The 55,859-nt window shown below is 73.1% G+C and carries 56 protein-coding genes (2 of these 56 running past the window's edge); 31 read left to right on the forward strand and 25 right to left on the reverse strand.

The window, feature by feature from the left end:
• A protein-coding gene (gene dapC, locus ACFY0I_RS02145) for a succinyldiaminopimelate transaminase (RefSeq protein WP_388888871.1) crosses the window boundary here: on the forward strand, positions 1-46 show its final stretch. The gene continues 1,049 nt to the left of window position 1, outside the view; 46 of the gene's 1,095 nt are visible here — the last part of the coding sequence; its start codon lies beyond the left edge, outside the window; its stop codon occupies positions 44-46.
• 87 nt (positions 47-133) lie between these two features.
• On the opposite strand, the gene ACFY0I_RS02150 is transcribed toward dapC, so the two are convergent.
• The gene (locus ACFY0I_RS02150) at positions 134-454 is read right to left on the reverse strand and encodes an ATP-binding protein (protein WP_388888873.1); all 321 of its coding nucleotides are present in this window, start codon (positions 452-454) and stop codon (positions 134-136) included.
• Between the two features lie 254 nt (positions 455-708).
• Positions 709-1,656 (reverse strand): hypothetical protein, encoded by a 948-nt coding sequence (locus ACFY0I_RS02155; protein ID WP_388888876.1) that lies wholly within the window; start codon positions 1,654-1,656, stop codon positions 709-711.
• Between the two features lie 86 nt (positions 1,657-1,742).
• Between ACFY0I_RS02155 and dapE the strand changes: the two genes are divergently transcribed.
• The gene (gene dapE / locus ACFY0I_RS02160; protein ID WP_388888878.1) at positions 1,743-2,822 is read left to right on the forward strand and encodes a succinyl-diaminopimelate desuccinylase; all 1,080 of its coding nucleotides are present in this window, start codon (positions 1,743-1,745) and stop codon (positions 2,820-2,822) included.
• 64 nt (positions 2,823-2,886) lie between these two features.
• Positions 2,887-3,654, forward strand: coding sequence for a TIGR00730 family Rossman fold protein (locus ACFY0I_RS02165; protein ID WP_388888881.1), 768 nt, complete (start codon positions 2,887-2,889; stop codon positions 3,652-3,654).
• 110 nt (positions 3,655-3,764) lie between these two features.
• Here the strand turns inward: ACFY0I_RS02165 and folP are convergent, their stop codons facing one another.
• Positions 3,765-4,625 (reverse strand): dihydropteroate synthase, encoded by an 861-nt coding sequence (gene folP, locus ACFY0I_RS02170; protein ID WP_388888883.1) that lies wholly within the window; start codon positions 4,623-4,625, stop codon positions 3,765-3,767.
• 76 nt (positions 4,626-4,701) lie between these two features.
• Here folP and ACFY0I_RS02175 point away from each other — a divergent pair, with 76 nt between their 5' ends.
• Positions 4,702-5,049 carry a DivIVA domain-containing protein gene (locus tag ACFY0I_RS02175; RefSeq protein WP_388888885.1) on the forward strand — a complete coding sequence of 116 codons (348 nt, stop codon included), beginning with the start codon at positions 4,702-4,704 and terminating at the stop codon, positions 5,047-5,049.
• The gene (locus ACFY0I_RS02180; RefSeq protein ID WP_388888888.1) at positions 5,046-5,627 is read left to right on the forward strand and encodes a DNA-3-methyladenine glycosylase I; all 582 of its coding nucleotides are present in this window, start codon (positions 5,046-5,048) and stop codon (positions 5,625-5,627) included. The genes ACFY0I_RS02175 and ACFY0I_RS02180 overlap by 4 nt, the downstream gene beginning before the upstream one ends.
• Before the next feature lie 35 nt (positions 5,628-5,662).
• Here ACFY0I_RS02180 and ACFY0I_RS02185 read toward each other — a convergent pair whose 3' ends face one another.
• Positions 5,663-6,466, reverse strand: coding sequence for an enoyl-CoA hydratase/isomerase family protein (locus ACFY0I_RS02185; RefSeq protein ID WP_388888890.1), 804 nt, complete (start codon positions 6,464-6,466; stop codon positions 5,663-5,665).
• Between the two features lie 332 nt (positions 6,467-6,798).
• On the opposite strand from ACFY0I_RS02185, the gene ACFY0I_RS02190 reads away from it, so the two are divergent.
• Positions 6,799-6,966 (forward strand): DUF3117 domain-containing protein, encoded by a 168-nt coding sequence (locus ACFY0I_RS02190; protein ID WP_003966491.1) that lies wholly within the window; start codon positions 6,799-6,801, stop codon positions 6,964-6,966.
• Between the two features lie 217 nt (positions 6,967-7,183).
• On the opposite strand, the gene ACFY0I_RS02195 is transcribed toward ACFY0I_RS02190, so the two are convergent.
• Complete coding sequence (locus tag ACFY0I_RS02195) at positions 7,184-7,846, reverse strand: class I SAM-dependent methyltransferase (protein ID WP_319189129.1); 663 nt, start codon at positions 7,844-7,846, stop codon at positions 7,184-7,186.
• 167 nt (positions 7,847-8,013) lie between these two features.
• On the opposite strand from ACFY0I_RS02195, the gene sigE reads away from it, so the two are divergent.
• The 5 genes from sigE (at position 8,014) to ACFY0I_RS02220 (ending at position 12,608) form a co-directional block, all read left to right on the forward strand.
• Positions 8,014-8,793, forward strand: coding sequence for an RNA polymerase sigma factor SigE (gene sigE, locus ACFY0I_RS02200; protein ID WP_281210626.1), 780 nt, complete (start codon positions 8,014-8,016; stop codon positions 8,791-8,793).
• Positions 8,790-9,458: a zf-HC2 domain-containing protein gene (locus tag ACFY0I_RS02205; RefSeq protein ID WP_388888894.1), complete on the forward strand. Its 669-nt coding sequence runs from the start codon at positions 8,790-8,792 to the stop codon at positions 9,456-9,458. Before sigE ends, ACFY0I_RS02205 begins: the two co-directional genes overlap by 4 nt.
• Positions 9,459-9,564: 106 nt before the next feature.
• A complete protein-coding gene (locus ACFY0I_RS02210) occupies positions 9,565-11,166 on the forward strand; it encodes a trypsin-like peptidase domain-containing protein (RefSeq protein ID WP_388888897.1) in 1,602 nt (533 codons plus the stop codon).
• Positions 11,167-11,288: 122 nt separating this feature from the next.
• Complete coding sequence (locus ACFY0I_RS02215) at positions 11,289-11,738, forward strand: sec-independent translocase (protein ID WP_388888899.1); 450 nt, start codon at positions 11,289-11,291, stop codon at positions 11,736-11,738.
• 138 nt (positions 11,739-11,876) lie between these two features.
• Positions 11,877-12,608: a hypothetical protein gene (locus tag ACFY0I_RS02220; RefSeq protein WP_388888902.1), complete on the forward strand. Its 732-nt coding sequence runs from the start codon at positions 11,877-11,879 to the stop codon at positions 12,606-12,608.
• Between the two features lie 111 nt (positions 12,609-12,719).
• Here ACFY0I_RS02220 and ACFY0I_RS02225 read toward each other — a convergent pair whose 3' ends face one another.
• The 3 genes from ACFY0I_RS02225 to ACFY0I_RS02235 all read right to left on the reverse strand — a co-directional run bounded on the left by ACFY0I_RS02225 (position 12,720) and on the right by ACFY0I_RS02235 (position 15,867).
• Entirely contained in the window at positions 12,720-13,880 is a 1,161-nt protein-coding gene (locus ACFY0I_RS02225; protein ID WP_388888905.1) for an Mrp/NBP35 family ATP-binding protein, read from the reverse strand.
• Between the two features lie 42 nt (positions 13,881-13,922).
• Positions 13,923-14,429, reverse strand: coding sequence for a DUF1003 domain-containing protein (locus ACFY0I_RS02230; RefSeq protein ID WP_281209318.1), 507 nt, complete (start codon positions 14,427-14,429; stop codon positions 13,923-13,925).
• A gap of 166 nt (positions 14,430-14,595) precedes the next feature.
• Positions 14,596-15,867 (reverse strand): magnesium transporter MgtE N-terminal domain-containing protein, encoded by a 1,272-nt coding sequence (locus ACFY0I_RS02235; RefSeq protein ID WP_388888907.1) that lies wholly within the window; start codon positions 15,865-15,867, stop codon positions 14,596-14,598.
• A 168-nt stretch (positions 15,868-16,035) separates the two neighbouring features.
• On the opposite strand from ACFY0I_RS02235, the gene ACFY0I_RS02240 reads away from it, so the two are divergent.
• Positions 16,036-16,869 carry a hypothetical protein gene (locus ACFY0I_RS02240; RefSeq protein WP_388888910.1) on the forward strand — a complete coding sequence of 278 codons (834 nt, stop codon included), beginning with the start codon at positions 16,036-16,038 and terminating at the stop codon, positions 16,867-16,869.
• Positions 16,870-16,879: 10 nt separating this feature from the next.
• Here the strand turns inward: ACFY0I_RS02240 and ACFY0I_RS02245 are convergent, their stop codons facing one another.
• Positions 16,880-17,395, reverse strand: coding sequence for a hypothetical protein (locus tag ACFY0I_RS02245; protein ID WP_388888912.1), 516 nt, complete (start codon positions 17,393-17,395; stop codon positions 16,880-16,882).
• 31 nt (positions 17,396-17,426) lie between these two features.
• On the reverse strand, positions 17,427-18,551 hold the full coding sequence (locus tag ACFY0I_RS02250; protein WP_388888915.1) for a magnesium and cobalt transport protein CorA: 1,125 nt from the start codon (positions 18,549-18,551) through the stop codon (positions 17,427-17,429).
• Positions 18,552-18,925: 374 nt separating this feature from the next.
• Between ACFY0I_RS02250 and ACFY0I_RS02255 the strand changes: the two genes are divergently transcribed.
• The 4 genes from ACFY0I_RS02255 (at position 18,926) to ACFY0I_RS02270 (ending at position 21,901) form a co-directional block, all read left to right on the forward strand.
• Positions 18,926-19,510 (forward strand): suppressor of fused domain protein, encoded by a 585-nt coding sequence (locus ACFY0I_RS02255; protein ID WP_388888918.1) that lies wholly within the window; start codon positions 18,926-18,928, stop codon positions 19,508-19,510.
• Between the two features lie 83 nt (positions 19,511-19,593).
• Entirely contained in the window at positions 19,594-20,235 is a 642-nt protein-coding gene (locus ACFY0I_RS02260) for a DUF6758 family protein (protein ID WP_388888921.1), read from the forward strand.
• Positions 20,236-20,365: 130 nt separating this feature from the next.
• A complete protein-coding gene (locus ACFY0I_RS02265) occupies positions 20,366-21,232 on the forward strand; it encodes a PHP domain-containing protein (RefSeq protein WP_388888924.1) in 867 nt (288 codons plus the stop codon).
• Positions 21,233-21,295: 63 nt separating this feature from the next.
• Positions 21,296-21,901 carry a MarC family protein gene (locus ACFY0I_RS02270; RefSeq protein WP_388888927.1) on the forward strand — a complete coding sequence of 202 codons (606 nt, stop codon included), beginning with the start codon at positions 21,296-21,298 and terminating at the stop codon, positions 21,899-21,901.
• 82 nt (positions 21,902-21,983) lie between these two features.
• On the opposite strand, the gene ACFY0I_RS02275 is transcribed toward ACFY0I_RS02270, so the two are convergent.
• The 3 genes from ACFY0I_RS02275 to ACFY0I_RS02285 form a co-directional block, all read right to left on the reverse strand.
• Positions 21,984-22,136, reverse strand: a complete 153-nt coding sequence (locus ACFY0I_RS02275) for a hypothetical protein (protein WP_281209308.1) — start codon at positions 22,134-22,136, stop codon at positions 21,984-21,986.
• A gap of 96 nt (positions 22,137-22,232) precedes the next feature.
• A complete protein-coding gene (locus ACFY0I_RS02280; RefSeq protein ID WP_388888931.1) occupies positions 22,233-23,117 on the reverse strand; it encodes an alpha/beta fold hydrolase in 885 nt (294 codons plus the stop codon).
• 92 nt (positions 23,118-23,209) lie between these two features.
• A complete protein-coding gene (locus ACFY0I_RS02285) occupies positions 23,210-25,282 on the reverse strand; it encodes a DEAD/DEAH box helicase (protein ID WP_388888934.1) in 2,073 nt (690 codons plus the stop codon).
• A 449-nt stretch (positions 25,283-25,731) separates the two neighbouring features.
• Between ACFY0I_RS02285 and ACFY0I_RS02290 the strand changes: the two genes are divergently transcribed.
• Positions 25,732-26,490, forward strand: a complete 759-nt coding sequence (locus ACFY0I_RS02290) for a ferritin-like fold-containing protein (protein WP_388888937.1) — start codon at positions 25,732-25,734, stop codon at positions 26,488-26,490.
• Positions 26,491-26,614: 124 nt separating this feature from the next.
• On the opposite strand, the gene ACFY0I_RS02295 is transcribed toward ACFY0I_RS02290, so the two are convergent.
• The 4 genes from ACFY0I_RS02295 to ACFY0I_RS02310 all read right to left on the reverse strand — a co-directional run bounded on the left by ACFY0I_RS02295 (position 26,615) and on the right by ACFY0I_RS02310 (position 28,403).
• Entirely contained in the window at positions 26,615-26,917 is a 303-nt protein-coding gene (locus ACFY0I_RS02295) for a hypothetical protein (RefSeq protein ID WP_388888940.1), read from the reverse strand.
• A gap of 115 nt (positions 26,918-27,032) precedes the next feature.
• The gene (locus ACFY0I_RS02300; RefSeq protein ID WP_281209304.1) at positions 27,033-27,260 is read right to left on the reverse strand and encodes a DUF3107 domain-containing protein; all 228 of its coding nucleotides are present in this window, start codon (positions 27,258-27,260) and stop codon (positions 27,033-27,035) included.
• Between the two features lie 120 nt (positions 27,261-27,380).
• Entirely contained in the window at positions 27,381-28,019 is a 639-nt protein-coding gene (locus tag ACFY0I_RS02305; protein ID WP_388888944.1) for a TetR/AcrR family transcriptional regulator, read from the reverse strand.
• Between the two features lie 168 nt (positions 28,020-28,187).
• Positions 28,188-28,403, reverse strand: coding sequence for a hypothetical protein (locus tag ACFY0I_RS02310; protein WP_388888947.1), 216 nt, complete (start codon positions 28,401-28,403; stop codon positions 28,188-28,190).
• 134 nt (positions 28,404-28,537) lie between these two features.
• Here ACFY0I_RS02310 and ACFY0I_RS02315 point away from each other — a divergent pair, with 134 nt between their 5' ends.
• The 12 genes from ACFY0I_RS02315 (at position 28,538) to moeZ (ending at position 42,740) form a co-directional block, all read left to right on the forward strand.
• The gene (locus ACFY0I_RS02315; protein WP_388888949.1) at positions 28,538-29,518 is read left to right on the forward strand and encodes an alpha/beta fold hydrolase; all 981 of its coding nucleotides are present in this window, start codon (positions 28,538-28,540) and stop codon (positions 29,516-29,518) included.
• A 5-nt stretch (positions 29,519-29,523) separates the two neighbouring features.
• Complete coding sequence (locus ACFY0I_RS02320) at positions 29,524-30,981, forward strand: DUF3152 domain-containing protein (protein WP_388888951.1); 1,458 nt, start codon at positions 29,524-29,526, stop codon at positions 30,979-30,981.
• Positions 30,982-31,051: 70 nt separating this feature from the next.
• On the forward strand, positions 31,052-31,147 hold the full coding sequence (locus ACFY0I_RS02325) for an Ms4533A family Cys-rich leader peptide (protein WP_319189154.1): 96 nt from the start codon (positions 31,052-31,054) through the stop codon (positions 31,145-31,147).
• Positions 31,148-31,320: 173 nt separating this feature from the next.
• On the forward strand, positions 31,321-33,075 hold the full coding sequence (locus tag ACFY0I_RS02330; RefSeq protein WP_388888955.1) for an ABC transporter substrate-binding protein: 1,755 nt from the start codon (positions 31,321-31,323) through the stop codon (positions 33,073-33,075).
• A 5-nt stretch (positions 33,076-33,080) separates the two neighbouring features.
• Positions 33,081-34,055, forward strand: a complete 975-nt coding sequence (locus tag ACFY0I_RS02335) for an ABC transporter permease (protein ID WP_388889307.1) — start codon at positions 33,081-33,083, stop codon at positions 34,053-34,055.
• Positions 34,052-35,044 carry an ABC transporter permease gene (locus ACFY0I_RS02340; protein ID WP_388888958.1) on the forward strand — a complete coding sequence of 331 codons (993 nt, stop codon included), beginning with the start codon at positions 34,052-34,054 and terminating at the stop codon, positions 35,042-35,044. The genes ACFY0I_RS02335 and ACFY0I_RS02340 overlap by 4 nt, the downstream gene beginning before the upstream one ends.
• Positions 35,041-36,666 (forward strand): dipeptide ABC transporter ATP-binding protein, encoded by a 1,626-nt coding sequence (locus tag ACFY0I_RS02345; protein WP_388888960.1) that lies wholly within the window; start codon positions 35,041-35,043, stop codon positions 36,664-36,666. Before ACFY0I_RS02340 ends, ACFY0I_RS02345 begins: the two co-directional genes overlap by 4 nt.
• 242 nt (positions 36,667-36,908) lie before the next feature.
• Complete coding sequence (locus ACFY0I_RS02350) at positions 36,909-38,537, forward strand: DUF3492 domain-containing protein (protein WP_388888962.1); 1,629 nt, start codon at positions 36,909-36,911, stop codon at positions 38,535-38,537.
• Entirely contained in the window at positions 38,534-39,637 is a 1,104-nt protein-coding gene (locus tag ACFY0I_RS02355; RefSeq protein ID WP_388888964.1) for a hypothetical protein, read from the forward strand. The genes ACFY0I_RS02350 and ACFY0I_RS02355 overlap by 4 nt, the downstream gene beginning before the upstream one ends.
• 98 nt (positions 39,638-39,735) lie before the next feature.
• Complete coding sequence (locus ACFY0I_RS02360) at positions 39,736-40,728, forward strand: NAD-dependent epimerase/dehydratase (RefSeq protein ID WP_362877493.1); 993 nt, start codon at positions 39,736-39,738, stop codon at positions 40,726-40,728.
• Positions 40,716-41,480, forward strand: coding sequence for a spherulation-specific family 4 protein (locus ACFY0I_RS02365; RefSeq protein ID WP_388888966.1), 765 nt, complete (start codon positions 40,716-40,718; stop codon positions 41,478-41,480). The genes ACFY0I_RS02360 and ACFY0I_RS02365 overlap by 13 nt, the downstream gene beginning before the upstream one ends.
• 81 nt (positions 41,481-41,561) lie before the next feature.
• Positions 41,562-42,740: an adenylyltransferase/sulfurtransferase MoeZ gene (moeZ, locus tag ACFY0I_RS02370; RefSeq protein WP_281209676.1), complete on the forward strand. Its 1,179-nt coding sequence runs from the start codon at positions 41,562-41,564 to the stop codon at positions 42,738-42,740.
• A 98-nt stretch (positions 42,741-42,838) separates the two neighbouring features.
• Here the strand turns inward: moeZ and ACFY0I_RS02375 are convergent, their stop codons facing one another.
• From ACFY0I_RS02375 to ACFY0I_RS02405, 7 genes are all read right to left on the reverse strand, one after another.
• Positions 42,839-44,434, reverse strand: a complete 1,596-nt coding sequence (locus ACFY0I_RS02375) for an alpha/beta hydrolase (RefSeq protein WP_388888970.1) — start codon at positions 44,432-44,434, stop codon at positions 42,839-42,841.
• A gap of 87 nt (positions 44,435-44,521) precedes the next feature.
• Positions 44,522-45,901, reverse strand: a complete 1,380-nt coding sequence (gene hemG / locus ACFY0I_RS02380) for a protoporphyrinogen oxidase (RefSeq protein ID WP_388888973.1) — start codon at positions 45,899-45,901, stop codon at positions 44,522-44,524.
• 34 nt (positions 45,902-45,935) lie between these two features.
• Positions 45,936-47,153: a TIGR04053 family radical SAM/SPASM domain-containing protein gene (locus ACFY0I_RS02385; protein ID WP_388888975.1), complete on the reverse strand. Its 1,218-nt coding sequence runs from the start codon at positions 47,151-47,153 to the stop codon at positions 45,936-45,938.
• The gene (narI, locus tag ACFY0I_RS02390) at positions 47,150-47,875 is read right to left on the reverse strand and encodes a respiratory nitrate reductase subunit gamma (protein WP_388888978.1); all 726 of its coding nucleotides are present in this window, start codon (positions 47,873-47,875) and stop codon (positions 47,150-47,152) included. The genes ACFY0I_RS02385 and narI overlap by 4 nt, the downstream gene beginning before the upstream one ends.
• Positions 47,875-48,591 (reverse strand): nitrate reductase molybdenum cofactor assembly chaperone, encoded by a 717-nt coding sequence (gene narJ / locus ACFY0I_RS02395; RefSeq protein WP_388888981.1) that lies wholly within the window; start codon positions 48,589-48,591, stop codon positions 47,875-47,877. Before narJ ends, narI begins: the two co-directional genes overlap by 1 nt.
• Positions 48,588-50,108 carry a nitrate reductase subunit beta gene (gene narH, locus ACFY0I_RS02400; protein WP_388888983.1) on the reverse strand — a complete coding sequence of 507 codons (1,521 nt, stop codon included), beginning with the start codon at positions 50,106-50,108 and terminating at the stop codon, positions 48,588-48,590. Before narH ends, narJ begins: the two co-directional genes overlap by 4 nt.
• Positions 50,109-50,113: 5 nt before the next feature.
• Positions 50,114-53,725, reverse strand: a complete 3,612-nt coding sequence (locus tag ACFY0I_RS02405; protein WP_388889311.1) for a nitrate reductase subunit alpha — start codon at positions 53,723-53,725, stop codon at positions 50,114-50,116.
• A gap of 299 nt (positions 53,726-54,024) precedes the next feature.
• Between ACFY0I_RS02405 and ACFY0I_RS02410 the strand changes: the two genes are divergently transcribed.
• Positions 54,025-54,762 (forward strand): YwiC-like family protein, encoded by a 738-nt coding sequence (locus ACFY0I_RS02410; protein WP_388888985.1) that lies wholly within the window; start codon positions 54,025-54,027, stop codon positions 54,760-54,762.
• A gap of 48 nt (positions 54,763-54,810) precedes the next feature.
• Positions 54,811-55,407 carry an HD domain-containing protein gene (locus ACFY0I_RS02415; RefSeq protein ID WP_388888988.1) on the forward strand — a complete coding sequence of 199 codons (597 nt, stop codon included), beginning with the start codon at positions 54,811-54,813 and terminating at the stop codon, positions 55,405-55,407.
• 60 nt (positions 55,408-55,467) lie between these two features.
• Here ACFY0I_RS02415 and ACFY0I_RS02420 read toward each other — a convergent pair whose 3' ends face one another.
• On the reverse strand, positions 55,468-55,859 hold the 3' portion of the coding sequence (locus ACFY0I_RS02420) for a YbhN family protein (RefSeq protein WP_388888991.1). 2,551 nt of this gene lie beyond the right edge of the window; only the last 392 of its 2,943 coding nucleotides appear in the window; the start codon falls outside the window, past its right edge — the gene reads right to left on this strand; it ends in the stop codon at positions 55,468-55,470.

Here is a 55,859-nt window from a genome sequence, read left to right on the forward strand (position 1 = left end):
CGCCACCGACGAGCGGGTCGCCGCCGCGGTCAAGCGCCTGGGCTGAGCGGGACCGCGGGACCCCGGAACGGCCCGAGGGGCCGGGAGCGCGTGCTCCCGGCCCCTCGGGCCGTTCCGGGGTCCCGCGGCGGCGTCAGCCGCCCAGCGGCAGGCCGCCCACGGGCAGGGTGCTGATCGGCAGGGCGCCCACGGGGAGTCCGCCGAGCGTCTTGGTCGCCGTACCGGCCAGCTCGCCGGCCGGGCCGGTGGCGGGGACGGCCCCGGTGACGGCGCCCGTGGCGTCGGTGGCCGCCGCGGTCGCGCCCGCGGAGTCCGGCGCCGTCAGCGCGCCCAGCTGCGGCACGGACTCCAGGCCGGCGGCACTGGCCACGCCGGCCGCACCGACCACCGGAGCGGCACCGGCGGCGAGGAGCAGCGCGGTACGGGCGATCCGACGGGTCAGGGGGAGGGACATGATGCTCCTAAGCGGTAGCGGCTGAGTACGCCGTGTACAACCGCCCCCGGGGTGTGTCGAGTTGCGGATGCCCCGGGTAAAGGATCGGTAATGCGTGCGCTTATCGGCTTCGGAGACAAGCGCATGAGATGCCCGTACGCCCTCCCGCCACGCGCGCCGACCAGCGGGTCCGCGCTCCGGCCCGGCCGCCGTGCGGGCGCCGCGCGCCCTCCCCGCACGGGGGACAGCTCGTACGCCCGTCCGCGCGGCCCCGCTCACCGGGGGCGGGTCGGGAAGATCCGTACGTCCTGCGGGCCCGCCGCGCGCGGATCGCCGGAGCCCGCCGCGCCGGCGACGCTGGGGACCCACTCGCCGCGGTTCTCGCCCGCGGTCCAGGCCATGCCGTCGTGGGAGACGCGCTGGATGCCGAGCTCGGCCGCGTGCGCGACGGCCCAGTTCGCCAGCTCCCAGCCGCGCCGCTGGTCCCGCACCGGCAGCCCGACCTCGCTCGTGTCCCGGGCCACGGAACTGCCGTGCGGGGCGCCCGCCTTCGGCAGCACGCCCGCGCCGAAGTCCCGGCTCAGGGCGTCGCGCACGCGCGCCGGATCGCCCTCGGGCTGCGCCTTCGGGCCGGCGCACGCCAGCATGTCGCGGGCCTTGCCGGTGAAGGCCGTGGTCAGGAGCGCCGCGTCCGGCTCGTGCTTGGCGTAGGCGTCCGGGAAACCGCTGCGCTGCACCTTCTGCGCGGCCACCGTCAGCGGCATCCCCCCGTACCCGGGGACGTCCTCCAGCCGGTCGTAGAAGATCCCGGCCGAGTACACGGGGTCCATGACCTGCTCCGGGGTGCCCCAGCCCTGCGAGGGGCGCTGCTGGAAGAGTCCCAGCGAGTCCCGGTCGCCGTGGTCGAGGTTGCGCAGCGCGGACTCCTGCATGGCGGTGGCCAGCGCGATCGTCACGGCCCGCTCGGGCATCCCCTTCGTCGTCCCGACGGCGGCTATCGTCGCCGCGTACCGGGCCTGCTCGGGGCTCAGCTCGTAGGAGTGCCCGGTCCCTCCGGCCGCCGCGTCACGGGCGTCCCGGACCGTGCAGTACGGGGCGCCGGCCCCGCCGTTGGACTCGTACTGGACGACGCAGTACCCGGCCAGGCCGAGCAACGCGAACAGTGCCGCGGCCCCGCGGAGCGGGCGGCGGCGCCGGGGACGGGAGCGATCGGTCTCGGACACGCGGCTACCGTACTTGAGGCATATGACGCGTCCAGCGGCCGGACGCACCCGGTTCCGGGGCATCCCGGGGCGTTAGGGTCGGTTCCATGTCCGAATCCGAGCTGGACCTCACCCTGGACGCTGCCGAGCTGACCGCCCGGCTCGTCGACATCCCCTCCGTGAGCGGCGACGAGAAGGTACTCGCCGACCTCGTGGAGAACGCGCTGCGCGGCATCCCGCACCTCACCGTCGACCGCCACGGCAACAACGTCGTCGCCCGTACGCACCTCGGCCGCGCCGAACGCGTCGTACTCGCCGGCCACCTCGACACCGTGCCGATCGCCGACAACGTGCCCTCCCGCCTCGACGAGAACGGCGTCCTGTGGGGCTGCGGCACGACGGACATGAAGTCCGGGGTCGCCGTGCAGCTGCGCATCGCCGCGACCGTGCCCGAGCCGAACCGCGACCTCACCTTCGTCTTCTACGACCAGGAAGAGGTCGCCGCCGACCTCAACGGCCTCGGCAAGGTCGCCGAGGCCCACCCGGACTGGCTCACCGGGGACTTCGCCGTCCTGCTGGAGCCGTCCGACGCCGAGGTCGAGGGCGGCTGCCAGGGCACCCTGCGCGTCCTGCTCCGCACGGCCGGCGAGCGCGCGCACTCCGCGCGCAGCTGGATGGGCTCCAACGCCATCCACTCCGCCGCCCCGATCCTGGCGAAGCTGGCGGCGTACGAGCCCCGCAAGCCGGTCATCGACGGCCTGGAGTACCACGAAGGGCTCAACGCGGTCCGCATCGAGGGCGGCGTCGCCAACAACGTCATCCCCGACGCGTGCACGGTCACCGTGAACTTCCGCTACGCCCCCGACCGCAGCGCCGAGGAGGCCCTGGCCCACGTCAAGGAGGTGTTCGCGGACTGCGACATCGCCGAGTTCGTGATCGACGACCACTCCGGCGGCGCCCTGCCCGGCCTGTCCCACCCGGCCGCCGCCGCCTTCATGGAGGCGGTCGGCGGACGCGCCATGCCGAAGTTCGGGTGGACCGACGTGGCCCGCTTCAGCGCCCTCGGCGTGCCGGCGGTCAACTACGGCCCGGGGGACGCGCTGCTGGCCCACAAGGTCGACGAACGCGTGGAGACGAAGGCGATCCTCCACTGCGAAGAACGACTCCGTGCCTGGCTGACCTCGTAAATTCCCCTTCTCGTCACCTTTGTGCGCCTAACCTGATCCAACGATCAGCAGGAGGGAGCACATCATGGGCAACCACCGCAATTCCGAAGGGGACGCTCGTCGTCGGCCCGAGGAACAGCAGCTCGGGCCCGTGCTGCGCAGGCGGAGCCAGGTGCAGGCGGGCAGTACGACGGACCAGCGGCTGTTGGACTCGGCCGGGCCCTCCGAGTGGGTGCACACCGATCCCTGGCGGGTCCTGCGCATCCAGTCGGAGTTCATCGAGGGCTTCGGGACGCTCGCGGAGCTGCCGCCCGCCATCAGCGTGTTCGGCTCGGCCCGCACCCCGGTCGACTCGCCGGAGTACGACTCCGGCGTACGGATCGGCCGGGCCCTCGTCGACGCCGGCTTCGCCGTCATCACCGGCGGCGGCCCCGGCGCGATGGAGGCGGCCAACAAGGGCGCGCGCGACGGCGGCGGCATCTCCGTCGGGCTCGGCATCGAACTGCCCTTCGAGCAGGGGCTCAACGAGCACGTCGACCTCGGGCTGAACTTCCGGTACTTCTTCGTCCGCAAGACGATGTTCGTGAAGTACAGCCAGGGCTTCGTGGTCCTGCCCGGCGGCCTCGGCACCCTCGACGAGATGTTCGAGGCGCTGACCCTGGTCCAGACCCAGAAGATCACCCGCTTCCCGATCGTGCTGTTCGGCACGGAGTACTGGAGCGGCCTGATCGACTGGCTGCGCCACACGGTGATCGCCCAGGGCAAGGCCTCGGAGAAGGACCTCCACCTCTTCCACGTCACGGACGACGTGGACGAGGCGATCGCCCTGGTGACGAAGGAAGTCGGCAAGTAGCACGAGCCGTTCCACCCACCCACCGCTCACCCCCCGGCGGCCGACCGCCGGGGGAGGGCGGGCCGGGACCCGGGACGCGCCCCGGCGGGGATCGGGACCCGGCCGGGCTCTCAGGCCAGGCCGCGGCGGGCGACCGCCGGCGGGCGGTGCCCCTGGATCGTCGCCACCATGTCGAGGATCTGCTTGGTCTCCGCGACCTCGTGGACCCGGTAGACCCGCGCGCCCAGCCACGCCGACACGGCCGTGGTCGCCAGGGTGCCCAGCAGGCGTTCCTTGACCGGCTTGTCGAGGCTCTCGCCGACGAAGTCCTTGTTCGACAGGGACACCAGCACCGGCCAGCCCGTGTCGGTCATCTCCCCGAGCCGGCGCGTGGCCTCCAGCGAGTGGCGGGTGTTCTTCCCGAAGTCGTGCCCCGGGTCGATCATGATCGCGTCCCGTCGGACGCCCAGCGCCGCCGCGCGCTCCGCCAACCCGACCGTGACGGCCAGGATGTCCTCCATCACGTCCTCGTACGAGGTCCGGTGCGGCCGGGTGCGCGGCTCGACGCCGCCCGCGTGCGTGCAGACCAGGCCCGCGTCGAAGCGCGCCGCGACCTCCGCGAGCTTGGGGTCCACCCCGCCCCAGGCGTCGTTCAGCAGGTCCGCGCCGGCCTCGCACACGGCCTCGCCGACCTCGTGCCGCCAGGTGTCGACGCTGATCACCACGTCGGGGTGGCGGCGCCGCACCTCGGCCACGAAACCGACCGTCCGCCGGGCCTCCTCGGCGGCGTCGACGTGCTCCCCGGGGCCCGCCTTGACCCCGCCGATGTCGATGATGGCCGCGCCCTCGGCGACCGCCCGCTCGACCCGGTCCAGCGCGGGCTCGTCGTGGAACGTCGCGCCCTGGTCGTAGAAGGAGTCGGGAGTCCGGTTCACGATGGCCATGATCACCGGCTCGTGGGTGGCGAACTCGCGTCGGCCCAATCGCAGCATCCTGCTCTTTCCTCCTTCGGCGACCCTCGCGCCTCGTCTGTGACCTTAACCTGGTGGCCGGAGCCTCTCAGGGGAGATGATCGTGTTCTGGTTCTTGCTGATCGCGCTGGTCGTGGTCGTGGCCGCGGTCACCCTCGCGGTGGTCGGCGGAGGTTCGGAGGCCGTGCTGCCGGAGGCCGAGCCGGACCGGGTGGCCGACGGCCTCCCGGAGAGCCGGCCGGTCGTCCGGGCGGACATCGACGGGTTGCGACTGCCGGTCGCCCCCCGCGGCTACCGGATGGCGGAGGTGGACGACGTACTGGACCGCCTCGGGGCCGAACTGGCCGAACGGGACGCGCGGATCGCGGAGCTCTCGGCCGCCGCGGCGGCGCCCCGGGACGCGGCCCCCGCCGCCGCGATCGACCTGACCAAGGACGCCCGGTGAGCGGTGGGCTCGTCGCCGGCCCGGACGGCGTCCTGCGCTGCCCGTGGGGGTTGTCCACCGAGGACTACGTCACCTACCACGACACCGAGTGGGGCAGGCCGGTCCACGGCGACGACGCCCTGTACGAGCGGCTGTGCCTGGAGGCGTTCCAGTCGGGCCTGTCCTGGCTGACGATCCTGCGCCGGCGCGAGGGCTTCCGTACCGCCTTCGCCGGCTTCGAGATCGCGGCCGTCGCCCGGTTCGGCGAGGCGGACGCGCAGCGGTTGCTGGCGGACGAGGGGATCATCCGCAACCGGGCCAAGATCGAGGCGACCCTCGCGAACGCGAAGGAGCTCTCCGGGTGGAAGCCGGGGGAGCTGGACGCGCTGATCTGGTCCCACGCCCCGGAGGAACCGGGCCCGGCCCCGCGGACCGTGGCGGACGTCCCGGCGGTCACCCCCGAATCCACCGCCCTGGCCAAAGCCCTGAAGAAGGCCGGGATCCGGTTCGTCGGTCCCACGACGGCCTACGCCCTGATGCAGGCCTGCGGACTGGTCGACGACCACTTGGCGGGCTGCGTCTCCCGCGGGACCGGCTGAGCCCCGCGGGAGGGGTGCGACGGGCAGCCGGCCCGTCAGCGGCCCAGGTACTTCGGCGGCTGCTTGGCGAGGAACGCCCGGACGGCGATGGAGTGGTCCTCGGAGGCCCCGGCGCGGGCCTGGAGCGCCTCCTCGCGCTCCAGGGCCTCGGGGAGCGTGCGGGACGCCCCGTACGCCAGGGACTCCTTCAGCGCGGCGTAGGCCACCGTGGGGCCCTGCGCGAGGGCGCGGGCCACGGACTCGGCCTGCGCGTGCAGGTCCGCCGCGGGCACCAGGCGGTTCGCGATGCCCAGCTCGTACGCCTCGCGGGCCTTCACCGAGCGGGGGAACAGCAGCAGGTCACCGGCGCGGGAGGCGCCGATCAGACGGGGCAGGGTCCAGGACACGCCGGAGTCCGCGGTCAGCGCGACCCCCGCGAAAGACGTGTTGAAGGACGCCTCCTCGGAGACCACTCGGTAGTCCGCCGCCAGGGCGAAACCGAAGCCGGCGCCGGCCGCGACGCCGTTGACGCCGACCACCACGGGCTTGGGCATCTCCGTCAGCGCCCGGACGATCGGGTTGTAGTGCTCGGCGACGGTGTCCATCGTCAGCGACGAGCCGTTCTCGCGGTCCGCCGCGAGGTTCCCGATGTGCTCCTTGAGGTCCTGGCCCACGCAGAACGCCCGGGTGCCCGCCGCGGTGAGCAGGACGGCCCGCACGCCGGTGTCCGCTGCCGCCGCCAGGGCCGCGTCGCGCAGGGCGACCTTGGCCTCCGTGTTCATGGCGTTCATCGCGTCCGGACGGTTGATCGTGATGGTCGCGAGTCCGTCGGTCACTTCGTAGAGCACGCTGTCGGCCATGGCAGGGGGTCCCCCTTCGTCGCGGGCTGGCTACCGGCCGGTACCGGCCGGTGCAAGGGCCAGCATGGCGGACGCCGCGACCCCCGGACATGTGATGTGCGTCAAACAATGCGGAGGCGGATCCCGAGGAGCGGCGGCGAAGTATCGCAGGCGGGTCCCCGAAATGAGTGGTTTTGGCAGAGCGCGTTGCGCAAGCGTTCCCAACCGATGTTGGTCATCGGGTCCTGACATGCGGGATAATGGCCGGGAAGCAATGTGTTCGATGCCGGGTACTAGGCGCCTGAACGGGGCCGTCGGCTGACGATGAGCTGGTTTCAGGAAGGGGAACGAGCATGGCGGCCATGAAGCCGCGGACGGGCGACGGCCCGCTCGAGGTCACCAAGGAGGGGCGGGGCATCGTCATGCGCGTACCGCTCGAGGGCGGCGGTCGGCTCGTCGTCGAGCTGACTCCTGACGAAGCGGACGCCCTGGGTGACGCCCTGAAGAAGGTCGTCGGCTGAAGCGTCGGCACCATCTGAGCCATCTCTGCACCGCCCCGGCCGCTCCTGCGTCCGGGGCGGTGTTGTTTTCCGGGGGCGGACGGACCCCGGCGACGCCGGCGCCGACGGCCTACGGGTCCGGGCGACGCGTGGGGTTCGGCGGCTTACGGGCTGCGGCGACGCGCGGGGGCAGCGGCGTACGGGCCTCGGTGACGCGGGGGCAGCGGCCGTACGGGTCTCAGCGGCGGACCGCGCACAGCAGGCCGTCGCCCACCGGGAGCAACGCGGCCTCCAGCGCCGGGCTCTCGCGGACGCTGCGCAGCAGCTCGCGGACCCGGGTCACCTCTATGTGGACGGCCGTGGAGTCGACCGTGAGACCGTCGGAGAAGACGCCCTCGAAGCACACCAGCCCCCCGGGCCGCAGCAGGCGCAACGATTCGGCGAGGTACTCGAGGGACTCGGCGGGGTCGCCGTCGCAGAAGACGAGGTCGTAGCCGCCGTCGGCGAGCCGGGGCAGTACGTCCAGGGCGCGGCCCGGGATGAAGCGCGCCCGGTTGCCCGCGAAGCCGGCGGCGCGGAACGCCTGGCGGGCGAAGGCCTGCCGGTCGGGTTCGGGATCGACGGTGGTCAGGACGCCGTCCGGGCGCATTCCGTGGAGCAGGTGGATGCCGGAGACACCGGTTCCGGTACCGATCTCGGCGACCGCTTTGGCGTCCGCGGTGGCGGCCAGCAGGCGCAGCGCGGCCCCGGTGCCGGGGGAGACGGACCGCAGCCCTGCTTCCCTGGACCGGTCGCGGGCCCATCGCAGAGCGTCGTCCTCGGCGACAAACGCGTCGGCGAACGCCCAGCTCGTCTGCCGGTTGCCGCTAATGACCCTCTCCTGTCCCCATAGTTGGCGCAACGGTGACTGTATCCGCTGGCGTCGGGAACCCGCAGATGGGACCGGGCGTTGGGAGGGGTAGACGCGGGACGGAGGGGACGGCAGCGGGCAGATCGGCGGCCGGGGACCCGAGGCCCGTGCAAAGTTAGCGTAAAAACGCTTATCCGGAGCTGACGGGAGGGGTGGTTATGGTAGGGGCTCCACTGGACACCACCAGAGCCGATAGGGGAGGTGCGGCTGCGCCTGTGGATCGTGGGGGCGTCCTCAGACGCTTCTTCTGGTCGGCTGGTGAGCCGAAATCCGTGACCGACATTGCTGACCGCTTCCACACCGCCGACACCGCAACCACCGCGACCTTTGCCGCCGATGCGGGCTCCCAGGCGTGGACCCCTCCCACGTGGGAGGAGATCGTCAGCACGCACAGCGCGCGGGTCTACCGTCTCGCCTACCGTCTGACGGGCAACCAGCACGACGCCGAGGACCTGACGCAGGAAGTCTTCGTCCGGGTCTTCCGCTCACTGTCGACGTACACGCCGGGCACCTTCGAGGGTTGGCTGCACCGCATCACCACCAACCTCTTCCTCGACATGGTGCGCCGAAAGCAGCGGATCCGCTTCGACGCCCTCGCCGACGACGCCGCGGAGCGGCTGCCGAGTCGCGAGCCGTCCCCCCAGCAGGTCCTCCACGACACCCACTTCGACGCGGACGTGCAGCAGGCGCTGGACACCCTCGCGCCGGAGTTCCGCGCCGCCGTGGTGCTGTGCGACATCGAGGGCCTGTCCTACGAGGAGATCGCCGCCACCCTCGGGGTGAAGCTCGGCACCGTCCGCAGCCGCATCCACCGCGGCCGATCGCACCTGCGCAAGGCGCTCAAGCACCGGTCCCCCCAGGCGCGCGCCGAACAGCGCGCGCTGGCCGGGGTGGCGGTCGGCGCCCCGGGCGCCGGGGGAGAGGGCGGAGCCGAGTGAGCGGAGCCAGTCCGTCCCCCGCCGAACAACACCTGGGTGATCGGCTCGCCGCCCTCGTGGACGGGGAACTGAACCACGATGCCCGGGAGCGGGTCCTGGCCCACCTGGCGACCTGTGCCAAGTGCAAGGCCGAGGCCGATGCCCAGCGCCGTCTGAAGACCATGTTCGTGGAGAGCGCGCCGCCACCGCTGTCCGCCGGGCTGCTCGCCCGGCTCCAGGGGCTGCCGGGGGGTGCTGTTGACGGCCCGTCGGGCCCACCGGGGCCGTCCGGTCCGTCCGGGCTCTCCCGCGGTTCGGGTCTCGCGCCTCCTCCGGGAGCCGAGCCCTTCGGAGGTTTCGCGTACGTCGCCGCGGGCGCCCCGCGCGACGGCTTCCGCATCCATGAGATGGGTCGGCCCAGACGCCGGCTCGCCTTCGTCGCGGCCGGAGCCGTGTCGCTGGCCGCGATCGCGCTCGGCGGCTCGCTGCCGTTGGACGCGGTCGAGCCGAACGCCCGGGGTGAGGCCCCGGCCTCCAGGCCCGGCCCCTCGGTGCCGCTGACGGCGGTCGTCCGGGACCGGTTGCCCAGCCCCGGGGGCGTGCCCAGCCTGGGCCCGTCCGGCCAGCTGCCGGTGACCGCCACCGCGCCCCCGGCCAGTGCGCTGCCGGTTTCGCTCTCCCGCTGAACCGGCGGTGCCCCGCGGACCCGGGCCCCCGATGGGCCCGGGTACCTGGTTGAATCTGCGGCAGATGCGCCGCCGTGCGGTGCGACACGCCCGCGGGGGAGCATCCATGTCCGACAGCCAGCAGCCCGACCGTCAACAGCCGCGCGACGGGGACCCGAACCCCCGACCCCCCGAAGGCGGCCCGGCGGACGCCGCCGCTGACCGGTCCCCCGTCGAGCGTTCCTCCGACGGTCGGGAGCCGGACGCGCCGGAGCCCGCCGATCGGCCGTCCGCCGACCCGTCCTCCGCCGATCGGCCGTCCGGCGGCCCGGCCGAGGGGGACGCCGACGGTCTCCGGTCCGACGCCGATCCCTCCGGCACCCCGCAGCGCGATGATCGGCGGCAGGAACCGGCTCCGGGGTGGTGGAGCCGGCCCGCCGCCCCGGTGGGCGGGGCGCCGTCCGAGGATCCGGAGTCGGGCGCGGGTGCCCCGGACGCCGCCGACGCCGGGCCCGGCCCCGCGGATCCCTTCGCGTTCCCCGACGCCGCGCCGGGCGGCACCCCCCGCTACGACCCCTGGGCCGACCGCCCGCTCCAGGTCACGGACATGGGCCAGGCCCCCCGCGCGCCCCGGCTGTGGCAGCTCGTCGCCGTCGGCGCGGTGATCGCGCTGCTCGCGGGCGGCGTCGGCGGGTACCTCGGGATCGTCGCCGAGCGGCGCAGCAGCACGCGCCTGGAACTCCCCCAGGCGGCCGCGGAGAACAAGGGTCGGGCGCCGGACAGCGTGGCCGGGATCGCCGCGACGGCCCTGCCCGGAGTGGTCACCCTGCACGTCAACGGCGGCGCGACCGGCGGCACCGGCACGGGCTTCGTCCTCGACGACCAGGGCCACATCCTGACGAACAACCACGTGGTCGCCGGCGCCAAGGGGATAACGGTCACCTTCAGCACCGGCGAGAGCGTGCCCGCCACCCTGGTCGGCCGCGACGGCGGCTACGACCTGGCCGTCGTGAAGGTCACCGGCGTACGGGGCCTGCGCCCGCTGGCCCTCGGCAACTCCGAGAACGTCAAGGTCGGCGACCCGGTGGTGGCCATCGGCGCCCCCTTCGACCTGTCCAACACCGTCACCGCGGGCATCATCAGCGCGACCGGCCGCCCCATCACGGCGGGCGGCGACAAGGGCGACGGCAGCGACATCAGCTACGTGGACGCGCTCCAGACCGACGCCCCCATCAATCCGGGCAACTCCGGCGGCCCGCTCCTGGACTCCCGCGCCCACGTCATCGGCATCAACAGCGCGATCCGCGGCGCGGACCAGGGCGAGGACGACGAGTCCGGGTCCCGCCAGAGCGGGAGCATCGGCCTGGGTTTCGCCATCCCGGTCAACCAGGGCAAGCGGGTCGCCGAGGAGCTGATCCGCACCGGCCGCGCCACCCACCCCGTCATCGGCGTCACCCTGGACATGCAGTTCAAGGGCGACGGTGCCCGCGTCGGGACCAAGGGCGAGGACGGCAAGCCCCCGGTCGTCGCCGACGGACCGGGCGCCCGCGCCGGCATCAAGCCGGGCGACGTGATCACCAAGGTCGACGGGGTCCGCGTGCAGGGCGGCGACGAGCTGATCATCAAGATCCGGGCCCACCGCCCCGGCGACCCGCTGCGCCTGACCGTGCTCCGCGACGGAAAGGAGCGCACTCTGGAGGTGGTTCTCGGATCCGCGAACGGCTCATGACGCCGAACGCACGGTGACAGCGGGGTGAATCCGGGAAAGGGCCCGCACCGGCGTAGGGGACCGAGGTCATCGCCGGGTACCGTTGTCCGGGCCCGACGTGGAGAGAGCCGAGGAGCGGCAAGGTGTTCAACGACATAGGCGCACTCGAACTGGTCACCATCGTGGTTCTCGCCATCCTCGTCTTCGGCCCGGACAAGCTGCCGAAGGTGATCCAGGACGTTTCGAACGTGATCCGCAAGATCCGGTCGTTCTCGGACAGCGCCAAGCAGGACATCCGTTCCGAACTCGGTCCGGAATTCAAGGACTTCGATTTCGAGGACCTGAATCCGAAGACGTTCATCCGCAAGCAGTTCACGGAGAACGAGGACCTCAAGGAGCTCCGGACCAGTTTCGACCTCCGCAAGGAGCTCACCGACGTCACGGACGCGGTGAACGGCAAGGAGCACGACACGGCGGACCCCGTCGCCGGAACCGCCGCCACGCCCGCCACGGCGACCGGCCCGGACCTGCTGAAGAAGCCCGCCGCCCCGGCCCCGGAGCCGCGTACGGCCTTCGACGCCGACGCCACCTGAGCCGCCGCCTGCCCGGCGATCCCGGGTCCGATGGCTATCCTCCATCTGTCCGGACCGAAGACGCCCGAGGGAGGGGGTCCCCCCAGCGAAGCGAGGGGGAGGGCCGTTCCGGACCCGACGGAACGAGAGGCCGCCCAGATGGAGACGACGAGCAGTAGTCGGGTGGGCGCACAGCCCGCCGACATCCCCGCCGCACCACCGCAGACCGAGCACACCGACCAGGACCCGCAGCAGGCGCCCGAGCAGCCCCAGGACGGCGCTGCGCCCGTCCCCGCGGCCCGCCGGACGGCGGAGGGGTACCTGAGCGCGGATTTCCCCTGGTACGGCCTGGACGGGGCCTTCACCGGCCGCCGCTGGCTCATGCAGGTGGGCACCGGCGCCGACGGCACCGTGGAACACGGCTCCACCGGACACGGTGACGAGCCGTCCGCCCGCGGCGAGATCGCCACCGGGGAGAAGGAACGCTTCGCGGTGGTGATCACCGTGGCCAGCAACCCGCTCCGCCGCAGCGGTGACGGCACCGGCACCCTGGAGGCCACCTCGGTCTCCTCGGCGGCCTGGCTCGCCGGCTCCGGACTGCTCGCGTACAGCTGGCCGGGGCAGATGGACCACTCGCTGCGCAGCGACTGGCTCGACCAGCAGACCGAGGCCGCGTGGGAGCTCGCCGACGACCTCGGAGGCGAGGACTGGTCGACGCTGTCCCTGCCGGTCGACGGGGAGCCGACGCCCTTCCACTACCGGGAGTCCGAGTTCGGCTGGGTGCTCGCCGGATCCACCCCCGGCGGCGTCCACCTGGGCGCCTACGGACGGGGCATGAGCGCCTACGGGATCGGCTTCTCCGTCATCGGGGACCTGGCCGCCTACGAGTAGCACCCGGCCGGCCGCGCCCGGGGGCCGGCCGCCCGCGCGCTGGGGCCGCGCACAGCGCGGAGGGGGTCACCGCCGACCGGCGGTGACCCCCTCCGCGTCCTGCTCGACGTCTCAGAACTTGTTGCGCGGGGTGATGCCCAGCGACATGCCCGACAGGCCGCGGGCGCGACCGCCCAGCTTGCCCGCGATGGCGCGCAGGGCCGCGCCGGCGGGGGAGTCCGGGTCGGACAGCACGACCGGGGTGCCGTCGTCGCCGCCCTCGCGCAGCCGTACGTCGATCGGGATCGTGCCGAGCACCGGCACGGACGCGCCGACCGTCTTCGTCAGGCCGTCGGCGACCTTCTGGCCACCGCCCGAGCCGAAGACGTCGACCATCTCGTCGCAGTGCGGGCACGGCAGGCCCGACATGTTCTCGACCACGCCGACGATCTTCTGGTGGGTCTGCACCGCGATCGAGCCGGCCCGCTCGGCGACCTCGGCCGCCGCCTGCTGCGGGGTGGTCACGACGAGGATCTCGGCGTTCGGCACCAGCTGCGCCACGGAGATCGCGATGTCGCCCGTACCCGGCGGCAGGTCCAGCAGCAGCACGTCCAGGTCGCCCCAGTAGACGTCCGCGAGGAACTGCTGGAGCGCGCGGTGCAGCATCGGGCCGCGCCACACGACCGGCGCGTTGCCCGGGGTGAACATGCCGATGGAGATGACCTTCACACCGTGCGAGGACGGCGGCATGATCATGTTCTCGACCTGGGTCGGGCGGCCCTCGACGCCGAGCATCCGCGGCACGCTGTGCCCGTAGATGTCCGCGTCGACCACGCCGACCTTCAGGCCGTCGGCCGCCATCGCGGCGGCCAGGTTGACCGTCACCGAGGACTTGCCGACGCCGCCCTTGCCGGACGCGACCGCGTACACGCGGGTCAGCGAGCCGGGCTTGGCGAACGGCACCTCGCGCTCGGCGGTGCCGCCGCGCAGGGTCGCCGCCAGGTCCTTGCGCTGCTCGTCGCTCATCACGTCGAGGGTCACCGCGACGGAGGTGACGCCGGCGACCCGCTCCACGGCCTCGGTGACGTTCTTCGTGATGGTCTCGCGCATCGGACAGCCCGACACCGTCAGGTAGACCGTGACGGCCACCGCGCCGCCCTCGCCGATCTCCACCGATTTGACCATGCCGAGTTCGGTGATCGGCCGGTGGATCTCGGGGTCGTTCACCGTCGCCAGAGCGTCCAGGATCGCGTCCTGCTCAGGCACGGCGGCGGAGCTTGTGTCGGTAGCCATGCCCCGATGGTACGGCTCGGTGGCGCGGCTCAGGAAAGCTCCTCAGCGGTCGCCTTCATCACGTTCCGGCGGGAATAGCCGCCGCTCGTCCATCTCCTTGATCAGGTCCTGGAACTCGGACCTGATCCAGTCGCGCGTGGCGACCTCGCCCAGGCCCATCCGCAGCGCCGCGATCTCCCGCGTCAGGTACTCGGTGTCCGCGATGGAGCGCTCGTTCTGCTTGCGGTCCTGCTCCAGGTTGACCCGGTCCCGGTCGTCCTGCCGGTTCTGCGCGAGCAGGATCAGCGGGGCGGCGTACGAGGCCTGCAGCGACAGCATCAGCGTCAGGAAGATGAACGGGTACTGGTCGAACCGCAGGTTGTCCGGCGCGAAGATGTTCCACAGCACCCAGACGATGATGACCAGCGTCATCCAGACGATGAACCGGCCCGTGCCGAGGAACCGCGCCACCTTCTCCGACAGCCGCCCGAACGCCTCCGGGTCGTACTCGGGCAGCAGTCGGCGGCGCGCCGGGCGCGGCAGGTCCAGCCGTACGCGTGAACGCGACAGCGCGCTCGACCCGGACGGCGCGGTGCTCTTGGCCCGCTCGGCGGATCGTTCCGGCCGCTCGTGCCGCAGCCGCTCCGCCGCCTCCTCCAGCCGGTCGGACAAGCCGTCCCGGGCATGCTCGCGCCGCTCCCGGCGTCGTTCGCGCGCCGCTTCGCCGCGCCCCCGCTCAGTGGCCACGCACGGCCTCCTCGGAATGGAAGTCCGTCTCGCGCCAGTCCTCGGGCAGCAGGTGGTCGAGCACGTCGTCGACGGTGACCGCGCCGAGCAGCGAACCGCTCTCGTCGACCACCGGTACGGCGACCATGTTGTACGCGGCCAGGTAGCTGGTCACCACCGGCAGCGAGGCGTCCGGCCGCAGCGGCGGCAGGTCGGTGTCCACGATCGAGCTGACCAGGGTGAACGGCGGGTCCCGCAGCAGCCGCTGGAAGTGCACCGTGCCCAGGTACTTGCCCGTCGGCGTCTCGTCCGGCGGCCGGCACACGTACACCTGCGCCGCCAGCGCCGGCGACAGGTCCGACTGCCGCACGCGGGCCAGCGCGTCCGCGACGGTGGCGTCCGGGCGCAGCACGATCGGCTCGGTGGTCATCAGACCGCCCGCGGTCCGCTCCTCGTACGACAGCAGGCGCCGCACGTCCGCGGCGTCGTCCGGCTGCATCAGCGTCAGCAGCCGCTCCTTGTCGTCCTCCGGCAGCTCGGACAGCAGGTCGGCCGCGTCGTCGGGGTCCATCGCCTCCAGGACGTCCGCCGCGCGCTCCTCCTTCAGCTTGCCGAGGATCTCCACCTGGTCGTCCTCGGGGAGCTCCTCCAGGACGTCCGCGAGCCGGTCGTCGTCGAGGGCGTTGGCCACCTCGGCGCGCCGCTTCGGGGTCAGGTGGTGCAGGACGTTCGCCAGGTCCGCCGGCCGCATCTGCTCGAAGGTCGCCACCAGGCTCTCGGCGCCCTGGCCGTCCTCCTCCAGCGAGAAGCCGGTCACCCCGGACCACTCGACGGTCAGCGTCTCGCCGCGGCGGCGCAGCGCGCCCGCCTTGCCCTTGCGGACGAAGATCCGGTCGATCTCCCAGTCCCGGCGGGCCGGGAGCTGCTGGATGGCCACGTCGAGGACGGTGACCTCCTCGCCCGTCGACACCAGGGTCACCCGCCGGTCCAGCAGCTCGCCGAGGATCAGCCGCTCCGTCGGGCGCTGCTCGAAGCGCCGCATGTTGACGACGCCGGTCGTGATGACCTGGCCGGACTCCACGCCCGTCACCCGGGTCATCGGCAGGAAGATCCGGCGCCGACTGACCACCTCGACGACCAGCCCCAGCAGCCGGGGCGGTCGGCCGCCCACGCGCAGCATCGCGACCAGGTCCCGGACCCGGCCGACCTGATCGCCGTTGGGATCGAAGACGGGCACACCCGACAGATGCGAGACGAAGATCCGCGGGGCGCCTGCAGCCATCCGAGCGCCTCCTAGAGCGTCAATCGACAGTCGTGCCGTGCTTCAGGCTAGCCCGTGCCGCGCGCAACCGTCCTGGTGGGGCCGTCCGCCCGGGGGTCCCGAGGCCGCCGCGCCACGGCCGGGTACGCTGCCTGCTGCCCGCAGCCGCACGACGAGAGGCACCCGCCCGTGACCGCCTACCCCTCCGCCGTACGGCTGCGCCGGGCCGCCGTCATCGGCGCCCTGTGCGCGGGCCTCGCCGTCACCGGTACGGGCTGCGGCGAGAAGAAGGACCCCGACAAGGGCACGAACGGGGTCGGCAAGCTGACCGCCGAGAAGATCGAGGAACAGGCGAAGGCGGCCGCCGGCGCGGCCGAATCGGTGCACCTGTCCGGGACCCTGGTGACCGGCGGCAAGACCTTCACCCTCGACATGCGGCTGAAGTCCGGGGGCGGCACCGGCGAGGTGAAGTCGCAGGAGGACACCTTCCAGCTGCTGCGCGTCGGCGAGCAGCTGTACCTGAAGGCGAGCGCCGCCTTCTGGGGGAAGTCCGACTCGGCCGGCAAGCTCGGCGACAAGTACGTGAAGGTCCCCGAGAACGACCCCTCCTACAAGCAGTTCCGCGGCTTCACCGACATGGACGTGCTGCTCGACGGTCTGCTCGGCCTCGACGGCAAGCTCACCAAGGGTCCGTACAGCACGGTCGGACCGACCCGGGTGGTACCCGTCCTCGCGGAGGGCGGCAAGGGAGGCCGGCTCTCCGTCTCCCTGACCGGGACCCCGTACCCGCTGCTGATGGAACGCGCGGGCGGCGCGGGCCGGGTGGAACTCGCGGACTGGGGCAAGGCCTTCCCGCTGGACCCGCCGCAGGAGGACCAGACCGTCGAACTGCCGACGACCAAGGACGGCCAGGGCGGCGGCGCCGCACCGGCCCCCACCAACACCGCGGGCGCCCGCTCGGGCGGCGGCTCGGGCGGCGGCTCCGGCTCCGGCCAGGGATCGGGCACGGGCACCGGGGGCTGAGCGCGCGCCCTCAGCGCCCGCTCTTCTTCTTCCGCTTCAGCAGCAGCTTCGGCAGCCCCGCGGGCATCGCCCGGCGGGTCGTCGCCTGGGTCGGCAACGGGACCGCGGCCAGCGAACCGTCCGGCAGCCGCCCCGACACCGCCACCGGCTCCAGGCGCAGCAGCCGGCACTCGCGCGCCCACCGGTCGATCATGTGCTCCGAGTCGGGCGCGTTCAGCCGCTTGCCCTTGAGCTCGGCCACCGCGGCCTCCCATGCCCCGCCGCGCGGCTCCAGCTCCCGTACGGCCGCGGTCCAGGCCACGAGCCGGCCGCCCTTGTCCTTGCTGCGCACGGTCACCTCGGCGGTGGACCCGTCGGCCAGGCCCGGGAACGGCTGCTCACCGGGGCCGTCCCCGAGGACGTGCGCGGCGCCGTCCACCCAGGCGTGCCACAGGGCCCGGTCGGCGCCGTCGCCGCGGACCCAGATCAGGCCGGACTTCTTGGAGGCCTCCTCGACGAGGGCCAGGTCGAGCGCGCTGAGAGTCATGCGCACAGGGTAGGCCTTCGCGTGCGGCGCGCTACAGCCAGCCGTGACGGCGCAGCGCGCGGTGGATCGTGAAGCAGACCCCGACGATCGAGACCATCACCATCGGGTAGCCGTACTTCCACTGGAGCTCGGGCATGTGCTCGAAGTTCATCCCGTACACCCCGCAGATCATCGTCGGCACCGCGATGATCGCCGCCCATGAGGTGATCTTGCGCATGTCCTCGTTCTGGGCGACCGTCGCCTGTGCGAGGTTGGCCTGGAGGATCGAGTTCAGCAGCTCGTCGAAGCCGACGACCTGCTCGTGCACCCGCGCCAGGTGGTCGGCCACGTCGCGGAAGTACTTCTGCACGGCCGGGTCCACCAGCCGCATCGGCCGCTCGCTCAGCAGCTCCATCGGCCGCAGCAGCGGCGCGACGGCCCGCTTGAACTCCAGCACCTCCCGCTTGAGCTGGTAGATCCGGCCCGCGTCACCGCCGCGCGCGACGCCCTTGGCGGGAGCGGCGAAGACCTCGCTCTCCACCACGTCGATGTCGTCCTGCACGGCCGCCGCGACCGCGATGTACCCGTCGACGACGTGGTCGGCGATCGAGTGCAGCACCGCCGAGGGTCCGCGCGCGAGCAGGTCCGGATCGTCCTGGAGGCGGTGGCGCAGGCCCTTCAGGGAGCCCTGGCCGCCGTGCCGGACGGTGATGACGAAGTCCGGGCCGGTGAAGCACATCACCTCGCCGGTCTCCACGACCTCGCTGGTCGCCGTCAGTTCGGCGTGCTCGACGTAGTGGATGGTCTTGAAGACGGTGAAGAGGGTGTCGTCGTAGCGCTCCAGCTTTGGCCGCTGGTGCGCGTGCACCGCGTCCTCGACGGCCAGTGGGTGCAGGCCGAAGGTGGCGGCGATGCCGGCGAACTCGGCCTCGGTCGGCTCGTGCAGACCGATCCAGGCGAACCCGCCGTCCTCGCGGACCCGACGGATCGCCTCACGGGGCGTCAGGCACGCGGACCCCGGCTCGCGCCGGTCCCTGCGGCCGTCGCGGTACACGGCGCAGTCGACGACCGCACTACTGGCGGAGGGGTCGCGGGTGGTGTCGTAACCGGGCTGCGCGGGGGTGGACCTGCGCAGGGCCGGGCGGACGGCGGCACGGAGGTAGGGCAGCATCGACATGGCAGGCTCCTTCGCGCGCACGGCTGCGGACCGTACGGGTGGGAGACCTTCCGGCGCGCGGGCGGGCAGGCCCGGGGCGAACGGAAGGAAGCAGGACGGGAGGACAAAGTTCTGCCGTCGCTCTTCTACTGATCAGAAGATCACAGAGGGCGGGAAGCGCCCGCCGCAGAAGTGGAAGAGCGATTGGTACTGCACGATCGACTTCGATCCATTGCAGCCCCACCTCCTCCGGCCGGTCCCCCGTGGGGGACGTCCTCCACCGCCTTCGGACGGGGCCCTGCTGCACGCGGCCCCGACCAGCTGTCCACACTAACAGTCGACGGGTGGTCAGGACCCGCGCTTTACCCACGCGATACGAGTTCTATGCTCGCTCCATGGCAGAAATTCCGGCACTCGTGGAAGCCCGGCTCCGCAGCGCGTTCGGCGAACCCGACGCCCGCGCCGCCGTCACCTTCCTGGGCACCGACCGCATCGAGGTCCTCCGCTTCGCCGAGGGCGACCTGCTGCGGTACGCGACCCTCGGCATGTCCGCGCACCCCATGACCGACCCGACCGACGTGGTCGCCGACCCGGTGCGCGGCCCGCGCGCCGAGCTGGTCCTGACCGTACGGGCCGGGCTCGCGCCGACCGACAAGCTGCTGCGCCCGCTCGCGGTGCTGGCGGCCTCGCCGATGGTCGAGGGGCTCGTCGTCGCCCCCGGCGCCTCCCTCGACGTCGGCGAACCCCTCTGGGACGGGGCCCCGTTCACCTCCGTCCTCGTCGCCGAGTCCGGCGGCCTGGTCGAGGACCTCGACCTGGACGAACCCATGGACCCGGTCCGCTTCCTCCCCCTGCTGCCGATGACGGCGAACGAGGCCGCCTGGAAGCGCGTCCACGGCGCCGCCGCCCTCCAGGAACGCTGGCTCGCGCGCGGCACCGATCTGCGGGACCCTCTGCGTACGGCCGTCGTACTGGACTGAGCGCCGCGCACGCGGGTACGGATGACATCCGGACGGGTGAGCGTGCCTTGACGGGGCGCCGGGCGGGGAGGAGCGTGCTTCCTATGAGGGGCGAACCGAGTTGCCCGAAGTGCGGTGGCCGGGTGCGCGCGCCCGGTCTTTTCGCCGACTCCTGGCAGTGTGCCGCGCACGGCGCCGTCCACCCGTTGCAGCCCGTCATCCCGCCCAGCGTCGAGGGACTCGGCGTGGTCGTCCACCGGGCGCAGGTGCCGGTGTGGATGCCGTGGCCCCTGCCGGTGGGGTGGCTGTTCACCGGGATCGTCTCCGCCGGTGACGACCGCAGCGGCGGCCGCGCCACCGCCGTCGCCTGCTCGGGCCCCGGGCCGCTGGGCGGCCTCGGTGAGCTGCTGTTGGTCGCGGAGGAACTCGGCGTCGGCCTCGGCGCGCGCTTCGCGGGCATCGACGGCCCGGACCCCGGCCCGCACATCGACGTGTCGGGCCCGCCGGACGCGAAGGTCGTCGCGGCGGGGCGACCGGCGCCGCTGTGGCACCTCAAGGGCGTCCCCGACGACCGCGCCGTCTTCGCGGGCGAGGCGCGCGGACTGTGGCTGTGGGCCATCGTCTGGCCGGAACAGTCCGGGCTCCTCATGTACGACGAACTGGTCCTCACCGACCTCCGCGACGCCGGCTCCGAGGTCGAGCTGCTGCCCTGCGGCGCCCTGAGCCCCCGGATCCTGACCCCCTGACCCGATTCCGCCGGGCCGGTCGAACCGGGCGCAGGGGCTTGCCAGTGGGCGCCCGGCAGGGTAAAGGGCACGGGGTCGACGCGGTTATCCTGGAGTGTCCCTCCGTCCCCGCGAGCCCTGGAGTTCGGCTGTGCGCATCGATCTGCACGCCCACTCCACCGCCTCCGACGGCACGGACACCCCCGCCGAGCTGGTGCGCAACGCCGCCGCCGCGGGTCTCGACGTGGTCGCGCTGACGGACCACGACACCGTCGGCGGATACGCGGAGGCGACCGCCGCCCTCCCCGCCGGGTTGACCCTGATCACCGGGGCCGAGCTGTCGTGCCGTCTCGACGGCGTCAACCTGCACATGCTGGCGTACCTCTTCGACCCGCTGGAGCCCGAGCTCTACCGGGAACGGGAGCTCGTGCGCGACGACCGCACCCCCCGCGCCCAGGCCATGATCGACAAGCTGCGGGCGCTCGATGTGGACATCACCTGGGAGCAGGTCGCGCGGATCGCCGGTGACGGCTCGGTCGGCCGTCCGCACATCGCCACCGCCCTCGTCGAGCTGGGCGTCGTCCCCACGGTCTCCGACGCGTTCACCCCCGAGTGGCTCGCCAACGGTGGCCGCGCCTACGCGGAGAAGCACGAGTTCGACCCGTTCGACGCCATCCGCCTGGTCAAGGCGGCCGGCGGGGTCACCGTCCTCGCGCACCCCGGCGCCGTCAAGCGCGGCGACTGCGTGTCCGAGGCCGCGCTGGCCGCGCTGGCCTCCGCCGGTCTGGACGGCATCGAGGTGGACCACATGGACCACGACCCGGACACCCGTGGCCGGCTGCGCGCTCTGGCCGCAGAACTCGATCTGCTGACGACCGGGTCCAGCGATTACCACGGCAGCCGCAAGACCTGCCGGCTCGGCGAGTACACGACCGACCCCGAGATCTACGGCGAGATCACGCGCCGGGCGACCGGCGCCTTCCCCGTGCCCGGCGCCGGCGGAGCCCCCCGCGCGTAAGCGCCGCGTCCCGCGCCGTCCTTCCCCCTTTTTCGTCACACCCCTCACCTGCAAGGCATCACTGTGCTCGACTTCGCCGTCTTCGGATCCCTCTTTCTCACGCTTTTTGTGATCATGGACCCCCCGGGAATCACGCCGATCTTCCTCGCGCTGACCTCCGGTCGTCCCGCCAAGGTGCAGCGCCGCATGGCCTGGCAGGCCGTCTGCGTCGCCTTCGGCGTCATCGCCGTCTTCGGGCTCTGCGGTCAGCAGATCCTGGACTACCTGCACGTCTCCGTGCCCGCGCTGATGATCGCGGGTGGCCTGCTGCTCCTGCTGATCGCGCTCGACCTGCTCACCGGCAAGACCGACGAGCCCAAGCAGACCAAGGACGTGAACGTCGCCCTCGTCCCGCTGGGCATGCCGCTGCTGGCGGGCCCCGGTGCCATCGTGTCCGTCATCCTGGCCGTCCAGAAGGCCGACGGGGTGACCGGGCAGGTCTCGGTGTGGTGCGCCATCATCGCCATGCACGTGGTGCTGTGGCTGACCATGCGCTACTCGCTGGTGATCATCCGGGTCATCAAGGACGGCGGCGTGGTGCTCGTCACCCGGCTGGCGGGCATGATGCTCTCCGCCATCGCCGTCCAGCAGATCATCAACGGTGTGCTCCAGGTCGTGCGCGGAGCCTGACGCCCGGGCCGGCGCGCGCGCCCGCCCCCGGACACACGAACGCCCCCGCACCGGATTTCGGTGCGGGGGCGTTGCGCGAAGTTCAGGAGGACGCCGGTCCGGCAGGTCGGATCAGAATGCGCTGGCCCACCGAGGCGGCCTGCTGCACGATCCGGTTGACGGAGGCCGCGTCCACGACGGTGCTGTCCACGGCGGATCCGTCGACGTCGTTCAGGCGCAGAATCTCGAAGCGCATGGGCTTCTCCCTTCGTCGGTGTTTCTCCTTGTACAGGGTTAACGAAGTGTAAGCGGCAAACATTCCCTACGCTAAGGAAATTTTTTCCCTCGCTAACTATCCCTGGAGGGCGGTCTCCCAGAAGGCAGCCAGTGCACCCGCTGTGACCTGCGGGTTCTCCGCATTGGGGGAGTGTTCGGCATCCTCGACCACCACTCGTGTCGCGCTCAAGCGGACGGCCATGTCGTCCATCAACGGGACGGGCCAGGCGTAGTCGACCTTTCCGGACAGAACCAGCTTGGGCAGCGGCACCCGCGCCAGCTCCGCCACCCGGTCCGGCTCGCCGATCAGCACCCGGCCGGTGGTGATCAGCTGCTCGGGAACGGTCGCCAGCCAGCGCTCCCGCAGGAACTCGGTCATCGCGGGACCGTCCGGGACGGTGTTCTCGGTGTGCTCGGCGTCCTCGGCGTCCTGGGTCTCCTGGGCCCGCATCGCCGCCCACAGCGCCGGCATGTCGTCCCGCAGCGCCTCCAGGCCGGCGACCAGCAGTTTCGTACGGGCCTGCTGGACCTCGGTGATCGCGGCCGGCCCGCTGCTCATCAGGGTGAGCGAGGCGAACGGCGCGGCGTCGCGCAGGACCGCCGCGCGGGCGATCAGGCCGCCCAGGGAGTGGCCGACCAGGTGCAGCGGGCCGCCGCCCAGCGCCGCGGCCTGGGCCAGCACGTCCCTGGCCAGCTCCTCCAGCCCGTACGCCGCTTCGTCGCGCGGGCCGGGGCTCTCGTACTGGCCGCGCCCGTCCACGGCGACGACCCGGTACCCGGCGCCCGCCAGGGGCGCCAGCAGGCCGACGAAGTCCTCCTTGCTGCCCGTGTACCCGGGGACCAGCAGGGCGGTGCCCCGAACGGGCTGCCCGGCCTCGTGCACGGCGAAGGCGCCGCGGGCGGTGCTCAGGCGGTACGCGCGGGCGACGGACGGCAGGGTGAGGCGCGGGGGCTTGCTCATGGGCCGAGGCTACCGGCCCGTAGCCCCCGGGTACGAGAACGGCCCCGACCCCCTCGTGAAAGGGTGCCGGGGCCGTCCGAGGGCGTGTGCGCCTACGCCTCCGGGGCGGATTCCGCGACCTTGCGGGCGCGGGTGCGCCGCGGCTTGGCCGGGGCCTCCTCGGTGGCGACCGCCGCAGCGGCGACCTCGGCGGCCGGGGCCGCCTTGCGGGTCCGGGTGCGCTTCGGCTTCGCGGCGGCCTCTTCGGTCGGCGCGGCGACCTCGACGACCGGAGCGGTCTCGACGACCTTGCGGGGTCGGGTCCGGCGGGCCTTCACCGGCGGCTCCACCATCGGGGCCATCTGGAAGTCGGGCTCGTCGGCGGCAGGCGCCACGACCTTGCGGACGCGGGGACGGCGCGGGGCGACCGGGGCCTCCTCGGCCACGGCCGGAGCCGGGACGACGACGGCCTCGGCGGCGGGCGCCACGGCCTTGCGGGCCCGGCTGCGACGCGGAGCGGCCGGGGCCTCCTCGGCCGGGGCCGGGATGACGGCGGCTTCGGCGACGGCTTCGGCGGCGGGCACCACGGCCTTGCGGGTGCGGGTCCGACGCGCCTTGACCGGGGCCTCGTCGACGACGGCCGGAGCCTCGGTCGCGACGGGAGCCTCGACGACGGCCGGAGCCTCGAAGACCGGCGCCTCGACGACGGCGGCCTCGGCCACCGCGGCGGCGGCCGCCGTGGCGGCCACACGGGTGCGGCGCCGCCGCGGCCTGCGCGGCTCGTCGACGCCCGGGGCGGTCGCGGTCGTCTCGGCGGCCGGGGTCACCGGCGCGTCCACGGCCTCGGCGTCGAGGTCCGAACCACCACGGGTGCGGCGGCGCTGGCGCGGCGTACGGGTGCGGGCCGGACGCTCCTCGGTCACCACGGGCGCGGCGGCGGGGCCGCGGCCCGAGCGGCCACCGCGTCCACCGGTCTCGCCGAGGTCTTCGAGGTTCTCGGCCTTCAGGCCGGCCCGGGTGCGCTCGGCGCGGGGCAGGATGCCCTTGGTGCCGGCCGGGATGTTCATTTCCTCGTACAGGTGCGGGGACGTGGAGTACGTCTCGACCGGGTCGTGGAAGTCCAGCTCCAGCGCCTTGTTGATCAGCTGCCAGCGCGGGATGTCGTCCCAGTCGACCAGGGTGACGGCGATGCCCTTCTTGCCCGCGCGGCCGGTGCGGCCCACACGGTGCAGGAAGGTCTTCTCGTCCTCCGGCGTCTGGTAGTTGATGACGTGGGTCACGCCCTCGACATCGATGCCACGGGCGGCGACGTCGGTGCAGACCAGCACGTCGACCTTACCGTTGCGGAAGGCGCGCAGCGCCTGCTCGCGGGCGCCCTGGCCCAGGTCGCCGTGGACGGCGCCCGAGGCGAAGCCGCGCTTCTCCAGCTGCTCGGCGATGTCGGCCGCGGTGCGCTTGGTGCGGCAGAAGATCATGGCGAGGCCGCGGCCCTCGGCCTGCAGGATGCGGGAGACGAGCTCCGGCTTGTCCATGTTGTGCGCACGGAAGACGTGCTGCGTGGTGTTGGCGACGGTCGCGCCCTCACCGTCCTCGGAGACGGCGCGGATGTGCGTCGGCTGCGTCATGTACCGGCGGGCCAGGCCGATGACCGCGCCCGGCATGGTCGCCGAGAACAGCATCGTCTGTCGCTTGGGCGGCAGGTAGCTCATGATGCGCTCGACGTCGGGCAGGAAGCCCAGGTCGAGCATCTCGTCGGCCTCGTCCAGCACCAGGGCGCGGACGTGCGACAGGTCGAGCTTCTTCTGGCCGGCCAGGTCGAGCAGGCGGCCCGGGGTGCCGACGATGATGTCGACGCCCTTCTTGAGCGCCTCGACCTGCGGCTCGTACGCGCGGCCGCCGTATATGGCGAGGACGCGGACGTTGCGGACCTTGCCCGCGGTGAGGAGGTCGTTGGTGACCTGGGTGCACAGCTCGCGGGTGGGAACCACCACGAGGGCCTGCGGGGCGTCCGTCAGCTGGTCGGGGCGGGCGCGGCCGGCCTCGACGTCGGCGGGAACGGTGACGCGCTCCAGCAGGGGGAGGCCGAAGCCCAGCGTCTTGCCGGTGCCGGTCTTCGCCTGGCCGATGACGTCCGTGCCGGAAAGGGCGACGGGGAGGGTCATCTCCTGGATCGGGAAGGGGGACACGATGCCGACGGCCTCAAGGGCCTCGGCCGTCTCGGGATAGATCCCGAGGTCTCGGAACGTAGTCAGGGTGCTGCCTCTTCTGTGAGACGCGGCGCGAGGCGGCGAGGGGGGTCGTACCGTGCCGTGCTTGCAGTACTGCTACGTACGAAGCTGCGCGGGACCACTAGCCTTCGCTCAAGCGCTTCTGCCGCTGAGGGGGCCCCTCGTGCGGAGGCGGTACGCATGTACGTACGCACCACACCGAGGGCGGTCGGGTTGGAGCCGATCGGGCCACCGACCGGGCATCCTCATTCGGATGGCCCGCCGAGTATTCGGCAGGCGCATTACCACTGTACCTCGGAATCGCGCAGCTGTGTCGGGTGAATTCACCGGGTAGGCGCGTTTACACGGACTGACAGTGTGCAGGTGTGGTGACTTGTGCGGCCTTTCGGGCGGCTATTGTGCGGAGCATGTCGACCGTAGAAAACGCATCTCCCGCCGACGACAGCGCCCCCGCCGAGGCGCACGGAATCGCCGCCCAGGACTGGGCGACGGCTTCGGCGTCGCCCCAGTACCGGGCCGCCGTCGTGGACCTCCTCGGCGCGCTGGCCTACGGAGAGCTCGCCGCGTTCGAGCGGCTCGCGGAGGACGCGAAGCTCGCACCCACCCTCGACGACAAGGCCGAACTCGCGAAGATGGCCTCCGCCGAGTTCCACCACTTCGAGCGGCTGCGCGAGCGACTCGCGGCCATCGACGTCGAGCCGACGTCCGCGATGGAGCCCTTCGCGAAGGGCGTCGACGACTTCCACCGCCAGACGGCCCCGTCGGACTGGCTGGAGGGCCTGGTCAAGGCGTACGTCGGCGACTCGATCGCCAGTGACTTCTACCGCGAGGTCGCCACCCACCTGGACACCGACACCCGCGCGCTCGTCGTCGGCGTCCTCGACGACACCGGCCACGGCGGCTTCGCCGTCGAGAAGGTCCGCGCCGCGATCGAGGCCGACCCCCGCTGCGGCGGCCGGCTCGCGCTGTGGGCCCGCCGACTGATGGGCGAGGCGCTCTCGCAGGCCCAGCGGGTGGTCGCCGAGCGCGACGCGCTGTCCACGATGCTGGTCGGCGGCGTCGACGGAATGGCGGCGGGCTTCGACCTGGCGGCCGTCGGCGAGATGTTCACCCGGATCACGAAGGCGCACACCAAGCGGATGGCCGCACTGGGCCTGGCCGCCTGACGGCAGCACGGGCGCGGAGGTTCGGGGGTCCTGCCCGCAGGGCCCCCGTTCGGCTGTTCAGGCCCCCTCGTGCGGCCCCTCGAGCCCCGTCCCGGGCTCCCGCGGGCGCTTCGGCGTCGGCCTCTCAGCCCCGCGACGGAATCGAAAACGGAGCCCGGCGGTGCGGCCTCCCCGGATGCGGGGCCGGGCGCAGCAGCAGGGACAGCACGACGGCCGAGACCAGGGCGGCGCCGAGGAAGGTGTAGGCCAGGGTGTTGTGCCCCGGGCCCAGCGCGGTGTGCGTGAGGTAGGCCCCGAAGAGCGCCCCCGCCGCACCACTGACCAGGACGGTTGCGGGGGACGGCAGCCGCGGGGCGAGCATCCGTACGGCCGCGCCGGCCAGGGCGAGACCCAGTAGACCGGAGCCGAGCGCCTCCATCAGCAGCATCTGGTCACTCCCATGCGTCGGGGCAAGCGGTCAGTGCGGTCCTACCCGAAGCGGAACAAAGGGAAACGGCCCGGCGGAGTCAACCGCCGGGCCGTTCCTCTCAGTTCTCGGTGCCTCAGAGCGCTCCGAAGCCGACCTTGCGCACGCTCGGCTCGCCCAGGTCGATGTACGACAGGCGGTCCGACGGCACCAGGACCTTGCGGCCCTTGATGTCGGTGAGGCTGAGCAGCGGCGCCGTGCCCGACAGCGCGGCGGAGACGATGCTCTCCAGCTCCTCGGCGCTCAGGTCGCTCTCCAGCACGATCTCCCGGGGTGCGTGCTGCACGCCGATCTTGACCTCCACGGCTTTGTCCCTCCGACGGTCCGGTTCGCGCGATCAGCCGCGCCGTACCCGGTCCACATTAGCCCGGTGAGGGGACACGATCGGCTCGCGGCGGACACGCTGGCAGCGAACAGGTGCCGGTCAGGCGTCCGTACCGTGCAGCGGGAAACCGGCGATGCCGCGCCAGGCCAGCGACGTCAGCAGGTCCACGGCGGTGTCCCGGGCGACCGGGCTCGCGCTGGACAGCCAGTAGCGGGCCACCACCTGGGAGACCCCGCCCAGCCCCACGGCCAGCAGCATCGACTCGTCCTTCGACAGGCCCGTGTCCTCGGCGATGACGTCGGAGATCGCCTCGGCGCACTGGAGCGAGACCCGGTCGACGCGCTCGCGCACCGCGGGCTCGTTCGTCAGGTCCGACTCGAAGACCAGCCGGAAGGCGCCGCCCTCGTCCTCGACGTACGCGAAGTAGGCGTCCATCGTCGCGGCCACGCGCAGCTTGTTGTCGGTGGTCGACTCCAGCGCCGTGCGCACCGCGACCAGCAGCGCCTCGCAGTGCTGGTCCAACAGCGCCAGGTAGAGGTCGAGCTTGCCGGGGAAGTGCTGGTAGAGCACCGGCTTGCTGACGCCGGCGCGCTCCGCGATGTCGTCCATCGCGGCGGCGTGGTAACCCTGTGCGACGAAGACCTCCTGGGCCGCGCCCAGGAGCTGGTTGCGCCGGGCGCGACGCGGCAGTCGCGTGCCCCGCGGACGCGCTGCCTCGGTCTGCTCGATGGCTGTCACGCCGCCTCCCACTTTCTTTCAGTACACAGTGCGCTCTGCGCCGCGCCGCCATCGTACTTTTCGGTAACCCGATCTGGTGGGTTCAAGCCGAGTTTTCTCGCGGTACGGACCTGCCGGACACGCTGGTCAGCGGCGGGCGCGGGCCGTGGGCGGGCCGCCGGGGGACCGTCAGCGGTAGTCCTCCTCGTCGAGCGGGACGACGCGGGCCTGCTCCGCGGCGTCCGCCTCGGGTGCCTCGCCCGCCTCCAGGCCGGACAACGGGTCGTCCTCCTGCGGTTGGAGTTCGGCCTGTTGCTCCACGACGTCCGCCTCGGGCGCCTCGGGGTCGGTGATCTCCGGAGTCCTCCCCCGGAAGGTGTCCGGTTCCGCAGGGTCGGCTGTCATCGCGCTCCCCTCGCCTTCGCTCGTACCTCACCTACGAGCCTAGGAGGATCGGCGATGGGCCGCCAGGTGGTCCTGTGACCGCGAACACAAGGGAAGTCCGGGGGGTCGGCGTGATCCTCTCGTAACATTGCCGCATGTCTTCGACCGAGCTGCCGGGTGTGCGGTCCACCGTCGAGCCGAACCCCCAGGTGGGGGCGGTACGGGTGGCCGAAGGGGAGCGGCTGCGCACCGTGACGCTGCCGGGCCTGGAGCTGAACGTACGTTTCCGGCCACCCGTACGGGAGGGTCTGCCGCCCGCGCTGTTCGTGCACGGACTCGGCGGCTCCTCCCAGAACTGGTCGGTGCTCATGGAGCAGCTGGCCGACAGCGTCGACGCCGAGGCCGTGGACCTCCCCGGCTTCGGCTGGTCGCCGCCACCCGCCGACCGGGACTACTCGCTGACCGCGCTCGCCCGCGCCGTCATCCGCCACCTCGACGCCGCCGGGCGCGGGCCCGTCCACCTGTTCGGGAACTCCCTCGGCGGTGCGGTCTCCACCCGGATCGCGGCCGTCCGGCCCGACCTGGTGCGCACGTTGACGCTGGTGTCGCCGGCGCTGCCGGAGCTGCGCGTGCAGCGATCGGCCGTCCCCACCGCCCTGCTGGCGCTGCCCGGCATGGCCACGCTGTGCACGCGCCTCACCCGCGGGTTGACCGCCGAGCAGCGCACCCGGGGGGTGACGGCGCTCTGTTACGGGGACCCCGCACGGGTGACGCCGGAGGGCTTCGGCTGGGCCGTCGAGGAAATGGAACGGCGGATGGCGCTGCCGTACTTCTGGGACGCGTTGGCCCGCTCGTCGCGGGGGATCGTCGACGCCTACACCCTCGGCGGGCAGCACGGACTGTGGCGTCAGGCCCAGCGGGTGCTCGCGCCGACCCTGTTGGTCTACGGTGGCCGGGACCAGTTGGTCTCGTACCGTATGGCGCGCAAGGCCGCCGCGGCCTTCCGGGGTTCGCGGCTGCTGTGCCTTCCCGAGGCCGGGCACGTGGCGATGATGGAGTACCCGGACGTGGTCGCCACCGCCTTCCGGGAGCTGCTGCACGACACCGATCGAGATACCGAAGACGGCAAGGGCTGAGGACCGTGGGACGACATAGTCGCAAGGCCGCCGCACCCGCCGCTCCCGCTCCGGCGGACGGCCCGCCGCGGCCGGAGGCCGCGCCGTACGAGGATCCCTACGGCCCCCTCCCCGGCGACCTGTACGAACCGGCGCCCTACGGGGCCTCCGGAGCCCGCGAGTTCTCGGCGGGGGCCGCGGCCCCCCACGAGGAACCGCGCGGACCGCGCCGGACGCCCGAGCCCACCGTCATCCACCAGGGGTACGTCCCGCCGGCCCGTTCCGGTCCCGGCGCGCGGCCCGGCGGCCGGCCCGAGCAGCACGAACCCGGCGGGGCCTGGGGCGCGAACCCGCTGACGGAAACGGGTCCCCAAGCCGTCCACGGGGACCGGCGGGGCGTCCCCCGGGCCTCCGCGTACGTCTCGGCGCCGCCGCGCACGACCGCGGCGCCCGCGGCCGCCGCCCGCGCGGCGGTCGCACCGGATCCGTTCGTCACCGATCCCTTCGTCACCGCCTCCCGCGCTCCGGGCCCCTTCGCCGACGATCCCTTCGTGACCGGTCGGCCCGCTCCCGACCCGTTGGCGGCGCCCCTGGTGCCCGGGCCGCGGGAGCCCGAGCCGGCCGCCCCCGACGAGCGCACCGGCCCCGGGCGCGGGGCGAAGTTCCGGACGTACACCGGGATGGCCGCCGCTGCCGTCACCACCGTGCTGGCCGTCGTCGTCGCGGGTCAGGTGGCGCTCGACGGGGAGTCCGGCGGCGGTACGCCGATCGCCGGGGGCGACGGCGCCGACCGGGCCATGAGCGGCCGTACGGACCGCTCCGAGGGCCGCCCCACCCCCGACTCCCCGCCGGTCGTGGCCGCGCCCGCGCCCGCGCAGCCGTTGACGTACGAACAGCAGATGGCGCTGCGGCTGCCGATCGACGCCCAACTGAAGGGCCCCGGCACCTTCGACACCGTGCCCGGCGTGGAGAAGGCGCCCGGCAAGGGCAAGGTGGTGCGCTACCGGGTCGACGTCGAGCAGGGGCTCGGCATGGACCAACAGCTCTTCGCGGACGCCGTGCAGCGCACCCTCAACGACCCGCGCAGCTGGGCCCATGGCGGGCAGATGACCTTCGAACGGGTCCCGGCCGGCGAGGTGCAGTTCGTGATCACTCTGGCCAGCCCCGGGACGACCGGCCAGTGGTGCGCCAAGTCCTCGCTGGACACCACCGTCGACAACGTCTCCTGCGACTCCGCCTCCACCGAACGCGTGATGATCAACGCGTTCCGCTGGGCCCAGGGCTCGACGACCTTCGGGCCGGACCAGATGTTGGCCTACCGCCAGATGCTCATCAACCACGAGGTCGGGCACCGGCTCGGACACGGGCACGTGAGCTGCCAGACACCGGGCGCGCTCGCGCCGATCATGCAGCAGCAGACGAAATCCCTCAACATCAACAATATTCAATGCAAGCCCAATCCCTGGGTTTTTCCAGGGAGTTGACGCAAAAGCGCGGAACCGGGGCCGGTCGTTTCGTTGACAAGGTGTCCGCTCATCGGTAATTGTTCTCCGCATGTCGCACCGCCACACCCTCTTCGCGAGCGCCGCCATCGAGCTGGCGCTCCTCGGTGTGGCCGCGCACAGCGTGGCCGACATCTCCTGTCGCTGACGCCTGCCTGAGCGCGCGACTTCCTCACCGACTGCCTCGCCGCGCCCGGGTATTTCCTGCCCGCGGGCGCGGCTGCACCCTTTCGACGGTCCCTTCCGTTCGCCGACCGGCGACAGCTGCCCCTCGCGTGGCCTTTTCCGCATCCCACTCCATGCCGAGAGGTCCCTTTTCCCATGCATTCCGTCGGTCCAGCCCGTCAGTCCCACAGAGCGCGCCGCGTCGCCGCTGTCGCCGTCAGCCTCGTACTGGCCGGGGGAGCCGCGGCGTGCGGACCCGAGGACGCCACGGACAAGGCCGCCGCCGAAGGCAAGCCGGGCGCCACCGGGGCCGCGCCGCAGAAGGGCGGCACCCTGACCGTCCTCAACAACGAGCCGCAGAGCGACTTCGACCCCGCGCGGCTCTACACCTCGGGCGGCGGAAACGTTCCCTCGCTGGTGTTCCGCACGCTGACCACCCGCAACCGCGAGGACGGCCCGGCCGGCGCGAAGGTCGTTCCCGACCTCGCGACCGACCTCGGCAAGCCGAACGCCGATGCCACCGAGTGGACGTACACCCTCAAGGAGGGGCTGAAGTACGAGGACGGCTCGCCGATCACCACCGCCGACATCAAGTACGGCATCGAGCGGTCCTTCGCGGCCGAACTCTCGGGCGGCGCGCCCTACTTGAGGGACTGGCTGGTCGGTGGCGAAAGCTACGAGGGCCCCTACAAGGACGGCGGGAAGGGCCTGGACTCCATCGTGGTGCCGGACGCGAGGACCATCGTCTTCAAGCTCCGCAAGCCCGAGGGCGAGTTCCCCTTCCTCGCGACCCAGACCCAGTTCGCCCCCGTGCCCAAGGCCAAGGACACCGGCGTCAAGTACGAGGAGCACCCGGTCTCCTCCGGCCCGTACAAGGTCGTCAAGAACGACGGCGACGGCGAACACCTCACCCTGGAGCGCAACGAGCACTGGGACGAGAAGACCGACGAGGAGCGCAAGGCCTACCCCGACAAGATCGACGTCCGCTCCGGGCTCGACGCCGCCGTCATCAACCAGCGGCTGACCACGAGCTCCGGCCCCGACGCGGCCGCCGTCACCACCGACACCAACCTGGGGCCCGCCGAACTCGCGCAGATCGGTGACAACAAGGAACTGGCCTCCCGCGTCGGCACTGGTCACTTCGGCTACATCAACTACCTGGCCTTCAACCCGAAGGTCGCCCCCTTCGACAATCCGAAGGTCCGCCAGGCCATCTCCTACGCGATCAACCGCACCAGCGTCATCAACGCGGCCGGCGGCTCCGCCCTCGCCGAGCCCGCCACCACCTTCCTGCCCGAACGCGAGGCCTTCGGCTTCACCGCCTACGACCACTTCCCGGCGGGGAGGACCGGCAACCCGGAGAAGGCCAAGGAGCTCCTCAAGGAAGCGGGCCACCCCGACGGCCTCACGATCACCCTGACCCACTCCACCGCGCAGAACCGGCAGACCAGCCCCGAGGTCGCCACCGCCGTGCAGCAGGCCCTCGCCGCCGCCGGCATCACCGTCAAGCTGGAGGGCCTGGAGAACAACGCCTTCAACGAGAAGCGTTGGGACGTCAAGAACACGCCCGGCTTCTTCCTCTCCCGCTGGGGCGCCGACTGGCCCTCCGGCGCCCCCTTCCTCGCCCCGATCTTCGACGGCCGGCAGATCGTCACCAACGGCTCCAACTACAACCACGCCCAGCTCAACGACCCGGCCGTGAACACCGAGATCGACGAGATCGCCAAGCTCACCGACCTCGCCGCCGCCGGCAAGCGCTGGGGCGCCCTCGACAAGAAGATCGGTGAGCAGGCCCTCGACGTGCCGCTCTTCCACCCGGTCTACAAGCGCCTCGTCGGCAAGGACGTCAAGAACGTCGTCATCAGCGACTGGACCGGCGTCCTCGACATCTCGCAGGTCTCCGTCAAGTGAGCGTCCTGATCGAAAAGCCGGTGTCCGCCGCCGGGGTCCTCACCCCGGCGGCGGGCGCCGCGCGCCAGGTCCTGCGCCGGGTGCTGCGCCGCCCCTCGGCGATCGCCGCCGCCGCGGTCCTGGCACTGCTCGTGCTGCTCGCCCTCACCGCACCGCTGTTCGCCCAGCTCACCGGCCAGGACCCGAACGCCTACCACGACGACCTCGTCGACTCCGCGCGCGGCGGCGTCCCCCTCGGCTCCTTCGGCGGCGTCTCCGCCGACCACTGGCTCGGCGTCGAACCGGGCACCGGCCGCGACCTCTTCACCCGCCTCCTGTACGGAGCGCGGGTCTCGCTGCTCGTCGCCCTCGGCGCCACCGTCGTACAGATCGCCGTCGGCGTGGCCGTCGGACTCGCCGCCGCCCTCGGCAACCGCTTCGTCGGCCGGCTCATCGGCCGGTTCACCGACGTGATGATCGCGCTGCCCATGCTGGTCATCGGCATCGCCCTCACCGCCGTCGTCCCGCCCGACTTCCCCCGCGAGCTGCTGCTGATCCTGCTCATCGGACTGTTCGACTGGGGCGGCACCGCCCGCATGGTGCGCGCCCAGACCCTCGCCCTGAGCGGCCTCGACTTCGTCGAGTCCGCCCGGCTCTCCGGGAACGGCACGCTGCGGATCGCCCGCCGCGAACTGCTGCCCGCGCTGGCCGCGCCCGTCATCACCCTCGCGGCGATCAAGGTGCCCACCGCCATGGTGGCCGAGGCCTCGCTGTCCTTCCTCGGCGTCGGGGTCAAGCCGCCCACCCCCTCGTGGGGGCAGATGCTGTCCAGCGCGCAGACCTGGTTCCGCGCCGACCCCGCCTACGTCCTGCTCCCCGCCGGGCTGCTCTTCGTCACCGTGCTGGCCTTCACCGTCCTCGGCGACGCCGTCCGCACGGCCCTCGACCCGCGCGAGGGCTCGCGCCTGCGGGTCGGCACCAGGAAGGAACGCACGGCGTGATCGGCTTCGTGCTCAAAAGGACCGGCGGCGCCCTGCTCGTCCTGCTCGCCCTGTCCGTCGTCATCTACGCCCTCTTCTACGTCGCCCCCGGCGACCCCGCCCGCCTCGCCTGCGGCGAGCGCTGCAACCCGCAGCAGATCGCCCAGGTCCGCGAGCAACTCGGCCTGAACGACTCCGTGACCGTGCAGTACCTGCGCTTCCTCCAAGGAATCCTGATCGGCCGGGACTACTCCGGCGGCGCCGGGTTGCTGCTGCACTGCGACGCCCCCTGCCTCGGCTTCTCGTACCAGAACGACCGGCAGGTCACCGAGCTGCTCCTGGAACGGCTGCCCGCGACCCTCTCGCTCGCCGTCGGCGCGCTCGTCATCTGGCTCGTCATCGGTGTCGGCACCGGACTGCTGTCCGCGCTGCGCCGCGGCGGCCTCACCGAGCGGGCCCTGACCGTCCTGACCCTCGCCGGCACGGGGACGCCCGTCTTCATCCTCGGCCTGCTGCTGCTCATGGTGGTCTGCGCCCACCTCCAGTGGCTGCCCTTCCCGACCTACGTCCCGCTGGGCGAGGACCCCGAGCAGTGGGCCTGGAACCTGCTGCTGCCCTGGCTCACCCTCGGCCTGTTCGAAAGCGCCAAATACGCCCGCCTGACCAGGAGTTCGACGTTGGAAACGCTCGCGGAGGATCACATCCGCACCTTCCGCGCCTACGGCGTGGGCGAGCGCGCCATCGTCACCCGGCACGCCGTGCGCGGCGCGGTCGCCCCCGTGATCGCCCTCAGCGCCGTCGACTTCGGCACGATGATCGGCGGCGCGGTGCTCACCGAGTCCCTCTTCGGCATCCCCGGCCTCGGCAAGACCCTGATCGACGGCGTGCGCGTCGTCGACCTGCCCGTGGTCGTGGGCGTCGTCCTCGCCATCGGAGCGGCGGTCGTCATCGCGGGCGCCGTCGCCGACCTCCTCCACGCCGTCGCCGACCGAAGGGTGGCCCTCGCATGACGGAACTCCTGGTGGAGGTCGACGGCCTCGTCGTCGACTTCCCGGTCGGCGCGCCCGGCCACCACGTACGAGCCGTCGACGGCGTCTCGTTCACCCTGGAACCCGGCCGCGCGCTGGGCATCGTCGGCGAATCGGGCAGCGGCAAGTCCACTGTCGCAGCAGCCCTGTTGGGGCTTCACCGCGGTACGGGCGCCCGCCTCGGCGGCACCGTCCGCGTCGACGGCATCGACGTGGGCGCGGCGTCCGCCGCCGACCTGCGCCGGCTGCGCGGTTCGGCCGCCGCGATGGTTTTCCAGGACCCGCTGAGCGCGCTGGACCCGTACCACGCCGTCGGCGACCAGATCGCCGAGGTGTACCGGGTCCACGCGGGCGGCACCCGGCGGGCCGCCCGGAGCAGGGCCGTCCAGGTCCTGGACCGGGTGGGCATCCCCGACGCCGTACGACGCTCCCGGTCCCGGCCCCACGAGTTCAGCGGCGGCATGCGCCAGCGCGCCCTCATCGCGATGGCCCTGGCCTGCGAACCGCGCCTGCTGATCGCCGACGAACCGACCACCGCCCTCGACGTCACCGTCCAGGCACAGATCCTCGACCTGCTGCACGGACTGCGCGCGGAACGCGGACTCGGCCTGCTGCTCGTCACCCACGACGTGGGCGTGGCCGCGGAGAGCGTCGACGACCTGCTCGTCATGCGGGACGGCGCCGCCGTCGAACGGGGCCCGGTCGCCGAGGTCCTCGCCGCGCCGGAAGCCGCGTACACCCGGAGCCTGCTGGCCGCCGTGCCCCGGCTCGACACCCCCCGCCCGCCCCGGCTGCGGGCCGCTCCCGTCGAGTCCGCGCCCGCCGTCGAGGCCCTCGACCTGAGCCGGGAGTTCGGCCGGGGCAAGCGCCGGACCACCGCCGTCGGGGGCGTGTCCCTCGCCGTACGGGAAGGCGAGACGCTGGGCATCGTCGGGGAGAGCGGCAGCGGCAAGAGCACCCTCGGCCGGATGCTCGTCGGCCTGCTGGCGCCCACCTCCGGGCAGGTCCGCCGCGCGGGCGCCGAGGTCAAGGGCATCACCGCCGGCGCCCAGATGGTCTTCCAGGACCCGGTGTCCTCCCTCAACCCGCGCCGCTCCGTCGGGGAGTCCATCGCCGACCCGCTGCGCGCCGCCGGGGAACGCGACGAGGACACGATCCGCTCCCGGGTCGGTGAACTCCTCGTCCGCGTCGGTCTGGAGGCCGGGCACCACGACCGCTACCCGCACGAGTTCAGCGGCGGCCAGCGCCAGCGCGTCGGCATCGCCCGCGCGCTCGCGCCCCGGCCCCGGCTGATCGTCTGCGACGAACCGGTCTCCGCCCTCGACGTCACCACCCAGGCCCAGGTCACGGCCCTGCTGGCGGAGCTCCAGCGGGAGCTCGGCATCGCGCTCGTCTTCATCGCGCACGACCTCGCGGTGGTCCGGCAGGTCAGCGACCGGGTCGCCGTCATGCGCGGCGGCCTGATCGTCGAGGAGGGACCCGTCGACCGGGTCTACGACCGGCCCACCCACCCGTACACGCGCCGACTGCTCGACGCCGTACCGGCCCTCGACCCCGCGCTGGCCGCCGACCGGCGCAGCGCGCGGCAGGAGGCCATCGCCTAGGGCGTGCCGGGGCGCGCCCGGGAAGTCGGGGCGCGTTCGGGGGAGCGCGCGGGAGGTCGGGGAGACACCCTTTCCTAGCGTGCTCGAACGCGAACCGTACGGGAAAGTTACGACTCTTCACCCCTTCCGGTGGCGCGACGGACAACCGTCCGTCGCGCCTTCGGCATATCCGCTTGAGTTCTTCCGCGGCGGGTCGCCGGGCCAACGGCGACCCCCTGAAAGGGAGATCGGGGGTACCACCCGTGCGGATCGCACTGCTCACGGAAGGCGGATATCCGTATGCGGCCGGCGAGGCGAGGCTGTGGTGCGACCGGCTCGTGCGCGGGCTCCCGCAGCACGAGTTCGAGCTCTACGCGCTGAGCCGCAGCGCCGGTCAGGAAGGCGCGGGTCACGTCCCGCTCCCCGACCACGTCACCCGCGTACGGACCGCCCCGCTGTGGGCTCCCGCCGACGACGGGCGCACCCACTCCCGCCGCGAGCGGCGCCGCTTCACCGAAGCCTTCGGGGACCTGGTCCGGGGCGTCTGCGCCGGCCAGGGCGACCCGTTCGCCGCCGGGCTCTACGGACTCGCCGAACTCGCCCGCGAACAGGGCGGGATGTACGCCGCCCTGCGCTCCGAGACAGCCGTGCGCACCGTCGAGTCCGCCTGCCGGGCCGGCGGCGCGGGCCGCGCCGTCCGGGCGGCGCAGGTACCGGACCTGCTGGAGTTCGTCGACGAACTGGAACGGGCGCTGCGCCCGCTGTCCCTGGACTGGTACGAGGACGGCGGCGAGGGACTCGGCGCGGTCGACGTCTGCCACGCCGCCGCCGGCGGGGTCGCCGCCCTCCCCGGACTCCTGGCCAAACGCTTCTTCGGGGTCCCGCTGCTGGTCACCGAGTACGGGGTGCAACTGCGCTCCCACTACCTGGCCGACACCGACGACACCCGGCCCGCGCTCCGCGCCCTGCTCGCCGCCTTCCACACCCGCCTCGCCGGGGAGATCTACGCCCGGGCCGACCTGCTGACCCCCGGCAACGCCCACGCCCGCCGCTGGCAGGAGCGCTGCGGCGCCCCCCGCGACCGGCTGCGCACCGTCTACCCGGGGATGGAGGCGGACCGATTCGCCGCCGTGGGCGAGGAGCCGGGCTGCGGCGACCCCGACACCCTGGTGTGGGTCGGCAGGATCGACCCGGCCAAGGACCTGATCGCCCTGCTGCACGCCTTCGCCGAGGTCCGCAAGGACGCGCCGCGGGCCCGGCTGCGGATCCTCGCCACGGCCGTCGCGCCCGGCGCCACCGCCGTCAACTACCTCGCCGACTGCCAGTCGTTGGCCGCGCAGCTCTTCCCCTACGAGGCCGCCGACGCCCGTACGGTGGGGGAGAGCCCGGTCACCTTCGAGGAGGTCGGCGGCCCCGAGGTGCCCTCGCCGGCCGACGCGTACGGCGCGGGGCGGATCGTGGTGCTGTCCTCGGTGATCGAGGGCTTCCCCATCACCCTCGCCGAGGCCATGTTCTGCGGCCGGGCCACCGTCTCCACCGACGTCGGCGCCGTCCGCGAGGTCATCGGCGGGACCGGGCTCGTCGTCCCGCCCCGCAACCCGCGCGCCCTCGCCGACGCCTGCCTCGCCCTGCTGGGGGAACCCGAACGGGCCCAGCGGCTCGGGGCGGCGGCCCGGGCCAGGGCCCTCGAACTGTTCACCGTCGAGCAGAACGTCGGCGCCTTCCAGGACATCTACCTGCGGCTGCTGGCCCGCGGTTCCGCCCGGCCCGACGGCGAGATCCCCTTCGAGCAGCCCGCCGAGGCCCGGGTCCCGGGCCACTGGACCACCCCCACCTGGGCGACCCCCGGCTCCGCCGGCGACGCCTCCGGGATCACGGAGGCCACCGCGTGACCACCCTCGACCACGGCCCCCTCGCGGGTGACGCGCACGGCTCCGGCGGGGCGCCGGTCCTGCCGGTCGCGGCGGCCGGACCCGTCGCGCCGGTCGCAGCGGTCGCGGCGGCCGGACCCGGCGCCCCGGTCGCCCCGGCCGCGCGGCCCCTCGCGGCCGGACCCGTCGAGCCGCTACCCACCGCCGCCGACCTCGATCCCCGCGCGGGCTCCGAGGCGCCCGTCCCGCAGGCCCCCCGGCGGCGTACCGCCGGCGGGGACCCCGTCAAGTCGCTGCTGCACCGGCACCGGGAGCTCTGCGAGCGGGCCGTCGACCCGCTGGAGATCGCCGCCGGACTCGAAGCGCACGGCATCACCGACCGCACCGCCGCCCGGTTCCGGCACCGAGACGTCTTCTCCCTCGCGGAGGAGCTGTACGCGCGCACCCCCCGGGACGAGGCCCGCCCCGTCCCGGCCGCCCCGGCGCCGGCCGGCCGCGCGGCGACCGGACGGGCGCTGCGCGGCGTCGGGTACTCCCTGCTGCCCGGCGCCCTCGCGGTCGGCGCGACCGCCACCGGGACGCCGTGGGCCGGCCCCCTCGCGGCGCTCGTCACGGCCGGGGCCCTGGTGTGGCCCGGGCGCGCCGCCGGCGGCCGGTTCCCCTGGGTCGCCCACCTGCTCGGCGCGGCCGCCGTCGGCTGGGCCGCGCACCGGCACGGACCCGCCCTCGGCGTCGCCCTCGCCCTGGCCGTCGCGCCCGGGCACCTCGCCGCGGTCCTCTTCGCCGCCGGGGCCCGGCGCCGGCTCGCCGCCAGTCGGGCCCTGGAGGACTTCGCCGACGGGGCGCGGCCCCTGCTCGCCGGGACCCTCCTGCTGTTCACCGCGGCCGCCACGGGGGCGGCCGCGGTGACCGGAGCGCCCCTCAGCACGGCGGTGCCGCTCGCGGTGCTGCTGTTCCTGGCCCGGCTGCTGCTCGGCCACGGCGCGCACCGCGCTCCGCCGGCCGTGGCGCTGGCCCTCGCCCTGGTCCCGGTCCCGGCGGTGGTGACCGCCGCCGCCGCGGGACTCCTCGTACACGCCTTCCTCGCGCTGTCCCGGGCCTCGGCCCACGCGCGTCCCTGAGCTTCGGAGCCGACGCCGGAGCGCCGTACCCCCTACCGAACCCCACCACCAAGGAGAAACAGGATGACCGGCCAGCCAAACAACCAAGGGGCGGCGCGATGAGGGTGCTGCTGATCGGAGCCAACGGGTACCTCGGCCGCTACGTCGCGGACCGGCTGCTCGCCGACCCCGCCGTCCAGCTGACCGCGCTCGGCCGCGGGGACGACGCCGACGTCCGCTTCGACCTCGCCACGGGCAGCCCCGGCGCGCTCACCCGCTTCCTCGACGCCGTCCACCCGGGCGTCGTCATCAACTGCGCGGGCGCCACCCGCGGCGGCGCCCGGGAACTGACCCGGCACAACACCGTCGCCGTCGCCACCATCTGCGAGTCGCTGCGCCGCAGCGGCTGCGGGGCCCGGCTCGTCCAGCTCGGCTGCGCCGCCGAGTACGGGCCCAGCCAGCCCGGTTCGTCCACGGCCGAGGACGCCGTGCCGAGACCCGGGGGGCCGTACGGCGTCAGCAAGTTGGCCGCCACCGAGCTCGTCCTCGGGTCGGGGCTGGACGCCGTCGTCCTGCGGATCTTCTCGCCCGTCGGTCCCGGTACCCCCGCAGGCTCCCCGCTCGGCCGGCTCGCCGAGGCCATGCGGCGGGCCATGCAGTCCGGGGACGGCGAGCTCAAGCTGAGCGGCCTCGGCGTCCAGCGCGACTTCGTCGACGTACGGGACGTCGCCCGGGCCGTGCACGCCGCCTCGCTGTCCGCCGCCCAGGGCGTCGTCAACATCGGCACCGGCCGGGCGGTGCGGCTGCGCGACGCCGCGGCCGTCCTCGCCCGGGTCGCCGGGTACGGGGGAGCCCTGCACGAGCTCGACCTGCCCCAGCACGGGCACCCCGGCCGGCCGCCGGGCCTCGCCGCCATCGGTTCGCCGCGCTCCGAGGCGACGCCCGAGCAGATCGCCGGGACCGCCCCGCAGCCCTACCCGTACCCGGACGGCTGCGGCCCTTGGCAGCAGGCCGACGTGCGCACCGCCCGCGACCGGCTCGGCTGGCGACCGCGGATCAACCTGGAGGAATCCCTGGCGGACATCTGGATGGAGGCGGCGTGCCGCATCTGACCACGCCGCCCGGAAGCCCGGCGGCCGCCGCGACCGAGGCCGGCCGCCTCGGTCTCGGTGCCCCGGGCTACGCCCACCCCCTGCTCGCCCCCGTCGAATGGGCCGAACTGACCCGGCCCGGCACCCCGCTGCACTGGGCGGTCCTCAACGTCACGGAGGGTCCGGGCGGCCGTCCCGACCCGCACTGCGGCGACGCGGCGGCGAAGCTGCGGGCCCCCGGCGCCGGCGGTCCCCGGCTGCTCGGTCATCTCGCCATGCGAGACGGTGCGCGGCCCCTCGCGGAGCTGGTCGCCGACGCGCACCGGTTCCGCGACTGGTACGGGGTCGGCGGCTTCTACCTCGCCGACGCGCCCGCCGACCGGGCGGAACTGGCCTTCGTCCGCCGGGTCGTGGACGCGCTGCGCGGGCTCGGCGAGGAGCTGCTGATCGTCCTCGGACACGGCACCCACCCGTACGCGGGCTACGCGGAGGCCGCCGACCAGCTGGTCACCTTCTCCGGGGCCTGGGCCGACTACCGCTGGTCGCAGGTGGCGGAGTGGACGGCCGAGCATCCGCCGGAGCGGTTCTGCCACCTCGTCCACGGGGTGCCCCGCACCCACCTGGAGGAGGCCGTCCGGATCGCCCGCTGGCAGGGCGCCGGCACGGTGTGGCTCACCGACCGGCGGGGCGCCGGGGACCGGGACCCGTGGGCCTCGATGCCCGGGTACTGGGACGAAATCGTCTCGCGGATCGGGACGAGTGTCTCGGAATGAAGTGGAGCGTGGCAGTGTTACGGGACATAACTAGCCTTTGATGCTCCCCGTGACCGCGGGGATGACCCGCCTGGAGCCCCCGTGTCGCTGCCACCCCTGGTAGAGCCAGCTGCTGAGCTCACCGTTGACGAGGTCCGTCGGTACTCCCGTCACCTGATCATTCCCGATGTCGGGATGGACGGGCAGAAGCGCCTGAAGAACGCCAAGGTGCTCGCGGTGGGCGCCGGCGGCCTCGGCTCGCCCGCCCTCATGTACCTGGCCGCGGCCGGCGTCGGCACGCTGGGCATCGTGGAGTTCGACGAGGTCGACGAGTCGAACCTGCAGCGCCAGATCATCCACAGCCAGGCGGACATCGGCCGTTCCAAGGCCGCGTCGGCGCGCGACAGCGTGCTGGGCATCAACCCGTACGTCAACGTGGTCCTTCACGAAGAGCGGCTCGAAGCCGAGAACGTGATGGAGATCTTCAGCCAGTACGACCTCATCGTCGACGGCACGGACAACTTCGCCACCCGTTACCTGGTCAACGACGCCTGCGTGCTGCTGAACAAGCCGTACGTGTGGGGTTCGATCTACCGCTTCGACGGCCAGGCCTCGGTCTTCTGGTCCGAGCACGGACCGTGCTACCGCTGCCTGTACCCGGAGCCGCCGCCGCCGGGCATGGTCCCGAGCTGCGCCGAGGGCGGCGTGCTGGGCGTGCTCTGCGCGTCCATCGGGTCCATCCAGGTCACCGAGGCCATCAAGGTCCTCACGGGCGTGGGCGAGCCGCTGGTCGGCCGCCTGATGATCTACGACGCCCTGGAGATGCAGTACCGCCAGGTCAAGGTCCGCAAGGACCCCGACTGCGCGGTGTGCGGTCCGAACGCGACCGTCAAGGAGCTCATCGACTACGAGGCCTTCTGCGGCGTCGTGTCGGAGGAGGCCCAGGAGGCCGCCGCGGGTTCGACGATCACTCCCAAGCAGCTCAAGGAGTGGATCGACAACGACGAGCCGATCGAGATCATCGACGTCCGCGAGATCAACGAGTACGAGATCGTCTCGATCCCCGGCGCGAAGCTGATCCCGAAGGGCGAGTTCCTGATGGGCACGGCCCTCCAGGACCTGCCTCAGGACAAGCGCATCGTCCTGCACTGCAAGACGGGCGTCCGCAGCGCGGAGGTCCTCGCCGTCCTGAAGTCCGCGGGCTTCGCGGACGCGGTGCACGTCGGTGGCGGAGTCATCGGCTGGGTCCACCAGATCGAGCCGGAGAAGCCGATCTACTAGGGCGACCCCGGTCCCCGAACGCCCCGACGGGGCCGTACCGCGTCCGCGCGGTACGGCCCCGTTCGCGTTCTCCCCGGGGCGGCCCCGGGGTCACGGGCTCAGGTGCTTTCCGAGGCCTGCGGCCCGTCGGGGGTCTTCGTGGCGTCCGGGACCGCCGTGCAGACCGAGTTCGCGGTCGGTACCTTCCCGTCCAGCAGGTAGCCGTTCACCGCCTTCTGCACGCAGGGGTCGCCGCTGTTGTACGCGCCGTGCCCCTCGCCCTTGTACGTCAGCTCGACGCCCACGCCCTCACCGAGGCGCTCCACCATCTTGCGGGCGCCCTCGTACGGGGTCGCCGGGTCGCCGGTGTTGCCGATCACCAGGATCGGGGCGGAGCCGGGGGCGGAGACGTCCGGGGTGTCCCAGGCGCCCGCCACGGGCCAGTCGGTGCAGCTCAGCATGGCCCAGCCGAGGAAGTCCCCGAAGACGGGCGACGCCGCGCGGAACTCGGGGAGCTTGGCCCTGGTCTGCTCCAGGGTGTGGCGCTCCTTGGAGTCGGCGCAGTTGATGGCCGTGTTGGCGGCCATGATGTTGCTGTAACGCCCCTGCTGGTCGCGCCCGTTGAGGGAGTCGGACAGCGCCATCAGCAGCTGGCCCTGACCGCCCTCCGCCTCGTCGAGGCCCTGCTCCAGCAGCGGCCACAGCTCCTTGGAGTACAGGGCCTGCGCGATGCCGTTGGTCGCCGCGCTCTCCGTGAGCTGCCGGTCGCCGATGCCCGCGATGGGCTTGGCGGCCAGCGACTTCTGGAGCTTGATGACGTTGTCCTCGATCTCCTTGGCGGTGCTGCCCTGGAGCTGGCAGGCGTCGCCCCGGTCCACGCAGTCCTGCGCGAAGTTGCCGAGGGCGAGTTGGAAGCCCTTGGCCTGGCCGAGGGAGCCTTGCTCGGAGGTCTGTGTCGGGTCCACGACGGCGTCGAAGACGGCCCGGCCGACGTTCTTGGGGAAGAGGTGGGCGTAGACCCCGCCGAGCTCGGTGCCGTAGGAGATCCCGAAGTAGTTCAGCTTCTCGTCGCCGAGGGCCTGACGGATCCGGTCCAGGTCACGGGCGGCGTTCTCGGTGCCGACGTAGGGCAGGACCTGGCCCGAGTTCGTCCGGCAGGCCTTCTGGTACTCCTTGATGCTGTCCAGGTACGCCTTCTCCTGCGCGGGGGTGACCGGCGAGGAGTCCTGGGCGTAGTACGCGTCCAGTTGCTTGTCGGTCTCGCACCGGACGGGGGCGCTGGCGCCCACGCCCCGGGGGTCGAAGCTGACCAGGTCGTAGCGGTCGCGCAGGGCGTCGAACTCCTTGGCCGCGCCGGGCAGCGTGGCGATGCCGGAGCCGCCCGGGCCGCCGAAGTTGAAGACGAGCGAGCCGATCCGGTTCTTCGGGTCCCGCGCCTTGGCGCGGATCAGGGCGATCGGGATCGTCTCGCCCCCGGGGTCCGCGTAGTCCAGGGGCACGTCGAGGGTGGCGCACTGCCAGTCCTTGCCGGGCGTCGGGCCGCCGCCCTGGAGGGCGGTGGGGGCGTCGCACTCGCCCCACTTGAGGGGCTTGGTGTCGCCGGAGCCGTCGGCGCCCGGTTTCTTCGCGTCGCCCCCGTCGGAACAGGCGGCGGTGGTGAGCAGCGCGGCGGCGAGGGCGGCGGCAGCGGCGTTCCGCAGGGCGTTTCTCGGCATGTTCCCCATCCTGCGGGGGCCGTGGCCGCTCCGCCCGCGCCGTGGGCCGTTCGGGGGGCCGACGGCCCCGCCGTGTCGGCGTCGGGGTCAGTCGTCGGCCAGGATCTCCTTCGCGGCGTTGCGGCCCGTCGCCACGCAGGCCGCGACGCCCACGCCCTCGTACGCCGCTCCGCACACCGCGAGGCCGGGGAGCTTGCCGACGGCCTCGCGGATGCGCGTCACCCGCTCCCGGTGGCCGACGCCGTACTGCGGCAGCCCCCGGTCCCAGCGGGTCACGCGGGCGGCCAGGGGTTCGCCCATGGGGCCCACCGCGTGGTGGAGTTCGGCGATCGCGGTGCGCACCAGGTGCCGGTCGGGCCGGTCCAGCAGCTCTTCCTCGCCGATCCGGCCGATGGAGGCGCGGAGCACGAACACGGAGGGGGCCGAGTCCTGCATCCAGGCCCACTTGTTGGAGAGGAACGAGGCGGCCTTGAGGGCGTGGCCGTCCACGGGCGGGACGAGGAAGCCGTTGCCCTGGGGCAGGAAGCGGGACCTGGCCCGGGAGAAGGCCATGGTGACGACGGCGGTCGAGGCGTGCTGGATGGCCGCGAGCTCCTCCTCGGCGAGGGGGGAGTGGGGCCGCAGCAGTTCGGCCGCGGCGAACGCGGGGAGCGCGAGGATCACGGCGTCGGCGTCCATCGTCAGCGGGCCGTCGGAGGTCATCGCCTGGACGCGCCAGCCGCCGCCCGGCAGCCGGTGCAGGGACCGGGCCGTCGTGGAGGTGAGGATGCGCGCGCCGCAGGCCCGCGCCACGGCCTGCGGGAACCGGCCCGTGCCGCCGGCCACGCCCTGTACGGCCACCGCGGCCGAGCGGGGCGCGCCCGCGGCCCGCATCCGGCGCAGGGCGGGCAGCAGCGGGGCGCCCTGTTCGGCGAGGGCGGCGATGCGGGGCATCGCCGCGCGCAGCGAGAGGCGGTCGGCGCGGCCGGCGTAGACGCCGCCCAGCAGGGGTTCGACCAGCCGGTCGACGGCCTCCTGGCCGAGGCGGGCGCCGAGGTAGGCGCCGACCGAGCAGTCCGCCGTGAGCGGGGCGGCCGGGAGGGTCTCCTCCGCCGCGGCCCGCCGGACGCCCTCCGGGGAGAGCAGCCCGGTGCCGGTCAGGGCGGAGGGGTCGGTGGGGATGCCCATGACGTGCCCGGCGGGCAGCGGGCGCAGGGCGCCGTCGGTCCAGACGGTGGTGGGGGACCGCGCCGGGTCGCACAGGGCGTTGCCCAGGCCGACGGCCGCGGCCAGTTCCACGGCCTCCGGTCGCAGCGCCATCAGTGACTCGGCGCCCTCGTCGACGGTGACGCCGGCGATGGTGCCCGTACGCAGCTTGCCGCCGACCCGGGCCTGGCCCTCCAGCACGGTGACGTCCGCGCGTCCGCGCAGCTGCCAGGCGGCCGCCAGACCGCTGATGCCGCCACCGACGACGATCACTGAACGCATTGTCTTCTCCTGCGGCCGTGGACGATATGTTCCCTTATGGAACATATGGGAGAGAGGGGGCTCGGCATATCGTGCTTTCGGTCAGGGCCGCCACCTCCCGCGGATACGGGAAGCTCCCCGGCTCGTACGCGCAGTAGGGATCCGCCGCCAGCACGTCCCCGGTGGCGCCGTACGCCCGCGACCGCGAGCCCCCGCACACCCCCCTGTACTCGCACGCCCCGCACCGGCCGCGCAGCAGCGCGGGATCGCGCAGCGAGGCGAACAGCTCCGACTCCCGGTAGACCGAGGTCAGCGTGCGGTCCTTCACGTTGCCGCCGGACAGCGGCAGGAAGCCGCTCGGGTGCACCTCGCCGGTGTGCGAGACGAAGACGAAGCCGCGCCCCGAGGAGACGTCCATCGGGGCCCGGCGCACGGCCCGCCGCGCGCCCTCGAAGAACCCGAGGTCGCCGGCGCGGGCGCGCAGCCGCTCGTACAGCGGGCCGAGGGCGGGACGCTCGCCGCGCGCGTCGAGCACGGTCCGCTGGAGCGCGACCCGGCGGAAGTGGTGGCCCTCCGTGGTTTTGGTGGCCATCACCGCGCCGCAGTCGTGCAGGAAGTGCAGGACGTCCTCGATCTCCGCCGGGGTGAGCGGGTCCATGCCCCGCGCCCGCCCGGTCGGCACCAGCAGGAAGCCCGACCACAGCATCGCGCCCTCGCGCCGCACGAGGTCCGCGATGTCGGCGAGGTCCTCCAGGCCGTCGCGCGAGACCGTGGTGTTGACCTGCACCTTCAGGCCCAGTTCGCGGGCGGCCCGCCAGCCCTCCAGGGTCCGCTCGTACACGCCGGGCACGCCCCGGAAGGCGTCGTGCCGGGCGGCGGTGGAGGCGTCCAGGGACAGCGAGAGCGCCACCGCGCCGGCGTCCCGGACGGCTGCGAGGTTCTCCCGGGTCAGGGTCGGGGTCCCGGAGGGGGAGACGGCGACCCGCAGCCCGAGCGAGGTCCCGTACGCGATCAGCTCCGTGAGGTCGGCGCGCTGGAAGGGGTCCCCGCCGGTGATCACGAACAGCGGACCGGGCCGGCCGAAGGCGGCACTCTGCTCCATCACCCGGCGCGCGTCCGCCCCGTCGAGTTCCCGCGGGTCGCGGGCCGTCAGCGCCTCGGCCCGGCAGTGCAGGCAGGCCAGCGGGCAGGCCCGGGTGGCCTCCCAGATGACGAGGAAGGGGCGTTCGGCGACCGCGTGCCGGGGCCGGCGCACGATGGTGGGCCGCTTCACGACAGCCGCTCCCAGCCCCGCTTCGGCGGACGGTTCGCCTGCTGCCCGGGATCGCGTCGCCGGTAGACCACGTAGGGCCGGGCCAGGTACTTCAGCGGCGCGGAGAACATGTGCACCAGCCGCGAGTACGGGATCAGCGCGAACAGGGTGAGGCCGAACAGGATGTGCAGCTTGAAGACCAGCGGCGCGCCGGCCATCAACCCGTAGTCGGGGGTGAGGGTGAACAGGCTGCGGAACCAGATCGAGATGCCCTCGCGGTAGTTGTAACCACCGGTCTGTCCGGTCGAGTTGAGGAGGGTGGCCGTCAGCCCGAGCGCCATCGCGCCGAGCAGGACGGTGTACATCAGGTGGTCGCCGCGCAGGGTCGCCCGGCGGACCGCCGGGACCGTGAACCGGCGGTACACCAGGATCCCGATGCCCGCGGCGGCCGCGACGCCCGCGACGGCGCCGGTGGAGACGGCGAGGAGGTGGTAGGCGTGGTCGCTCAGCCCGAGGGCGTCGGTCCAGTCCATCGGGACCAGCAGGCCGACGACGTGGCCCACGACGACGAACAGCATGCCGAAGTGGAAGAGCGGGGAGCCGATCCGCAGCAGCCGGGACTCGTGCGACTGCGAGGAGCGGGTGGTCCAGCCGAACTGGTCGTAGCGGGCCCGCCAGACGGTGCCCGCGACGAGCAGGGCGATCGAGACGTACGGCAGCACGCCCCACAGGAGGAGGTCCATCAGGCCGTCCTCCTTCCGGCGGTGGGCCAGGGGAGGTCGGCGGTCCGCGCGGGCGGGAAGCCGCCCGCGAGCACCGCGGGGAAGTCCGCCGGCAGGTCCTGCGGCGATTCGATGCCCGGGCCGAACGGTTCGAGCGCCGAGCCCGCGCCCACCAGCTCCTGCGGCGGCCCGTTGCGCGCCAGCGCCTTCGCCGCCGCCCGGGTCTGCGGCGAGGTGCCGGGCAGGGTCGCGCAGACGGCCTCCAGGACACGGGCGTACGGGGACCCGGACTCGGTGAGCGCGAGGCGCAGCAGCTCCAGCCCGGCCCGGTGCTCCTGGAGCAGTTCGGTGCCGGCCTCCTCCCGCAGCGCCGCGAACTCCAGGGCCACCGGCAGGAAGTCGGGGAGTTCCTCGCCGGCGAACTCCAGCCCGAAGTCCCGGTAGATCCGCTTGAGTCGGACGAGGGACAGGCCGCGCCGGCGCGTGTCGCCGTCGGTCCACCAGGTCAGGTAGAGGCAGCGCCGGTTGCGGGTGTCGAACGTGGCGGTGTACTCGGCGCACAGCTCGATCGGCCCGAGCCGCTCGGTGTGGTCGAGGAACGCGCGGAGCAGCGCGGCCGGTTGGGCGGGTGCCCCGGCGAGGGCCGCCCGGAGCCGGGGGAGCTCGTCGTGGAAGTGCTCGCCCGGGTACTGCAGGGCGCAGCCGGCGACCAGGCGTACCAGGCCATGGGGGTTCACGAACTCCTCCTGGTGGAGCTGAGGTTGAGCATCACGCGGGGCTCCGCCGGCTCGCCCACGGGGCAGCCGGCGTCGAGCGGGTGGGTGTCGGCGAGGGCGTCCGCCTCGGGGCGGGCGGCCGTGGGGACCACGTACCGGTCCTCGATCTTGGCGATGGCCAGCAGCCGGAACATGTCCTCCATCTCGCGGCCGGTCAGCCCGACCGCGGCGGCGATCGACTCGTCCTTCGGCTCGCCGAGGTTGATCTTCCGCATGTAGGCCCGCATGGCCGCCATCCGGCGCAGCACCGCCTCGACGGCGTACGTGTCGCCCGCCGTGAGGATCGCCGCCAGGTACTCGACGGGGATGCGCAGCGCGTCGATCGCCCCGAACAGGTTGCCCGCGTCCTCGCCGTCGCTGCCGGTGGCGGCGACCGCCTCGACGACGGGGGACAGCGGGGGGACGTACCAGACCATCGGCATGGTGCGGTACTCCGGATGGAGGGGGAGGGCGACCTGGTAGCCGGCGATCAGGTCGTACACGGGCGACTCGCGGGCCGCCTCCAGCCACTCGTCGGTGATGCCGGCCGCCCGGGCGGCCGCGGCCACGGCCGGGTCGTGGGGGTCCAGGAAGCAGTCCACCTGGGCGGGGTACAGGTCGTGCTCGTCCTCGACGGCCGCGGCCCGCGCCACCGCGTCGGCGTCGTAGAGCATCACGCCGAGGTAGCGCATCCGGCCCACGCAGGTCTCGGAGCACACGGTGGGCATCCCGACCTCGATGCGCGGGAAGCAGAACGTGCACTTCTCGGCCTTGCCGGTGTGGTGGTTGAAGTACACCTTCTTGTACGGGCAGCCCGTCACGCACATGCGCCAGCCGCGGCAGCGGTCCTGGTCGACGAGGACGATGCCGTCCTCCTCGCGCTTGTACATCGCGCCCGAGGGGCAGGACGAGACGCAGGCCGGGTTCAGGCAGTGCTCGCAGATCCGGGGGAGGTAGAACATGAAGCTCTGCTCGAACTCGAAGCGGATCTTCTCGCCGACCTCGTCGCGGACCTTCTCCACCATCGGGTCCTTCGGCGCGTGCGCGGGGGCGCCGCCGAGGTTGTCGTCCCAGTTGGGACCCCATTCGATCCTGTCGATGGGTTCCCCCGTGAGCTGGGAGACGGGCCGGGCCGTGGGCAGGTCGTCGCCGGCCGGCGCCTCGGTGAGGTTCTTGTACTCGTAGGTCCACGGTTGGTAGTAGTCGTCGATCCCCGGCAGGTCCGGGTTCGCGAAGATCTTGCCCAGTTTGGCGAGGCGCCCGCCCGCCCGCAGCCGCAGTCGGCCGGAGCGGGTGCGCTCCCAGCCGCCCTTCCACTTCTCCTGGTCCTCCCAGCGGCGCGGGTAGCCCTGGCCGGGGAGGGTCTCCACGTTGTTGAACCAGACGTACTCGGTGCCCTGCCGGTTGGTCCACGCCTGCTTGCAGGTGACCGAACAGGTGTGACAGCCGATGCACTTGTCGAGGTTCATGACCATCGCGATCTGTGCCATGACGCGCATGCGGATCAGTACTCCACCTTCTGGTCGCGGCGGCGGATGACCGTCACCTCGTCGCGCTGGTTCCCGGTCGGGCCGAGGTAGTTGAAGGCCCAGGTCAGCTGGGCGTAGCCGCCGATCAGGTGGGTGGGCTTGAGCATCACCCGGGTCAGCGAGTTGTGGATGCCGCCGCGGCGGCCGGTCTTCTCCGTCTTCGGGACGCCGACGGTCCGCTCCTGCGCGTGGTTCATATAGACCGTGCCGGGCGGCATCTTGTGGGAGACGATCGCGCGGGCGGTGACCACCCCGTTGCGGTTGACCGCCTCGATCCAGTCGTTGTCCGCGACACCGATCGCCTCGGCGTCCTGCGGGGACATCCACACCGTCTGGCCGCCCCGGCCGAGCGTCATCATGTACAGGTTGTCCTGGTACTGGCTGTGGATCGCCCACTTGTTGTGCGGGGTCAGGTAGCGGACGGCGACCGTCTTCCCGTCGACGACGCCCAACTCGGGCTCCCCGTACAGGGTGTGCATGTTCAGCGGCGGCTTGTAGACGGGAAGGGACTCGCCGACCTCGTGCAGCCAGTCGTGGTCGAGGAAGAAGTGCTGGCGGCCGGTGAGGGTGTGCCAGGGCTTGAGGTGCTCGGTGTTCACGGTGAAGGCCGTGTAGCGGCGACCACCGGCCTCGGAGCCCGACCACTCCGGCGAGGTGATCACCGGGACCGGGCGGGCCTGCGTGTCGGCGAAGGTGATCCGCTTGCCCTCCGCCTCGGCGGCCAGGTGCGCCATGCGCGTGCCGACCTGCTTCTCCAGCGTCTCGAACCCCTGGGTCGCCAGCCGCCCGTTGGAGGTGCCGGACAGCGAGAGGATCGCCTCGCAGGCCCGCCGGGCCGTGTCCAGACGCGGACGGCCGTCCGCCACACCACCCCTGACCAGGCCGTTCTTCTCGCCGAGGTAGGTGACCTCCTCGGCCACGTCGTAGGTGATGGCCTTCGTCGTCACGCCGAGCCGCTCCACGAGCGGGCCGAGCGCGGCGAACTTCTCGCCGACCGCGCCGTAGTCCCGCTCGACGACCGTCAGGTTGTACATGGTCCGCCCGGGTACGGGTGCGCACTCGCCCTTCGACCAGTCCAGGGCCACCCCGCCCGGCTGGGCCATCTCGCCGCCCGCCGTGTCGTGTTGGAGCGCGGTGGCGACGAGGTCCTTGCGAACGCCGAGCCGGGGCCCGGCCAGCTCGCCGAAGCGGCGGGCGATCGCGAGGAAGGCGTCGTAGTCGGAACGGGCTTGCCAGGGCGGGTCCACCGCCGGGGTGAACGCGTGCAGGAAGGGGTGCATGTCCGTCGAGGACAGGTCGTGCTTCTCGTACCAGGTGGCCGCCGGGAGGACCACGTCGGAGAGCAGCGTCGTGGACGTCATCCGGAAGTCCATGGACATCAGCAGGTCCAGCTTCCCCTCGACGTCCTCCTCCCGGTAGGTGACGTCCCTCGGCTCACAACGCGGGCCGTCGTCCGGGAGGTTGGAGTGGGTGCCCAGGAGGTGCTTGAGGAAGTACTCGTTGCCCTTGGAGCTGGAACCGAGGAGGTTGGCCCGCCACACGTTGAGGACGCGCGGCCAGTTCCGCGGGGCGTCCGGGTCCTCGCCGGCGAAGCCCAGGGTGCCGTCCTGGAGGCGACGGACCGTTTCGCCGACGGGGTCCTCGGCCTCCGCCAGCTCCAACGGGTTGCGGTCGAAGGTCGGGTACGACGGCATCCACCCCATGCGGGCGCTCGCCGCCAGGCAGTCCGCGCCCGTCATCCCCGCGAACGCGCCCGACGCGAGCGGCGAGGCCAACGCCTCGGCGGGCAGGGTGTCGTAGCGCCACTGGTCGGTGTGCAGGTAGAACCAGGCCGCGCCGATCATCTGGCGCGGTGGCCGCGACCAGTCGGAGGCCGCCGCGAGGGTGGCCCAGCCGGTGACCGGACGGCACTTCTCCTGCCCGACGTAGTGCCCCCAGCCGCCCCCGTTGCGGCCCTGGCAGCCGGTGAGGGTGAGCAGGGCCAGGAAGGAGCGGTAGATGGTCTCGGAGTGGAACCAGTGGTTGGTGCCGGCGCCCATCAGGATCATGCAACGGCCCCCGGACCGTTCGGCCGTCTGCGCGAACTCCCGTGCCACGCGGGCCGCCTGGGCCGCCGGTACCGACGTCAGCGACTCCTGCCAGCCGGGGGTGCCGGGCTGCGAGGCGTCCTCGTACCCGGTGGGCCACTCGCCGGGCAGGCCCGGGCGGCCGACCCCGTACTGGGCCAGCATCAGGTCGAAGACGGTGGTGACGAGCCGGTCGCCGAGCCGCCGCACCGGCACCCCGCGACGGACGACGCCGCCCCGCTCGTCGTCCTCGAAGCGCGGCAGGACGATCTCGGCGCTCGCGCCTTCCCCGAGGAGCGACAGCCGGGGCACGGTGTCCCCGAGGTCCAGGTTCCACTCGGGCGTCTCGTTCTTCCCCCAGCGGTGCCCGAGGGTGCCGTTCGGGACGACGGCCGCACCCGTGACGTCGTCGACGAGGACGGTCTTCCACTCTGCGTTCTCGGTGTCCTGCCCGAGATCGGCCGCCGTGACGAACTTGCCCGGCACCAGGCCCCGTTCGGTCTCCGTGAGCGAGACCAGGAAGGGCAGGTCGGTGTACCGGCGGACGTAGTCGGTGAAGAAGGGGGTCTCCTTCTCCACGAAGAACTCCTTGAGGACGACGTGGCCCATCGCCAGGGCCAACGCCCCGTCCGTACCGGGGTGCGGGTGCATCCACTCGTCGGCGAACTTCGTGTTGTCCGCGAAGTCCGGGGAGACGGTGACGACCTTCTGGCCCCGGTAGCGGGCCTCCGTCATCCAGTGCGCGTCCGGAGTGCGGGTCACCGGGACGTTCGAGCCCCACATCATCAGGTACGCCGCGTCCCACCAGTCGCCCGACTCGGGCACGTCCGTCTGGTCGCCGAACACCTGCGGGGACGCCACCGGAAGGTCGGCGTACCAGTCGTAGAAGCTCAACATCGGGGCGCCGATGAGCGAATGGAAGCGGGCGCCCGCCGCGTGCGAGGCCATCGACATCGCGGGGATCGGCGAGAAGCCCGCGACCCGGTCCGGACCGTGCTCCGCGATGGTGTGCACGTGCGCGGCGGCGATGATCTCGGTCGCCTCCTCCCAGGTCGCGCGCACCAGACCGCCCTTGCCGCGAGCCCGCTGGTACGCCCGCCGGCGCTCCGGATCGCCCTGGACGTCCGCCCACGCCGCGACCGGATCGCCCAGACGCGCCTTGGCCTCGCGGTACATCTCCAGCAGCGTGCCGCGCACGAGCGGGTAGCGGACCCGGGTGGGGGAGTAGGAGTACCAGGAGAACGAGGCACCGCGCGGGCAGCCGCGCGGCTCGTACTCGGGACGGTCCGGACCGACGGACGGATAGTCGGTGGCCTGGGTCTCCCAGGTGATGATCCCGTCCTTGACGAACACCTTCCAGCGGCAGGAACCCGTGCAGTTCACGCCGTGCGTGGAGTGCACGACCTTGTCGTGGCTCCACCGGTCCCGGTAGAAGGCTTCGGCGGCGCGGCCGCCCGTCCGGTGCACCGTACGCAGGTCGTCGGACACCTCGGCGCGGGTGAAGAAGCTGCCCGCCCTGATGAGCGACTCGACGGCGTTCGGCCGCGCCCGGTCCTCCTGACGCCCCCGGCTCTCCTGACGCCCCCGGCTCTTCTGACGCTCGTGCACAACGACCCTCCAGGGCGGGAAACGGGACGGAACGGACCCCGGATCGACGCTACGCCCGCCGCGGCCGCGAACCCGGTGACAAAGGTCCCGTCCACCCGTGACCTCCTTCCACACTTTCGCGGGCCCCGCGGGTCCACCCTGAGAGGGGACCCCAACTGCGCGGGGTCGCTGGCGAATCGGGCGGAGCGCGGCAACAGGAGGAGGGCGCGGCGGTGGCAGCCGACGGATACCGCTGGATCCCCGACCAGCACGGGGCGTGGGCGATGCTGGCCGTGCCCTTCCTCGTGGGCACCTTCCTCGCGCCCCGCCCCGGCCCCGAGCACGTCCTGCTCCTCGTCGGCTGGCTCCTCGGGTACGCGGCCGTCTTCCACGCCCAGCAGTGGCTGCGGCTGCGGGCGCGCGGCCTGCGCTCGGCCGGCCGGCACGGCCGTCCGGCGGCGGTCCTGGGCGGCGCCGCCGCTGCGGCGGGCCTGCCCCTGGTGGCGTTGAACCCCTGGCTGCTCCTCGCGGGCACGGCGGCGGCGCCCTTCGTCGCGGTGAACACCCGGTACGCGGTGCGGGGCCGGGAGCGGGCGCTGGTCAACGGCCTGGTCGCGGTGGTCCCGGCCTGCGGGATGCTGCTGGTCGCGGCCCGGCTCGGCGGTGCGGACCCGGGGGCCGTGTGGCGGCCGGCGCTGGCCTGCCTGCTCTACTTCGCGGGGACCGTGCCGTACGTGAAGACCATGATCCGCGAGCGCCGCTCCCCGGCGTACCGGCGCGGCTCCATCGCCTACCACGCGCCGGCCCTGGCCGCGGCGAGCGCCCTGTCCCCCTGGCTGGCCCTCCCCTTCACGGCCTGCCTCGTCCGCGCGATCGCCCTCCCGGGCCGAGGCCTGAAACCCCCGGTGGTCGGCGCGGTCGAACTCGCCCTCTCGGCCGCCCTCCTGACCACCCTGCTCACGGCGTTCTGAGGGCGGGCGCGGCCATCCGCCCCCGCCCGCCGGGGCTATCCTGCGCCGATGCCCTCAGTCGACGCCCTGTCACGCGCCCTGGAATCCGACGCCGAACCCGCCCTGAGGCCCCTGCCGCCGGTGGTGGCCGACATGCTGCGCTCCCTCGAAGCCCCGCCCCGCCTGGCCGCGCACCTGAGGGCCGTCCACGACGTGGCGTGGCAGCTCGCCGACTGGGTTCGCGACCGGTGCCCGGACCTCGCCTTCGACCGGGAGGCCGTGCTCTTCGGGGCCGCCACCCACGACATCGGCAAGACCCTGCACCCGGAGGAACTGTCCGGGCCGGGCTCGGCCCACGAGGAGGCCGGCCGGACCCTCCTGATGGAACGCGGCTTCCCCGCGGAATCGGCCCGGTTCGCCGGCACCCACGCGGCCTGGACGCGGCCCGGCGTGCTGACGGAGGACCTGCTGGTCAGCACCGCCGACAAGGTGTGGAAGGACAAACGGGTCCCGGAGCTGGAGGACCTGCTCGTCGGCCGACTCAGCGGGGCGACCGGGAGGCCCCCGTGGGAGGAGTACCTCGCCCTCGACGGGCTGCTGGAGCGGATCGGCGCGGGGGCCGGCCCGCGGCTCGCGTTCCAGGCGGCCTTCCCCGTACGCACCTGAGCCGTGCCCGCGCTCCCGGGCGGGCACGGCTCGCCCCGCCCGGGAGCGCGGGGGCGGTGGCTAGATCGCTTCCTTGCGGGTCAGGAAGTTGAAGGAGATCCAGCCCGGGAGGACCGGGAGCCAGAAGGTCATCGTGCGGAACAGGAGGACCGCCGAGATGGCGATGTCCCGGTCCAGGCCGGCCGCGACCAGGCCGACCACGAGCGCGGCCTCCACCGCGCCGATGCCGCCCGGGGTCGGCGCGGCCGAGCCCAGGGCGTTGCCGGCGAGGAAGACCACCGCGATGCTCGCGTAGCTGATGTCCTCGCCGCCCCCGACGGCGCGGATCGAGGCGTCCAGGCACAGGACGAAGCAGCCGGTCAGCAGCAGCATGCCGCCGATGCCGGTCAGCAGCTTCTGGGGCCGCTGCAGGACGTCGAGCATGCGCGGGACGACACCCGCGAACAGGGCCC

The sequence above is a fragment of the Streptomyces sp. NPDC001568 genome (assembly GCF_042893755.1).
In the GTDB taxonomy this organism is placed as follows: Bacteria; Actinomycetota; Actinomycetes; order Streptomycetales; family Streptomycetaceae; genus Streptomyces.

What these genes read in the sequence shown, in the direction of transcription:
- ACFY0I_RS02150 (WP_388888873.1), bottom strand. Translation starts at nt 454, where the DNA reads ATGTCCCTCCCCCTGACCCGTCGGATCGCCCGTACCGCGCTGCTCCTC.
- dapE (WP_388888878.1), top strand. Translation starts at nt 1,743, where the DNA reads ATGTCCGAATCCGAGCTGGACCTCACCCTGGACGCTGCCGAGCTGACC.
- ACFY0I_RS02165 (WP_388888881.1), top strand. Translation starts at nt 2,887, where the DNA reads ATGGGCAACCACCGCAATTCCGAAGGGGACGCTCGTCGTCGGCCCGAG.
- folP (WP_388888883.1), bottom strand. Translation starts at nt 4,625, where the DNA reads ATGCTGCGATTGGGCCGACGCGAGTTCGCCACCCACGAGCCGGTGATC.
- ACFY0I_RS02175 (WP_388888885.1), top strand. Translation starts at nt 4,702, where the DNA reads ATGATCGTGTTCTGGTTCTTGCTGATCGCGCTGGTCGTGGTCGTGGCC.
- ACFY0I_RS02185 (WP_388888890.1), bottom strand. Translation starts at nt 6,466, where the DNA reads ATGGCCGACAGCGTGCTCTACGAAGTGACCGACGGACTCGCGACCATC.
- ACFY0I_RS02190 (WP_003966491.1), top strand. Translation starts at nt 6,799, where the DNA reads ATGGCGGCCATGAAGCCGCGGACGGGCGACGGCCCGCTCGAGGTCACC.
- sigE (WP_281210626.1), top strand. Translation starts at nt 8,014, where the DNA reads ATGGTAGGGGCTCCACTGGACACCACCAGAGCCGATAGGGGAGGTGCG.
- ACFY0I_RS02210 (WP_388888897.1), top strand. Translation starts at nt 9,565, where the DNA reads ATGTCCGACAGCCAGCAGCCCGACCGTCAACAGCCGCGCGACGGGGAC.
- ACFY0I_RS02220 (WP_388888902.1), top strand. Translation starts at nt 11,877, where the DNA reads ATGGAGACGACGAGCAGTAGTCGGGTGGGCGCACAGCCCGCCGACATC.
- ACFY0I_RS02225 (WP_388888905.1), bottom strand. Translation starts at nt 13,880, where the DNA reads ATGGCTACCGACACAAGCTCCGCCGCCGTGCCTGAGCAGGACGCGATC.
- ACFY0I_RS02235 (WP_388888907.1), bottom strand. Translation starts at nt 15,867, where the DNA reads ATGGCTGCAGGCGCCCCGCGGATCTTCGTCTCGCATCTGTCGGGTGTG.
- ACFY0I_RS02245 (WP_388888912.1), bottom strand. Translation starts at nt 17,395, where the DNA reads ATGACTCTCAGCGCGCTCGACCTGGCCCTCGTCGAGGAGGCCTCCAAG.
- ACFY0I_RS02250 (WP_388888915.1), bottom strand. Translation starts at nt 18,551, where the DNA reads ATGTCGATGCTGCCCTACCTCCGTGCCGCCGTCCGCCCGGCCCTGCGC.
- ACFY0I_RS02255 (WP_388888918.1), top strand. Translation starts at nt 18,926, where the DNA reads ATGGCAGAAATTCCGGCACTCGTGGAAGCCCGGCTCCGCAGCGCGTTC.
- ACFY0I_RS02260 (WP_388888921.1), top strand. Translation starts at nt 19,594, where the DNA reads ATGAGGGGCGAACCGAGTTGCCCGAAGTGCGGTGGCCGGGTGCGCGCG.
- ACFY0I_RS02275 (WP_281209308.1), bottom strand. Translation starts at nt 22,136, where the DNA reads ATGCGCTTCGAGATTCTGCGCCTGAACGACGTCGACGGATCCGCCGTG.
- ACFY0I_RS02280 (WP_388888931.1), bottom strand. Translation starts at nt 23,117, where the DNA reads ATGAGCAAGCCCCCGCGCCTCACCCTGCCGTCCGTCGCCCGCGCGTAC.
- ACFY0I_RS02290 (WP_388888937.1), top strand. Translation starts at nt 25,732, where the DNA reads ATGTCGACCGTAGAAAACGCATCTCCCGCCGACGACAGCGCCCCCGCC.
- ACFY0I_RS02295 (WP_388888940.1), bottom strand. Translation starts at nt 26,917, where the DNA reads ATGCTGCTGATGGAGGCGCTCGGCTCCGGTCTACTGGGTCTCGCCCTG.
- ACFY0I_RS02310 (WP_388888947.1), bottom strand. Translation starts at nt 28,403, where the DNA reads ATGACAGCCGACCCTGCGGAACCGGACACCTTCCGGGGGAGGACTCCG.
- ACFY0I_RS02315 (WP_388888949.1), top strand. Translation starts at nt 28,538, where the DNA reads ATGTCTTCGACCGAGCTGCCGGGTGTGCGGTCCACCGTCGAGCCGAAC.
- ACFY0I_RS02325 (WP_319189154.1), top strand. Translation starts at nt 31,052, where the DNA reads ATGTCGCACCGCCACACCCTCTTCGCGAGCGCCGCCATCGAGCTGGCG.
- ACFY0I_RS02330 (WP_388888955.1), top strand. Translation starts at nt 31,321, where the DNA reads ATGCATTCCGTCGGTCCAGCCCGTCAGTCCCACAGAGCGCGCCGCGTC.
- ACFY0I_RS02345 (WP_388888960.1), top strand. Translation starts at nt 35,041, where the DNA reads ATGACGGAACTCCTGGTGGAGGTCGACGGCCTCGTCGTCGACTTCCCG.
- ACFY0I_RS02360 (WP_362877493.1), top strand. Translation starts at nt 39,736, where the DNA reads ATGAGGGTGCTGCTGATCGGAGCCAACGGGTACCTCGGCCGCTACGTC.
- ACFY0I_RS02375 (WP_388888970.1), bottom strand. Translation starts at nt 44,434, where the DNA reads ATGCCGAGAAACGCCCTGCGGAACGCCGCTGCCGCCGCCCTCGCCGCC.
- hemG (WP_388888973.1), bottom strand. Translation starts at nt 45,901, where the DNA reads ATGCGTTCAGTGATCGTCGTCGGTGGCGGCATCAGCGGTCTGGCGGCC.
- narI (WP_388888978.1), bottom strand. Translation starts at nt 47,875, where the DNA reads ATGGACCTCCTCCTGTGGGGCGTGCTGCCGTACGTCTCGATCGCCCTG.
- narH (WP_388888983.1), bottom strand. Translation starts at nt 50,108, where the DNA reads ATGCGCGTCATGGCACAGATCGCGATGGTCATGAACCTCGACAAGTGC.
- ACFY0I_RS02415 (WP_388888988.1), top strand. Translation starts at nt 54,811, where the DNA reads ATGCCCTCAGTCGACGCCCTGTCACGCGCCCTGGAATCCGACGCCGAA.